The sequence below is a fragment of the Shewanella sp. 10B genome (assembly GCF_023475885.1).
Taxonomy (GTDB): Bacteria; Pseudomonadota; Gammaproteobacteria; order Enterobacterales; family Shewanellaceae; genus Shewanella; species Shewanella mangrovisoli.
Genome location: NZ_JAMDJO010000008.1, coordinates 1 through 57,671, shown reverse-complemented (window position 1 = coordinate 57,671; position 57,671 = coordinate 1). Strand labels below are relative to the sequence as shown.

Here is a 57,671-nt window from a genome sequence, read left to right as displayed (position 1 = left end):
ATTGTCACATGAAGGCGAAGTTAAGTTTTCATTTAGAGACAAAATGGCTGTTAAAGGTGTAAGAAAAAAGATTGGTAACTTAATTCGCGGCGCTTGGTTATACCATTCAATACCACAATTGATATCTCATAAAACATATTTTCTTTCTGAATTGTATGTTGGTAGTATTTTTACACGCAATGCTCTAAGTGTAAATTTTCTTGGTAGTAAATTAAATCATGCCTTTATTCGGCCTGGGTTTACTGACTATAATACGTTTGGTGAAGGTAGCTTTTCCGTAGTTTTTCCTCATGATATCAGTAGGCCAGACAAGGGGTTTGGTTTTTTTAAAAAAACTAGTATTAATGATAAAGTAAAAGTGTTTTACCCAGTTAACTGTAAGCATTCTGATATGATAAATTTATATGGATTATCTGATGTGGTTGTTATTCCTACAATATCTTATGAGACTTACTCTTTAGCTTTAGTTGAAGCGCTATCTTTGAATAAGATTATATTTGCATCTTCTCGTATGGGGCTTGCTAATACATTATATAATAAATACGGATACCATCGATTAAAGGATGACGGTATATTTATTTCTGATGTAGCTAATTTTGAAAATGTATTTTTAGAAATGTTAAATTTTATTGGGTCTGGTGGGGTTTCAAATTCTAAATATTATTATACCAAAGAGAAACTTGATCCTAAATCTGCAAGTAAAATGTTGTTTAATGATATTATGGGCTCGATATGAGTATTGAACGTACACCAATGTGTCGTGAAGTTATTTTACTTTTCACTATTTTTACATACGTCTTTATAGAGTTCTATTTATATTCTTCTAGTTGGTTTGTTGATGTTTATGGAGAGGGGAAGTCAATACCGACGCTTACAACCTTTCTTATTCCAGTGTTATTCTTATTTTTAGAAATTAAGCTTATACTTTATGCATTTCTGTGCATTCTTTTTTCGCTTTTTTTAGTGTATTTTGGCAATTTATACATTATAACCTTAATTAAGGTTGTATTTATTTCTTGTTTTGGTCTTTTCTTCAAAAAAGAGAAAGTTATCATTGCCTTGATGTTTTCGGTATTGTTTTCTCTAATGTTTGCCATGGTATGTGTTTCTTTCTTCGGTGACTTAAATCAAAAGGAGTATTATCCACATAAAGGTCTAGTTCCGACCTTTGGTTTCTTGAATCCCAATACGACTGCTTATATAATATTTTTTTTGTTTCAAGTTGCGGTCCTTTTTTTTTCAATTTATCTTTCTAGGGAGAAGTTATTTTTTTTAGTTGTTTTTTCATCTCCTTTATTTTTGTCTTTGTTGTTGTATGTAGAATCTAGAACTCAAATAATTAATTTTTTTCTTTTTATTTTCCTTCTTTTTTATTTTAGGTTCGTAGGCTTTAAAAATTATCGTGTTGCTACGTGTTTGCTTTTTTCTTTATGTGTTGCTCCATTTGTTTTGATTTATCTTTATGTCGTAGGTGACTCATTTGTGTATGATTTGAATCTTTTATTAGCCCAAAGGATACAACATTCTGCTAATATTTTTTTGCTTGAAGCTTTTCCGCCGCTTATAAGTGGCTTTGATGTGGCAGAATATTTGCCACTTGATATTTTTATTGTAAGATATTTATATCAAGGTGGGTTGGTGTTAATTCTTTCTTTGGTTTTTGTTTCGTTTAAGGTGTTGAGGAATGTCAATATTTATGGCTCTGATGTTGATTATTTTATTTACGCCTCTGTCATATCTACATGGGCAGTTGGATTAACGGAGAGTTATATATTCACAGTGCCATTTAATTTTGTTTTGTTTTTTTTCTTTTTAACTGAAAGGCAATCATCTTATGTTAAAACTTAATTCAGGAGATAATCTTGAAGATTTTTTTCTGATATATCTAGGAGGAAAGTTAAGGTTACATTCGTAAATCCCTTCTCCTACTTTACATACTTAGAGAATGGATATAAGTTTGATTATGTGTTCTCTGATGGTTTGCTGCTGACCTGGCTTAATAATCTTTTTGAAGATAAGAAAATAGTCCGCACTAGTTTTGATTATTCTTCTATTGCTTCTGATTTTTTTGATTTTTGTTCTTATAAAAAACTAAAAGTTGGACTGTTGGGAGGGGCTGAAGATGAGATTAGTGTTGCGTGTGAAAGAATTAAGGTGTTACATCCTAGTTTAATAGTTTCTTTGCATAGAAACGGATACTTTTCTTCTGATAATGAAAAAAATGATTTCATTAATTCTCTCATTGCGAATGATGTAGATGTGGTAATTGTTGGGTTGGGTAGTCCACTTCAAGAAGATTTTGCCATAATGCTTTATAATAAGATGCCTAATTTGAAATGTGTAATAACATGTGGTGGTTTTATTACACAAACTTCCATAAAGGCAGATTATTATCCTCGATTGATAAAAAAATTTGGCCTGCGTTGGTTGTATAGAGCTATTCTGCACAAGCATGTTAGAAAAAGACTATTTATAGATTATCCTAAATTTTTTATTAGTTATATTTTACTTGTGCTTCAGAGGAAATGATTATGAAAGTTGCTTTAATTACTGGTGTTACAGGCCAAGATGGTTCTTATTTGGCTGAACTGCTATTAGAAAAAGGATATGAAGTGCACGGTATTAAACGCCGTGCTTCATCATTTAATACAGAAAGAGTGGATCATATCTATCAAGATCGACATGATAATAATCCGCACTTTTTCCTGCACTATGGCGATTTAACCGATACCTCTAACTTGGTCCGGTTAGTCCAAGAGATTCAACCGGATGAAATTTATAATTTAGGTGCTCAGTCGCATGTGGCGGTTTCGTTTGAGTCACCAGAATACACTGCCGATGTAGATGCGATGGGCACTTTGCGTTTACTTGAGGCAATCCGTATCTGTGGTCTCGAAAAGAAAACCCGTTTTTACCAAGCATCAACCTCTGAGTTGTATGGCTTAGTGCAAGAGATCCCGCAGCGCGAGACTACGCCATTTTATCCGCGTTCCCCTTATGCGGTTGCCAAAATGTATGCTTACTGGATAGTGGTGAACTACCGTGAGTCTTACGGTATGTATGCTTGTAACGGTATTTTGTTTAACCATGAGTCACCTCGTCGTGGTGAAACCTTCGTAACTCGCAAGATCACTCGCGCAATTGCGAATATCTCACAGGGTTTAGAGAAGTGTTTGTATCTTGGTAATATGGATGCGCTACGTGACTGGGGCCATGCTAAAGATTACGTGCGTATGCAATGGATGATGCTGCAGCAAGATGTGGCCGAAGATTTTGTGATTGCCACTGGCAAGCAAATCTCTGTACGTGAATTTGTGCGTATGTCTGCCGCGGAATTGGGGATTACCCTCGAGTTTACTGGCGAAGGCGTAGATGAAATTGCCACTGTAGTTGCCATTGAGGGTAACAATGCTGCAGCCCTTAAGGTTGGAGATGTGATTGTTAAAGTTGATCCGCGCTACTTCCGCCCAGCGGAGGTTGAAACTTTGTTAGGCGACCCTGCAAAAGCTAAAGCAAAACTGGGTTGGGTGCCAGAAATCACGGTTGAGCAAATGTGTGCCGAGATGGTGCAAAACGATTTAGATAAAGCTAAGCAACATGCAATCCTTAAAAGCCATGGTTACGACATTAGCGTATCCGTTGAGTAACATCAGTTAGCATTGTTTTGCATCAGCTTTGTTTGCTTTACCAATTGCGACGAAGCAAGTGCATAAGCAACTGATAATGAAGTTCAACAGTAAGTGAGCATTAGCTGGGAGTTTGACTCTCAGCTTTTTTATTTAGGGTTTAATGGGTCTACACATGAAAAACATCTTTGTTGCTGGCCATCGTGGTATGGTGGGTTCTGCTATTGTTCGTCAACTGCTTAAGCTTAGTGATGTTAACGTCATTACTCGTGGGCGCGATGAGCTTGATCTACTTGACCAAGTGGCAGTACATGATTTTTTAGCCTCTGAAAAAATCGACCAAGTTTACCTTGCCGCAGCAAAAGTGGGTGGCATAGTTGCTAATAATACCTATCCAGCAGATTTCATCTACCAAAACCTGACTATTCAAAACAATATTATCCATGGTGCCCATTTAGCTGGGGTGCAGGATTTATTATTTTTAGGTTCTTCTTGTATTTACCCTAAACTTGCACCGCAACCGATGACCGAAAGCGCATTATTAACAGGCACCTTAGAGCCGACTAATGAGCCCTATGCGATTGCCAAAATTGCCGGTATTAAAATGTGCGAGTCTTACAATCGACAATATGGCCGTAATTATCGCTCAGTAATGCCGACCAATTTATATGGCGAGAACGATAATTTTCATCCTGAAAACTCCCATGTTATCCCTGCGTTGCTGCGCCGCTTTCATGAGGCAAAATTAAATGGCGATGCACAAGTTATTGCCTGGGGATCAGGTAAGCCAATGCGTGAGTTTTTGCATGTTGACGATATGGCAGCCGCTTCGATTTATGTGATGAATTTACAACAAGCCATTTATGATGCCAATACTGAGCCGATGTTAAGCCATATCAATGTGGGCACCGGGGTTGATTGCACGATTCGTGAATTGGTTGAGACGGTTGCCAAAGTGGTGGGGTTTGAGGGTGAAATTATATTCGATGCTACAAAACCCGATGGTGCTCCGCGTAAATTGATGGATGTATCGCGTTTACGTGCCCTAGGGTGGAGTGCCTCAATAGAGCTTACCCAAGGTTTGCAAGCTACATATCAGTGGTTTTTAGCAAACCAACAAAATTTTAGAAAGTAGGTTGTACATGTTTTTAGATCAAACCACCTTTGCGACCGTTATCCAAAGTACCCCGCTGGTGTCCATCGATTTAGTGGTGACAAATTCCAATGGCCAAGTGTTACTTGGCCAGCGTTTAAATCGCCCCGCGAAGAATTATTGGTTTGTACCCGGTGGCCGTATTTTAAAAGATGAGTCCTTAGCGGACGCTTTTAAACGGTTAACGCGCGATGAACTTGGGCAAACATTTACCATTGAACAAGCACAGTTACTTGGGCCATTCGACCATTTTTATACTGATAATGTTTTTAGTAATGTGGGATCAACCCATTATGTGGCGATAGTTTTTTGTTTACAGCTTGATAGTCAATTAACCAGTTTACCCCTTGCTGTGCAACATGCGGGCTATCAATGGTTTGATATTCCTAGCTTGTTGGCTGACGCCAGTGTCCATAAACACACCAAATGGTACTTTGATAAAACCTATACCGATTCAATTGAGGATTGATGATGATTTTACCTGTAATCATGGCTGGCGGCTCCGGCACTCGTTTATGGCCTCTATCTCGCGGCAATTTCCCTAAGCAGTTTTTAGCGCTTTCTGGTAAGGCGAGCATGTTGCAAAACACCATTAGCCGCTTGGCCGGTATCGACCATGCGCCGGTGATGTTGATTTGCAACGAAGAACACCGCTTTATTGCTGCTGAGCAGGTAAGGCAGTTAGGGGTTAAACACAACGGTATTTTTTTAGAGCCAGTTGGCCGTAATACTGCGCCAGCTATTGCATTAGCGGCTTTTAAAGCCATTGAGTCTGGCAGTGATCCTTTACTTTTGGTACTGGCTGCTGACCATGTCATCGATGATGTAGCTGCGTTTCAAAAGTCAGTCACACTCGCTGCGCAGTTAGCTGCTACTGGCAAACTCGTTACCTTTGGTATCGTCGGTAATAAGCCCGAAACCGGTTATGGTTATATTAAACGTGGCAGCGCTTATGAGCAGGGTTACCTTGTTGATGGCTTTGTTGAAAAGCCCAATTTGGCGACGGCAGAGGCGTATATTGCCAGCGGTGATTATTACTGGAATAGCGGTATGTTTTTATTTAAAGCCAGCCGTTATCTAGCTGAATTAAAAGCTTATCGCCCTGATATTTATTCTGCTTGCGAGCTTGCAATGCAAGCTCAAAATAACGATAGCGATTTTATTCGCATTGATAGAGCGGCATTTGAAGCCTGTCCAGATGATTCTATTGACTATGCGGTGATGGAACACACCAAAGATGCAGTAGTCGTGCCCATGGATGCCGGTTGGAGTGATGTTGGCGGTTTTGCAGCCTTATGGGAAGTCTCAGCCAAAGACGCCGATGGCAACGTGTTTAATGGCGATGTTAAAGCCGTTGATACTAAAAACACCTTAGTATTTGGTGGTAATAAGCTGGTTACCACAGTCGGTGTTGAGGACTTAGTGATTGTAAATACCAAGGATGCGGTGTTAGTTGCCCATAAAGATCAATCGCAACATGTGAAGGCGATAGTAGGTCAGCTTAAAACTGAACATCGCCCTGAAGTAACATTCCATCGTGAAGTTTACCGTCCTTGGGGTAAGTATGACTCTATCGATAATGGTGACCGTTTTCAGGTTAAGCGCATTACCGTAAAACCTGGCGCTAAGTTATCGGTACAAATGCACCATCATCGTGCAGAGCACTGGATTGTGGTTTCAGGCACTGCGAAGGTGACTAACGGTGATAAGGATATTCTGTTAACAGAAAATCAATCAACTTATATCCCTGTAGGTGTTATTCATGCGCTCGAGAACCCAGGCAAAGTTGATCTAGAGCTTATTGAAGTTCAATCCGGTTCTTACCTTGGTGAAGATGATATTGTTCGTTTTGAAGATAGATATGGACGAGTTGAAGGGAAGTAGTTTATGCCAAGTACTAGCTCAATTTTATCGCAAAGTGGTGTGGCCTTTGGGACCAGTGGTGCCAGAGGGTTAGTCACCCAGTTTACGCCACAGGTTTGCGTGGCTTTTACGCAAGCCTTTGTTGGGGTGATGCAGCAGCATAGTTCGTTTAACAGTGTTGCTATAGCGATAGATAACCGCCCTAGTAGCTATGAAATGGCACAGGCTTGTGCCAGCGCCTTGATAGCATTAGGCGTGCAGCCCATTTACTTTGGCGTTGTGCCAACGCCTGCATTAGCTTTTATGGCTCTGCAGCAAAACATTCCTGCCATTATGGTTACGGGGAGCCATATTCCATTTGATCGTAACGGCCTTAAGTTCTATCGACCCGATGGTGAAATCACAAAAGCTGATGAGTTAGCTATTCTAGCTGCGGACTCTGAGTTGGTTCAGGCTGAGGTTTGCGATTTACCCGCCGTTTCTGATGTTGCTGCAACGTCTTACATTAGTCGTTATCTTGATTTATTTAGTCCTACTTTATTAGCGGGTAAACGTATCGGTATTTATGAGCATTCCAGTGCAGGGCGCGACCTCTATCCTAAGTTATTTCAGAAGCTAGGTGCTGAGGTTGTTAGTCTTGGTCGTAGCGATCAATTTGTGCCGATAGATACTGAAGCTGTGAGTTCGCAAGATATTGAAATGGCACAGCGTTGGCAAAAAGAGTATCAATTAGATGCGGTTTTTTCCACAGATGGTGATGGTGACCGACCTTTGTTATCTGATGAAACAGGTACTTACCTTCGTGGCGACATTTTATGCATACTCGCAGCTCAGTTTTTAGAAATCGAGGCTCTTGCTATTCCTGTTAGTTGCAATTCTGCAGTTGAAGCTTGTAATTCTTTTAAGCAAGTTTTACGTACTAAAATTGGTTCTCCTTATGTGATAGAAGCATTTACTACATTGCAGACTCAGTATTCATGCATAGCGGGTTTTGAAGCCAACGGTGGATTTTTATTGGGCTCAGAGCTCGATGTTAATGGTGTAAAATTAAGTGCGTTACCTACGCGTGATGCTCTGCTTCCTGCTCTTGCTGTGTTAGCGATGGCTGCTAACGGCCCTATCTCTAAGTTAGTAGCACAGCTCCCTCCTATTTTTACGGCAAGTGATCGAATCCAGAATTTTTCAAGGGAGCGAAGTCTTGCGCTAATTGCACAGGGCATTGCATCGCCAAAAGACTTACTAACTAAGTTATCGCTCGGCCAATTTGAGGTGCTATCAGTTAATACAACTGATGGACTTCGAATCACACTGACAAATGGGGATGTTGTCCACTTACGGCCTTCGGGTAACGCTCCTGAGTTACGTTGTTATGTTGAGTCAAATTCTAGCGAAAAGGCTATTTCGCTTGTTAATTTGATTTTGGGGTGTGTAGTCGATATTTAAGTCGTCATCTTTTTTACGTATATGAGTTAAAAATGAAAATTGCTATTGCTGGTACAGGTTATGTAGGTTTATCTAATGCTGTGCTTTTGGCACAGCACCATCAAGTTACTGCGGTTGATGTTATCGCGGATAAAGTTGAGTTAATTAACGCTCGCAAATCACCGATTGTTGATGCTGAGATTGAAGACTTTTTAGCACATCGAGAGCTTAAGTTAACGGCAACACTGGATAAGAAACTTGCTTATCAAGATGCTGATTTTGTGATTATTGCCACGCCAACGGATTACGATCCAAAAACGAATTATTTTAACACTTCTACTGTCGAATCGGTCATTCAAGATGTTTTAGCCATTAACCCTAAAGCGGTGATGGTGATTAAAAGCACTGTACCGGTTGGTTTTACCGCCAAGGTTAAGCAAAAATTCCAGTGCGATAATATTTTTTTCTCGCCCGAGTTTTTGCGTGAGGGTAAAGCGCTTTACGATAACTTGTACCCATCACGGATTATTGTCGGTGAGCGCAGCGAGCGTGCAAAGGTATTTGCTGGTTTATTAGTGCAAGGTGCAGTGAAAAAAGATATTCAAGTGTTATTTACTGATTCTACTGAGGCTGAAGCGGTTAAATTGTTCTCTAATACTTATCTTGCGATGCGTGTTGCCTACTTTAATGAGCTAGATACTTATGCTGAGAGCCATGGTTTAGACTCGCGTCAAATTATTGAAGGTGTGTGTTTAGACCCGCGTATCGGGAATCACTACAATAATCCATCTTTTGGTTATGGTGGATACTGTTTACCTAAAGATACTAAGCAATTACGGGCTAATTATGCTGATGTGCCAAATAGTATTATTGGTGCGATCGTTGAATCAAACACGACCCGTAAAGACTTTATTGCTGAATCTATTTTAAGCCGCAACCCTAAGGTTGTGGGCATTTATCGCCTAATTATGAAATCTGGTTCGGATAATTTTCGCGCGTCCAGCATTCAAGGTATTATGAAACGCCTTAAAGCTAAAGGCATTGAGGTCATTGTGTATGAGCCAGTACTTAAAGAGAAAGAGTTTTTCCATTCTCGTGTTGTGACAGATTTGACCGCTTTCAAAGCAGTTGCCGATGTGATTGTGTCTAACCGTATGGCTAAAGAGTTAGCCGATGTGGCGGATAAGGTTTATACGCGCGATTTGTTTGGAAGTGATTGACGAAAGCCTGCAGCCAAAGCGCCCGCTTCGCGGGCTTCTAGAGCGCAGCGTAAACGCTGCTTCGAGGTTCTAGTTGCGAATTTACGAGCGGTCTGCTTTAGTCCCTTGCTCCAGGCTCCCGACTCCTTAGTTTCCGCTTTTTAGGCCCAGCTCACGACTTTTTAGTCCCTAGTCCCTGCTTTTCAGAGTTTTTTATGTCAACGAACATCGCTGTGTTATTTGTTTTTCTCGTTTCTTTTATCAGTTTGTTTGTATTTCGCAAGGTTGCACAACGAATTGGTTTGGTCGATAAACCGAATGAGCGTAAACATCATACTGGCCAAATTCCCTTGGTCGGTGGGGTGAGCGTATTTATGACCATGATGTTGGTGTTGTGGCTTATTCCTACGCTGTTAATTGAGCCTGTATTGTATGCGAGCTGCGCTTTTATTCTTGTGGTTATTGGTGCGATTGATGACCGCTTCGATATTAGCTTTAAACTTCGGCTAGTGGTGCAGGCAGTTATATCACTTTTAATGATAGTTATAGGGGAGCGAAGTTTGCATAATCTTGGCTATCTTATGGGGAGCGAGGCGATACATTTACCAGAGCCAGTTAGTATTTTACTGACTATCTTTGCGGTTATTGGCGCGATAAATGCCTTTAATATGGTCGATGGTATTGATGGTTTGCTGGGCGGTTTAGCGTCTGTCACCTTTGGTGGCCTAGGTATTTTATTTTACCTGCATGGTATGTATGGTTTTGCTATTTTTTGTGGTTTGCTGGTTACAGCTATGCTGCCTTATATCATGCTTAATTTAGGTTTTCCGTTCGGGCGACGTTTTAAGGTGTTCATGGGGGATGCGGGGAGCATTTTTATCGGCTTTACTGTCATTTGGTTGCTGATTGTGGCCAGTCAGGGTGAGCGAGCTACCGCCATTCGCCCGGTTACAGCATTGTGGCTAATTGCTTTACCGCTGATGGATATGGTGTGCATCATGATCCGCCGTATTCGTAAAGGCCAATCGCCATTTAAACCCGACCGAGAGCATTTACACCATATTTGTCAACGTCTTGGATTAACCTCCCATATATCACTTATGATGATTTGCATAGCTGCAGGGGCTATGGCAGCCATTGGTATTTGGTCTGAACTTGCTAAAATAGATGAAAATATTATGTTTTATGCATTTTTGGCTACTTTTGCTTGTTATTTTACGATAATGAATAACATTTGGCGTATTACTGCATTTTTGCGTAGAGACGTAAAGTTTTTTAAATCAATTTAATACGTTAGTGAAATTGTTAGATTTTTAGCTTTTAGGTGCTTATCCGGTGTCGATTCAACTGCTATAATCCAGTGTCATTTTTTTGAAATAAAATGTGATTAGTCTCATTTTGAACATGGTGTATTTGGCTTAAGGAAGAGAGTGATGGAATACCTCATACCGCTTTTAAGTGTTTTTTGTTTAACTTGTGTCGCTATCAAGATCTTAAATCCTATCGCACAGCGTGTTGGTTTAGTTGATTTGCCCAACGAGCGAAAGTTGCATGAAGGTGCAATCCCACTGATTGGTGGGGTTTCTATCTATTGTAGTGTCTTGCTAGTGTCGAGTGTTGTTTTGCCTGAAAGCCAAATCTTTAATTTATATCTCATTTCCGCAGCGTTAATCCTCTTTCTTGGTGTGCTTGATGATAAGTATGATTTATCTGTACGTGTGCGGATAGCAGCCCAAGTGATTACAGCCTCTATTTTGATTTTTGGGGCAGGGTTATACCTCACGACATTTGGCCATATTTTGTACTTTTTTGAGTTTAAACTCGGCTATGTTGGCATTTTTGTAACCACTGTTGCGGTGATAGGTGCTATTAACGCCTTTAATATGGTGGATGGTATTGATGGCTTAGCTGGGATGTTGAGTCTAGTTACCTTTTCGTCATTAGCTTTTTTGTTCTATTGGGCTGGTAATAGTTGGTTTGTACTTCCTTTACTATTCATTGGGGCAATAATAGGATACCTGCTGTTTAACTTGCGTTGGCCATTCGCATCTTTAGATAAGATTTTCATGGGTGATGCTGGCAGCATGTTGATTGGTTTAACGGTTGTTTGGTTATTGGTATTGGGCACGCAAGCTGATAGTAATCATATACAGCAAGGACAGGTTTTCTCTCCTGTGACGGCATTGTACCTCATCGCGATCCCGTTAATGGATATGGCTGCGATTATGTACAGAAGAGTTAAAAAGGGTATGTCGCCATTTAAACCCGACCGTGACCATTTGCATCATATTTTTGAGCGTGCGGGTTATAATCGAAAGCAAACTTTGATTAGGATATCGCTGGCTTCACTTCTACTTGCAGTGATTGGTGTTGGTGCGGATTTAGCTCAAGTTCCCGACTCAATTATGTTTGTTAGTTTTTTAGCTATTTTTGCTGCTTACAATTGGGCGCTTGCTAATGTGTGGCAACTTTTGACTTGGTTTAGAAAAGAATAATTGTAAGACTATTTTTGCAAAAGCCAGCTAACTTAAGCTGGCTTTTTTCTTTGGTATTTTAAGGATTTTGTATGTCTAGGAAGTATTTTGGTACCGATGGTGTGCGCGGCAAGGTAGGGACATTTCCTATTACTCCCGATTTTGCGATGAAGTTAGGTTGGGCGGCAGGGATGGTACTTGCATCTACTGGCACGAAAGAAGTTCTCATTGGCAAAGATACTCGCATTAGCGGTTATATGCTGGAATCTGCAATGGAAGCGGGTTTTTCTGCTGCAGGTGTAAATGTGGCTTTGATTGGCCCGATGCCAACGCCTGCTGTGGCGTATTTAGCTTCAACCTTTAGAGCTGACGCAGGCGTGGTGATCAGTGCTTCTCATAATCCTTTTTATGATAACGGTATCAAGTTTTTTTCAAACACAGGTACCAAGCTAAATGATGCACAAGAGCTTGAAATTGAAGCACTATTAGAACAAGCTCTGGAGCAGAATGCGTTTCAATGTGTTGCTTCTGAAAAGCTAGGCAAAGTGCGCCGTATTGATGATGCTGCGGGTCGTTATATTGAGTTTTGTAAAGGCACCTTCCCGAATCATTTAAGCTTGGCGGGACTAAAGATTGTCGTCGATAGCGCCCATGGTGCTGCCTACCATATTGCCCCGAATGTGTATCGCGAGTTAGGGGCTGAGGTGATTAGCATTAACGACAAACCCAACGGCGTGAACATTAACGATCATTGCGGTGCAACTCATTTAGACAGCTTGCAATCTGCGGTGATGATCCACGAAGCGGATTTAGGTATTGCGCTCGATGGTGATGCGGACAGGGTGATGTTTGTTGACCATAATGGTCATGTGGTTGATGGCGATGAGATTTTGTTTATTTTGGCGCAAACGGCTTATCAAAAAGGTGAGATGCAGGGCGGGGTAGTTGGCACGTTAATGTCAAACCTTGGTTTAGAACTTGCACTCAAAGGAATGGATATACCCTTTGTGCGAGCTAAAGTTGGTGACCGCTATGTTGTTGAACAACTCAAAGAAACTGGTTGGCAATTGGGCGGCGAAGGTTCTGGCCATATATTGAGTTTACAGCATACCTCTACAGGTGATGGTATTGTGGCTTCTTTGCAGGTACTTAAAGCCATTTTAGAGTCGGGTAAACGTTTAGCTGAACTAAAAGCTGGGATGACTAAATTGCCACAAGTGCTTATCAATGTGCGTTTAACCTCGGGTAGCGCAGATAGTATTTTAAGCAAAGACTGTGTTAAGCAGGCAGTGATTACCGCAGAGGAAGTATTAGGTAACCAAGGTCGAGTGTTGTTACGCAAATCAGGAACTGAGCCTTTAATCCGGGTGATGGTAGAGTCAACGGATATTAGCTTGACTCAACAACAAGCTGAATATATCGCTCAGGCTGTTAAAGCGGCATAGGGGAGGAGATAGAATCTAGGGCGTTGCTTGGCAACTGTTAGGACGCAGCTAAAAGGGCTGCAGCTAGGACGGCCTTTGGCCTCTAGGTGTTGCAAGAAGTGCTGTTCTAGGCTCTAGTAGCACCTAGCACCTAGCACCTAGCACCTAGCACCTAGCACCTAGCACCTAGCACCTAGCACCTAGCACCTAGCACCTAGCACCTAGCACCTAGCACCTAAAAGCAAAGCGCTCTAGCAGGGCGCTAGCCTGTTCTACTTTCTGATATACTCCATTTCTTGTAGTTTTCTAAGCAGTGTGGTCTGGAAGAAATAATGCGAATTCTGGTTACAGGTGGTTCTGGGTTTATCGGTTCGGCTTTGGTGCGTCTGCTTATTCAAGCGACAAACTGTCATGTGCTCAATATTGATAAATTAACCTATGCTAGCCACCCCGATGCCTTAATTGGTATTAGCAATCATCCACGCTACCAATTTGTGAAGGCTGATATCTGTGATGGCGCGAGACTAGATATTCTATTTGAGCAATTTAAGCCCAACATTGTGATGCATCTCGCCGCCGAAACCCATGTTGATCGTTCAATTGAAGGCCCTGCAGCATTTATCCAAAACAATATTTTGGGAACTTTCACTCTGTTAGAGGCGGCTCGTCGCTATTGGACACAACTGGATAGTTTGCAAAAACTACAGTTTCGCTTCCATCATGTTTCAACCGATGAGGTTTTTGGCTCGCTCGCAGATACTGGATTGTTTAGCGAAACTTCAGCTTATGATCCCAGCTCTCCTTATTCAGCGAGCAAAGCTTCGGCGGACCATTTAGTTCGAGCTTGGCATCGAACCTATGGTTTACCGATAGTGATCACTAACTGCTCGAATAACTATGGTCCGTTTCAATATCCTGAGAAGCTGATCCCGTTGATGGTCAATCATGCCTTACAAGGCAAATCGTTGCCCATTTATGGGAATGGCCAACAAGTGCGGGATTGGTTGTATGTGGATGACCATGTAAAAGCACTCTATTTAGTGGCTACACGAGGTCAGCTTGGACAAACCTACAATATTGGTGGTTGCTGTGAGCGAACTAATCTCGCTGTAGTTCAGCAAATTTGCTTATTACTTGAGGAGTTAGTACCTACTCATCCGCAATCACTTGCGATGAAAGGAGACGGTTTTGCAGCTTTGATTGAGCATGTTGTTGACCGCCCGGGACACGATATTCGCTATGCGATTGATGCTAGTAAAATTCGACATGAATTGGGCTGGCAACCACTAGAGTCGTTTGAATCAGGTCTTAGAAGGGCGGTAGAGTGGATGATTTCACAGCAAGCGCAATAGGTTTCAGCAATGGCAAATACTTGGAAAATCACTTGCTTTTGATTTCACTCTACAGCTATTGCTTAATCTCTAACATATTGAATCTACTGCTAATTAATTTCAGTGGGAGTGTCGTTGACGCTACTTTATCGATTCATGCTTCTGGCATTAGTTTTTATTTAGTTTCAGCTATCTATGGTTGATTTGCTTCAATACACACGCGTATCAGCTGCGTTGTTTGGCGGCTTATCAATGTTAAGCATTCCACAGTAGTATTTTTCTCTTCTGCTAATTGCAATAGATCGTAACTTTGCAGTGTTATCTTCTCTCCTTGATAAATACAGCTAATTGGCGCGAGCGGCAGCAAAAATTGGGTAGGCTGGGTATTTGTGGGTTGGTGAGCACTGTTCTCGTTGGCTTCAATCTGGATTGTGCCATTAAACTCTATGCGCTCAATTCTTGCGGTGTAGTTTCCGCGCCTCGTCATCACATTAAAGTCTAGGATCTGGTTATCTAATAGCTTGCTTTCGATTTGAGTTTCCCCGCTAAAGCAAAATGGAGGATCGTTCGGGCGCAGAACGATTTCTTTTGATTGTCCTAAATCATTCCCCTTGATGTGTAGTTTTACCCCTTCACCTTCCAATATACATAGCTGTCTATCGATGCCGTTGAAGAGTGAGAAGGGGCCATCGCTCGAAATGGTGGCGATGCTGATCCTAAAATCAAAGTTGCTGAGATCTGCCCCCTTTGGCCATATCAAAAGTTGTTTAGTGCTGCCACCACCGTTTTTCCATAAACTCGATTCGCATTCTTCATAACAGATGATCTGGATATTGGGATTCAATTTAAGCTTCTCTTTTGATTATGGATTGTTTCAGTAAAGAGGATACCTACTTCGGCTCATAATTCAGTGGCGCATCGCTGCATACTGCGTTCACAGCTAAATCTGTTTCTTCTTCAAAATGTAATGATCGGCTAGTTCGCCACTTACCCGATTACCTTCCATATCTAACATAAACAGTTGGTTTTCTCCTACCAAGTATTTAGTGCCATCGGATAAGGTGATTTTTGAGCCATTGCTATCCCAGTCAAATTTTCCTGCCACTTTAAAGATGGACTCATCTTTACCCAAGTAAATACTTTTCAATTCAAAGCTATTATCCGCTTGGAGCGTGAGTGTGGTTTGGATCCCTTCACAACTTGCACAGGGGATAACGCCTTCATATAATCCGGGCCAATCGAGCGCATTTTGGCTGGTATCGCCAAGTGGTAGGTTTGTTTGCGTATCTTGATGTGGCGCAGCGACAGGCTCATTAGCCACTGTCTTAGCTGGCTCACTGCATGCGGTAATCATTAAAGCGAGAAGGGCGAGTGATATCTGTGAAAGTTTCATATTGATCTTAACCGTTTGATTAATTGACTGTCGTGTGATGATAACCGCCATCATTACGGGTTCCAACCTTATTTATGTCTGGTGTTTCTTTGAGTGTCTTAATGTTAAAGACGGACTTTATGTGTTTGAACTTCATTACGAGTTCAGCAAAAAAAGTGCTAAGAGTTGGATGATTTTTATCGGCGTGTTTAGGTAAAACAGCACTAGGCATTGATCTGCAAAACCTATTGTAACTAGCGAGTGCATCTCAACTAGTGTGTTTGCAGATTGAATCTATACTAAAGAGAATCACTTAAGCTTGGGTCACCAAGTTCATTGCCTCATTTTTAAGTCAGGCGGTACCACGCGGGGTAAATCTGCATTATGACACGTATGTTAGACAGGATTTTATTCGATGTAAGTCGTTCATCCATCATTGATGGTGGCGATCTTATTGAGGCCTCACAACTTATCGTGTCATCTGTGTGCCAAGGGTTAAAAATCACCCGTGCTGGTATTTGGTTATGGAGTGAAGATCACCAAAGTATGCATTGCTTTTACCTGCTCGATAATATGCACAGGCAAGAGGCGTTGATATTAACCCGGCAGGATTATCCACATTATTTCAGTCTATTAGATAATGAGCGCGCTATTGTCGCGAATCATGCGCAAACCGATGGGGCGACCCATGAGTTTGTTAGTACCTACTTAGTCCCTAATCGTATTAGTTCTCTGTTAGATAGTCCCATACGTCATCGCGGAAAAATGGTCGGCATTATCTGCTCCGAGCATCAAGGTGTGGCTCGAGAATGGACGCGAGATGAAAGGGCCTTTGCTTCAGCGCTGGCCGATTTATTCGGCAGAGCCATGAGCGCAAAAGAGATTTTGGATTATCAGCATCAACTAAAAGCTATTAATGCAGATTTGGAAGTTCAGGTTGAACAGCGAACGCAAGAACTTGAAACCGCATTATCGGATTTGCGCTCAATACAACACCATCTAGTTGAAAACGAAAAAATGGCGGCCTTAGGGAGTTTGGTCGCAGGGGTTGCTCACGAGGTCAATACGCCTCTCGGGATTGCCGTGACATCCGTGACCCATTGTTTAGATGAAGTGGCATTATTGAAAACGGCTTTCGAGCAAAATGATCTCGATGAGGATAGATTTTTATCCTTTATCAATATCATGCAGGATGGTTTAGGGTTGATTGAGCGCAATCTTTCGCGAGCCGCGGAGTTAGTCCATAACTTTAAGCGCACCGCCGCAGACCAATCGGTGCTAGAATGTGAGCGGTTTAATTTAAAAACCTATATTTATCAAATTTTCAGCTCATTAAGGCCGTTAATGCGTAAGAAGAATATTGTCTTGAACGTGGAGCTTGACGACGACATCTTTATCGAATCTTACCCTGGTGCCATCGCACAGATTTTCACTAATTTAGTGGCTAACAGCTTTCGCCATGGATTTCCTGAGAGTTTTACGGGGGATAAAAGCATCACTATTCGAGTACAAAAACAAGATTCGAATATTTGCATGCAGTATCAAGATAATGGGGTAGGGATGAGCGATGAGGTTAAACTGAAAGCCTTCGAGCCTTTTTTCACTACCGCACGTAAAGACGGCGGCACAGGTCTTGGCATGTCGATTATTTATAATTTAGTGACGCAAAAACTTCATGGCACCATTATGCTGACCTCATCTCCATATCAAGGTGTGAAGGTTGAAATACAGATCCCTGAGAAATGACCTAAGCACATTGTTTAGGCAGCAATACGGCCTTGTTTGAGACCTCGCGCCATTCAGCTTTATCAGCATTTATATGCTACAATCATCCCTTCACTTTGACTCACTAATCCTTGATATATCAATGAGAAAAGGCATTTTATTGGCGGGCGGGACCGGTTCTCGCCTATATCCGATGACACAGGTTGTATGTAAGCAATTATTGCCTATTTACGATAAGCCAATGATTTATTATCCACTTGTTACCTTAATGCAGGCGGGCATAAAAGAGATTCTAATTATTTGCACTCGCGCTGATTTGCGTCTTTTTCAGGCATTGCTTGGTGATGGTCACCGTTGGGGCGTTCAGCTTGAATATGCGGTACAGCCTTCTCCAAAGGGATTAGCCGAAGCACTTATTATCGGAGAGGCTTTTTTGGCTGGAGAGGCCTGTGCGTTGATTCTGGGCGATAACTTATTTTACGGGCAACAACTGAGCACAAACTTGCATAGAGCTTCTCTACTCGAAGTGGGGGCGACCGTTTTTGGCTACCATGTGGCTAATCCGAATGCTTACGGCGTTGTCGAGTTTGATAAGAGCGGAAGGGCGATTTCAATCGAAGAGAAACCCCAAGTAGCGCGTTCTTCCTATGCTATTCCGGGATTGTATTTCTTTGATAACAGGGCTAGTGAATGGGCTAAAAAAGTGATGCCTTCGGCGCGGGGCGAGTTGGAGATCGTTGATCTAATCAATCAATATCTTTTGTTGGGGGAATTGCAGGTAGAAATAATGGGGCGGGGCACTGCTTGGCTCGATACGGGCACGCCGGATGCGATGGCTGAAGCAACACAATTTATTGCTGCTATAGAAAAACGCCAAGGGTTGAAAGTGAACTGCCCTGAAGAGGTTGCTTTTCATTCTGGTTGGATAGATTCTGCGCAACTTACTGCTTTAGCACAACCTTTGCTTAAGAGTGGTTATGGCGAGTATCTTTTAGGATTATTAAATAAGCAGGTGTTTAATGAAATGCATTGAAACCGAGCTTGCAGAAGTATTGGTGTTCGAACCTCAAGTATTTGGTGATGAACGCGGTTTTTTTATGGAAACATTTAGACAATCATTTTTTTCCGAGTGTTTGAAAAGTCGGGGGGTAAAGGCGCTGGAGTTAGTCCAAGATAACTTTAGCCGATCACAACAACACGTCTTACGTGGCTTGCATTACCAATGCAAGCATCCGCAGGGGAAATTAGTCCGGGTGTGTGCAGGCAGTATTTTTGATGTTGCAGTGGATATTAGACCGCAATCAGGAACCTATGGTAAATGGGTAGGGCGTGTACTTTCTGCTGATAACCATTTGCAAATGTGGATCCCGCCTGGCTTTGCCCATGGTTTTTATGTGCTGAGTGAATATGCCGATGTGATTTATCGCTGCACTGATTATTACGCGCCAGATGATGAATATGTGTTGGCTTGGAATAGTGCAGAGTTTGCCATTGACTGGCCCCTGCAAAGCGAAACTCCGATTCTGTCCACAAGGGATGCAAACGCCGCCGTTAGCGCCTAAACGCTAACGGCGTTTTTTGTTATTTTACAGACTGATTTTCAGTACTGGGGCGAGTGAACCAAGGCTCTCTAGCATCCATTACGTCATAAAGGCTGTACTTGCGACCTAATGTTTGGCCACCATCGCGAGTCAGCGGCATCCAACTGATTGTCGCACGGCTATGGGTTGATTTAATGGTCATCAAATCAAATGGGACAGATACGTAGAAACCTTTAGTAAAACTGCCCTCACCATATTCTTCCGCTGAGAGGTTAGTCTTAGTTGCAAAGGCTCCTACGATTACGCCGCTATCGAATTGTTTCGAGAAATCAACCGTTACCCCTTTATCCTCGGCCAAGTACTGGCCGGCACTGATCCTTAGTAAAGTATTGGGTAACCAGTCAGGTTGATAATAGACAGATGCATGACCTGTTATTGTACCGGTTTGCACTCGATAGGGGCGGTTAGTGAGTGAGTCAAATTGATGCTCATCATCAAAGAAGCCTAGCATGCTGTCAGGATCACGTTGTTTGACATAATTCATATCGACACCAAAAGCCCATTGGCTGTTAAGTGGTCGATAGAGAACCTCTGTGCCCACACCACCATACATCATTTCTAAATAGCCGCCGTAGGCTTGGAAAGAAATGTTGTCGGTTAAATTATCCATCCATGTCAGTTGCAGGTTATTTACCCGAATTGGATTATCATGAATATATTGACGAACTAGGGTGCGAACACGTTTTAAGTCAGTGCCATCGGGTGGAACTTCGTATAAAAACTTATCAAAGTTATCGTAGAGGTTAAGATACAGAGAGCTTGAAAACTCAAAGTTATCGGTAAAGCGGTAACTTGCACTACCTGTCATTCCAATACTAAACATATAAAACCCTTCGGAACCACCGAAGGATTGAGACATGGTGGGTGAAACATCAAAACTAAGCTTATCTAACCAATCTTTATCAGTATTATTGACTAGTTGTCCATGAGGTAAGCTTGGGATACTCACTAGAGTTGCATCGGTGACTTTGGCATTGAGGTAGCCATAACTTGCGACATGGGCAAACTTCTGGGCATCAATACGGGTTTCCGTTATAGGTTGACTATAACGAGTCTCAATTAGTCGATACTCTTTAATAAAGTTGGCATCAGTATTGTTGGCAAGAATGGTGGCAGCTCTTTTATGCGCTTCATTTCTATCGCGGAATTTTGTCTGTTCACCTACAACGGTAATGCTTTCATTATCAAGGTAAATTTTTGCGTTTGCGTAACCAGCAATAGTTTGTAAATCCTGAGCAACTTTATTCCAATCCACTTTAATATCAGGCATGGTTTGGTATGAGGCAGATAAGAGGTCGGAACCTTGCGCTTCGTCATCTTTTACTGATAAAGCTTTTATATTTTCAATATCTTGAGATGGTTTAGTCGTGTCTGCATGTCTAGATGTTTCTGTCGGACTATGCGTTAATGGCGCAGCAGGAAGCGGTTTATATTTTGCGGCTTCTGGATCACGTTTAATCTGCGACAAGGTATTAAAATTTGTTTGCAGACTAAAACCGAGCGTCCACGTATTACCGCGCTCATAACTTAAATGCAGATCTCCCCAGTCTCCAAAACGATAGAGCATTCCATAGTTAAATCTACTGTCTTGCGGCATGGCTATGCCACCGCGAACCACAGGGAAATCCGATTGATAGTCGTTGCCATCGTATTCGACTTTTAAGCGAAGTGGTTCCCAAGGAGTTTGGTATTCAACGCCACCAAAGAGTGCCGCGCAGCCTTTAAACCAACGCTGATAATCAACAGTGCCACCTTTACCCCCATAAGAAGTATCTCTATCACAGTTGTAATTTAGATCCTTTTTATCGGAAGTGAGATTACCGCTGTTACCGATATAGCCCCAACCTATACCTAGAGTAAAATCGAGTGGACCGACGCGCTTTGTCGCAGCAATAAATTCACCATCAAATAAACCTGTACCACCAAAGTCTCGCACGCCAATGGAGGCTTCAGGGAGCCAGTTACTTTCTTCGAGTAGACGAATCTTAAAATCGATCCCTTTATCCGTGTATTTAGTATTACCACTAAAGCTAGGATCGCTACTGTAAAGTAGGTCTTGTACTAAGGTGTAGCGAATAGTGGTTTCAAACCAAGGGAAGAGCTGCACTGAAGCGCTAAAATGTTGATAGTCATCGTTGTAAGTAGTGGCAAAGTTAAATTCACCTTCAGGTGCCATACGTCCTGTTGGCATCTGCATTAGCCCAACACCACCAAAATCTGACTGTGATGGTAACAATGTGGGATAGGAAAATTCATCGGCGTTAACATGTAATAAAGGTAGCAGTGCTAAGGACAGCGCTGATAAACGCCCGAACGCATGCAAAGTGGGAGTCGAGTTTTTCATTACAGAGCCCGATTTTTGAGTAATTCAATAATGTTGTTGTTTAATGTGCTGTAGCCGTCAAAGAGAGCTGAAAACTCAACAAAGAGTACTGCACCAGGAGCGATATCCTGAGCTTGATGATTCCAATAGGCGATAGGTTGGCGAATAGCGTTACCATCGGGTTGAATTATCCATACAAAGCTATTTTCTGCATTATCGAGTAAACCTGCTTGCTTCAAGTAATTTTTACTACTGGCTCGCGATTGCCACTCTTGTTCACCGGTTTGTGCCACGGCACCAACTACAGTGACTGTTGTTGGGGGGGGGGGCAACACTAATAAAAATTGACCGTCGATAATGGGGTTATAGGCATCGGTAATGCGAACTAAATCGAGATCTAACGGCTGATTAACTCTTTGTCCTAGTTTAATATTTCGGAGGAACTGTGCAAATTTGGAAAGCTTCGCAATATACTGACTATTGTCAGCTTGCTGTCCCATATTTGCCAATTGCTGCAATACATGCTGGCGAGTGGCTTCTAGTTTGGCTGTATTTTGTAGATCTAGCAAAGCTGCGCCTAACCAGTAAACCGATATAGCTTCGTCTCTTGTAGTTTGATTATAAAGTGGAAGCTGTGCTAATCCATCCTGTACAGCTTGCCCTACTCGAATCGCAGAGGGATAGGTAATTTGTAGCTGCGGCGAATTCGAGGCTGAGGTGCTTACAAACAGTTGAGTATTGGCTTTAGCGGTAGGTAAAAACACTGAGCTGATAAGCAGCGCCAACGGGGTGATATAGGATCTCATCATGGCTCCACTAAGTAGCAAAAGGCTTAAGTAAGGTGATATCAACAAATGGCTGATTAGGCGTAATCTTCTGACGACTCTTAAGGACGTTACCATTTTGTGGATCTAGCCAAAAATCATTTTGGTATTCGATATTGAGGGCTTCCACAGAGACATTTTCACTAAAATGTAGAGTTTGAGTGGACGAACCATTAATTAGAATATTTTCGTCGGCAATAAAATTAAATTCTGATTTTGCTTTGTAGCCGTAATGATAACCGGGTTGCCAATCTAGTGTGCGAGTCCAGGTTTTGGGTGTACTGCTTAAATGCAAACCTAGTAGTAAAGGGTCAGGCTCATCACTTTCGACTGCACTTAAATTACCTGTGAGTAGATTGTGGGTTTTGACTAAGCGGCCGTTAACTGTAACTAACATACCTTTATCTGCTGATAACCATTTTAGTTCTAGTGCTTCAGGTGCCTTTTTTACTGGCGATAGCCTGGTTTTAGGTTCCGCAAAAGCTAAAACCACAAATGCCTGAGGTGTATCTTCAATTTTTACATAGATACTGGCATAAGGATTGGCAGATACTTGCTCAGGGGAAAGCACCACATCTTCACTTCCTAAAAAGGCGAGTTTGGCGGTTTCGTTCAAGGCATTAATTCGTTGGCTGCAGCCCGAGAGCCCTGCAATTATTGCCGAAATGGCAAAAACGGGTAAGATTTTTTTATATACACGCATCCGAGTTGCTTATTCTCAATAATGGTAGATGAACAATGTAGATATATGTGGTTGTGATTTCAAGCTTTCACTTTTTTACTTAGAACATTTGAATGCTTTAAAAAAAACAACCGCCAAAAGGCGGTTATTAGCGATATGTACTAACTGATAATTAGTTAGATGACACTGATGTAGAGTTGCTGTTAGATGTAGTGATTGGGTTGCCTTCTGAACCATTTGCAGCAACTAAACCACCAGCTACTACGGCACCCGCTGCGATACTACCTGCAACGATAGTACCAGTAGCGCCACCAGTAGTTGTACCACCAGTAGTTGTACCACCAGTAGTTGGGTTAGCGTTAGCAGCAACTGAACCTAACATTGAAATAGCAGCAATAAGTGCTAATGAAGTTTTTTTCATCGTGATTCCCTTTTAGAAAAAATTAACCTAATTTTTAGCTAATCTAGTACAGCATGATAGGCGATTCAACTTAAATGATCAATGTTAAATCTGTTTCACTATTCAAACTTTAGACTGATTTGCTGCCGATTCGCCTTCAAATAATCCTTAATTTAGAATGGGTTTGCCACATTCACGGGGTAACTCTTAGGCGACTCCTATTTTATACCACGCCGAGGGTGGTGCTTCAAATCGATTTATTTGGCGATTTATAACAAGCGCTAAGCCATACCTCATGCCAAATTAAAAAACGCTTTTATCTCATCCATTTGAGCCATGCCATCTTTATAGCCCAATTCTATCAATGCACTGGTGTAGGATTTCTCAAACAAGAGGTAGGACACAATACTCGAGTCTGACTGCCTGTCGATACCGATAAACCCTAGTAAGGTTTTAATTGCCCAAGGCATATCATCATAGAAACGGGCGGCGATTTTACTTAGGTCTTCACTGGGTTTTATCACTAAGGTTTGTATGGGATGTAATGACAGTTGAGTACGACTCTCTTCGGGAATGAGCGACAGTGTATGGTTAATCCGCTCTAGGCGCTCAAGATCGCTATTTAAGGTATCGGAAAAGATAGTATCCAGCAGATGACCCGCAATGGTCGCTGTTTTCGGATGATATTCTAGTTCCATCGGAAAATGCTTATGGGGACTGTCTAGGTTGATCACCAAAAGCTTATTAGCCCCCAAATGAATGGGACTTGAAAGTGGCGCCAGCTGGTGGACTGAGCCGTCACCATAATAAGCTTGATTAAGTTTAATTGACGGAAACACCATGGGAATCGCCGAGCTTGCCAAAAGGTGTTCGGTATTTAACATCCGCCGCTCACCGCTGCGTCTGGCGCGAGTCCAGTTTTCAATATCCCGCGAAGCTTGAAAAAACGTCACCGAGCGCGAGTTGTTATAGCAAGAAGTATCGACACTGAGCGCCGTCAATGCGCCGTTGCGGATATTGCGATCGATTCTTTTAAAATCGATGAGTTCATTCAGTAAATGCCGTAAAGGCTCGTTATCGAGCAGGCTGCCAGCGTCGGTATTCACCTTATCATCCTGCAGGCCTTTGAGTGCCATCTTGGCTAAATGACTTAACACGCCGGGGATGGAGGCGCGATATACCTTTCTGGTTTCAAAATGGCGCCAAACCCATTCGAGTTTTTTGACGCCTAAGTGGAAGCAGGAGGCGTGGGTGGCAATGGAGGTGCCATTAATCGCGCCCGCAGAGGTGCCACAAATGATTTTAAATGGCACACCATGGTTGCGCGGATAAAGCTGGACCAGTGCTTTTAACACTCCCACTTGATAGGCGGCTCGAGCGCCACCGCCACCGAGAACTAATGCTGTTGATGTTGGCAATCTTATGACTCAACGACTTGTTATTATGATTTTATTAAAGCAATGCCTTATCTAAAAAAGCAAGTCTGAGCAGTTACCTCAATGACATTTCTTTAGTTTGTCTTGAGTGGACTCGTTGAAGGCAATCTGTTTTTGGGACGAGAATAAAAAACGCACTTGAGGGAGACTCAAGTGCGTTTGCATCTATATCGCGAGAATCTTATTTAAGCATCTGCTCAAACGGACCGTGTCGGCGCACTAAGTCCGGCGCAGTAAGCCTTGCTTAAGCTTGCAGATTCTTTAAGAAATCGACGATTTGGTCGAATGGCACATCTTGCTTTTCACCGGTGCGGCGGTTTTTGTATTCAAATACGCCAGCGTCGATATTGCGATCGCCAATCACCACAGTGTGTGGAATACCAATCAGTTCCATATCGGCGAACATGACGCCTGGGCGCTCTTTACGGTCATCCAGTAGCACATCGATACCCGCAGCACTTAAATCTTTGTATAACTGCTCGGCGATATCGGTGACGCGGTGTGACTTGTGCATATTCATTGGCAGAATGCCCACACTGAATGGGGCAATCGCTTCTGGCCATACAATGCCGCGATCATCGAAGTTTTGCTCAATGGCAGCTGCCACGATACGGCTCACGCCAACACCGTAACAACCCATCAGCAGCACTTGTGATTTACCGTTCTCATCGAGAACAGTCGCATTCATTGATTTAGAATAGTTAGTACCGAGTTGGAAGATATGACCCACTTCGATACCACGCGCCATAGCGTAAGTACCTAAACCATCTGGTGTTGGCTCGCCTTCAACCACGTTACGGATATCGGCTGCTTGTGCCAGTGGCAGATCGCGCTCCCAGTTGATGCCAAAGTAGTGTTTGTCATCTTGGTTAGCGCCAGCGGCGAAGTCGCTCATCACGCTAACACTGTGGTCGATGATGATAGGCATGTTCAGGCCGACAGGGCCTAATGAGCCAGGACCTGCGCCAATGGCATCACGGATCAGGGCTTCTGGGGCAAATTCTAATGGTGATGCAACTAAATCTAACTTGTCTGCCTTGATTTCGTTCAGCTCGTGGTCGCCGCGTACAATCAGCGCAACCAATGGGGCTTCTTCCGTCGCACCTTTCACAATCAAGGTTTTCACTGTCTTAGTGATATCTAAACCGAATTGCTCAACTAATTCAGCAATGGTTTTTGCATTTGGGGTATCGACTAAACGTAATTCTTCAGTCGCCGCGCCACGCGCTTCGGTTGGCATTGGTGATTCGGCTTTCTCGATGTTAGCGGCATAGTCGCTGCCAGTAGAGTAGGCGATTAAGTCTTCACCGCTTTGCGCCAATACGTGGAACTCGTGCGACATGCTGCCACCGATAGAACCTGTGTCCGCTAAAACTGGGCGGAAGGCCAAGCCCATGCGCGACAGAATGTTGCTATAGGCTTGATACATAGCCTCATAGGTTTCATTCATGGTATCCACGTCCAAATGGAAAGAATACGCATCTTTCATCAGGAACTCGCGCGAACGCATTACGCCAAAGCGTGGGCGCACTTCGTCGCGGAATTTGGTCTGGATTTGATAAAGATTCAGCGGTAATTGCTTGTAAGAGCTGACTTCTTTACGGATTAAGTCGGTGATTACTTCTTCGTGGGTTGGTCCCAGAACGAAGTCACGGTTATGGCGGTCTTTAAAACGCAGCAGCTCAGGACCAAATTTGTCCCAACGACCCGTTTCTACCCATAAATCAGCCGGTTGCACCATAGGCATTAGGATTTCAATCGCGCCCGCTTTGTTCATTTCTTCACGAACAATGGCTTCGACTTTACGCAATACACGCAGGCCCGTGGGCAGATAGCTGTATAGACCTGAAGCGTTACGGCGGATCATACCCGCACGTAGCATTAATTGATGGCTGATGACTTCTGCATTCGCAGGTGTTTCTTTTTGAGTAGAAAGTAGGTATTTGCTAACGCGCATTACCGATGTCCAAATTTGAGTTGAATGGGCGCCATTTTATCACCTGCTTCGATGATGTCACCTATGGATTGAGGTTAAATTCAATCAGCTGCAGACAAATGGCTGTTTTCGTTTTACAAAGTGTGCCGCGTCGCCACAGAGGGCGATGCATACAGATAAAGCTAAGTGAGTTATTTATTCCGCCTATCGCCAATCACCCGAGCGGGGTTGCCCGCGACGATGGCCCATGCGGGAACATCTTTAGTGACAATACAGCCCATGCCAATTACAGCATGGTCGCCAATGGTGACACCATCGACTATCCCTGCCTGTGCGCCAATCCACACATCTTTACCTATCACTATGCCTTTAGAGTTTGAGGCTTGTTGATAAATGGGCGTATCGGGCGCCATGCCATGATTAAACGCATAAATAGTGACGTGGTTAGCAATGCGGGTTTGGGAGCCAATCTGAATGCCCACTCGGCCGCCATCGAAGGAGCAGCCGTGATTGATGGCAACTTCATCACAGAGCGTGATAGGGCCGTGCAAAAAGCATTCAGCGGCAATCATACAGCGATTACCGATTATTATATCGCGATTTGGCTCGGCAAATAATTGTGCCTCGGGCGCAATAAAACAGTTTTCGCCAATGGTCACGGTTTCGAGGGCGCAAAGGTTGGCTTGCACTTCATCCTGCCAAGGTTTGGCCCAGACTAAGTGTTTTTCTTTGAGCGAAAAATACAGCCAGGGCATCCAAGATAGACGCTTTTTATGTTGGCTTTGATAATCAGGCAAGGCCGTTGTGATTGGCGTCTGCATTTAGCCACATTTCCCCGGTTTGAGTTCTAATACCTCAATGTATTCCCGTTCATCCTCATCGACCGCCATCCGCCAAAAGATATCTAAATCATACAAAGCCACTTGATATAACTTGGGGTCATCTTTGGCTTTTTTATAGGCGGGGCGAGGGTCTTGCCCCAGCACGCCGTGAATGAGTACGGCTAAATCGGTATAGGCGTCCTGTTTACTGTAGGCATCAATCTGGGTTGCGGCGAGCTCTGAAAACACCACGCTGATAAGTTTTGGCGCTTCTTGCGCGATACCGCCGACGGCACCTTCAATCGAATCCGAGAACGGAATATAGGGTTTGATATCGATAATGGGTGTGCCATCGACAAGATCCATGCCCGAAATCTCCAGGCACACTTTGCCTTTACGTTGCACTACCCCGTGGAGTTTGACCACGGATTGACCTATGCCATTCGGACGAAAGGTCGAGCGAGTCGCGAATACGCCGAGTTTTTCATTGCCGCCCAAACGGGGCGGGCGTACGGTCGTTTTCCACCCTTGGGCGAGATTTTCATGGAAACAAAACAATAACCAAAGGTGGGAATATTGCTCTATACCACGCACGGCATCGAGATGATTGACATGGGGCTCCAGCTCAACATAACCGCGCGCCTCCACCAAACCGGGTTGCCGTGGAATGCCAAATTTTTGTTTATAGGGAGTACGGCAAGTGGCGACAGCGGTAATCTGGTTGGTAAATGTCATGCAAAAAATACCTAAACGAAGGGCAACAACCCAAACTCAGGTGGTCTAGGTTGTTAAGTACATCAATATTGGCGTGCAGTATACACGCTTTGAACTAGTCGGCAGAGGCCATTTTTATGGCTTGGCCAACGCAGAGGGCACGGCTGACGCAGCCTTGGGCTGCTTCTTCCATCATCACACATTGTTTGATGATGATACCATTGGCGCCTTTATCGGCTGCCGCACGGCGGGCTTCGGTTCGGGCTTCACTTAAGGAAGCGGGCACTGCATTCACATCGGCTTGGCAAGATTCACCCTGTACCAAACCTTTTAATTCGTAATGGCCTTTAGGCAAACTATCGCCCTCAAACAACGTGACATCTCCCGCCTTGAAGTAGTCATTAATCGCCTCGCCGTCCAAATTGCTGTTAAAACTGTAATCGCTGGCACAGGCGCTAAGCAGTAGCACTAATGCACTTGAGAGGATGATTTTCATGGTTTGACCTGAGATTAAGGGTAAATAAGCGCAGTCCAACGGACTGCGCGGTATCGAGCGATTTATCTGAGCAAATTCTAGCGCTTAAGATACTTTTGATAAAGCTGCTGGTGGCGATTATTCAGATCTATTTGCCGTCCTTCAATCCAGATCGCATCAATTTTGTTGCTCATGGGGTCGAGGATATCTCCGTCACTCAGCACAACACTGCCCTGATAACCGACGGCGATGGCTCCTAAATCGGCGATCCCCAGCAGTTTTGCTGCATCTAAAGTCACCGATTTTAATGCTTGCTCGGGCGTGACGCCGTAAGCGGCACTGTAGCCCGCGGCATAGGGAAGGTTACGACTGTTCCAATCAGATGAAAATCCAAGGGCATAGGGAATGCCTGCACTTGCTAGCAACGAAGGGATTTTAAAGGGTAAATCCACGGGTTCATCTTTACGTTTGGGCAGACTCAGGGTGTGCGGATAAATCACACTGGCGTTCACTTCCCTTAAGCTTGAAGCGAGTCGCCATGCATCATAGCCACCGACAATCACCAATTTAAATTGATATTTTTTAGTCAGGGCAATGACTTGCTCAATTTGGCTGACGTTGTCCGCATGGGCAAATAGCGTGGCCTTACCTTGGTACAGGGGCAACATGGCCTGCCAACGTAAATTGGTTGTCTTGGCCGAATCCTTTGCCTTATGGCTTAAAAAGTAGCGATAGCCATCCTCAAAGGCTGTGGTCAGTTTATCTATGGCCTGCTGATTTTTTTCAATGGCCTTAGCTTTTTCCTTTTCATCCTCTGGCATACGCTTGATTTGCGGCCAGTAAACATGGAATTGGCCTTCGCTTGGTTGCAGGGCGTCCTCAATCGTCCAAGCATCGAGGTCGACGACTACAGATTGGCCCGCGAGTCCGTCGCCACTGGGGACGATTTGTGCGTGGGTGATGCCATTGTAGCGAATGGTTGGCAGCAGCTCTGAATCCGGGTTGTAAGCCGTTGCCGCGCTGATTTGCGGATTAAAATCTCCGACTTCAGCATTATCGACGGTTGGGCGCACCATCTCGATTTCGACTAAACCAAGACTGGTATCGAGCGCGATAAGGCCGGGGTATAAGTGTTTGCCCGTAGCATCAATGACCTGCGCTTGGCCATCAGCGCCGTTGACGCTTAGCTGTGGCCCGATGGCGCTGATTTTACCTTGCTCAATCAACACATCGGTATTGGTTAATGTCCCTTGGCTGACAGTATGCACTGTGGCGTTTTTAATCAACACGCTCTGGGTTTGCTTGACCGCAGGGACGAGATTATGTGCCTGGGCTGACAGCGTGATCGCCAGTGTCGACAGCAGCAAGCTAGTGGGTAAGTGCTTCATTATTTTACTCCCTGATGATGTTGGCCCCAAGCCTGATAATGGGTATCGCAGTGCCATTGAGGTTCCTTAAGCGGTGTAACTTTTTCACCCGCCTTGGCGTTATCATCACTACTGAGAATTTTTTGGATAAGGGCGGCGCGCTCTGCGACGACCTGCTGCTGGGCAAGCTGGTCTTGGTCGCGATCGAAGTAGCGTTTGCCTTCGACCCAGGCCTGGGTCACCTTGGCGTAAATCGACAGCGGCTCGGCGTTCCAAAGCACGATATCGGCCATTTTGCCTGGGGTGAGTGAGCCAACATACTCATCGACTCTGAGCTGTTTCGCCGGGTTGATGGTCACCATATTCCAGGCGTCTTCCTTAGACATATCGCAATACATCATTGACTTAGCCGCTTCTTGGTTAAGTCTGCGCTGCATTTCGTAGTCGTCAGAGTTGATGCTGGTAAGCACGCCCTGTTTTTGCATCAGGCAGGCGTTTTGTGGAATTGCATCATAGACTTCGAACTTATAGGCCCACCAATCGGCAAAGGTCGAGGCGCCTGCGCCATGGGCGGCTAGTTCACTGGCAACCTTGTAACCTTCGAGCACGTGGGTAAAGGTTTGCACCTTAAAGTGATAGGCTTCGGCTAATCGCAGGAACATTAATATTTCTGACTGCACATAGGAGTGGATATGCACATCGCGCTGCTGCTTTAACACTTCGGCGACCGCCTGTAGGCGATAGCTTGGGCGCGGCGCAATGGTTTTCTTCTTCTCACTGCTGCGTAAGTCATCGTAGTCCTTCAGCGCTTTCTCATAGGCGATTGCGGCATCGAAGGTTTCTTCAAATAAGGCTTTAACGCCCATGCGAGTCTGCGGGAAGCGCTGAACAAACTTCTCGCCCCAGTTACTCTGTTTGACGTTTTCGCCAAGGGCGAATTTGATACTGGCAGGGGCATTGGCAAATTTAAGCTGTTCAGCACTCTCACCCCATTTCATCTTGATTAACTGGGATTGGCCACCAATTGGGTTAGCGCTGCCATGGAGTAATTGTGCGCTGGTGACGCCGCCCGCGAGTGCGCGGTAGATGGAGATATCTTCGGGATTGATCACATCGCCAATACGCACCTCAGAGGTTACTGCATCTGTACCTTCATTAGTGCCACCATTGATAGCAATATGGGAATGCTCATCGACGATACCCGCAGTTAAGTGTTTACCCGTTGCATCGAGTACTTGATAACCCGAAGGCGTGCTGAGCTGCTGACCGATTTTTTCAATTCGGCCATTGGCCATTAACAGATCCGCATGTTCCAAAATGCCCTGTTTATCCGAGGTCCACAGGGTGGCATTTTTAATATGGAGTTTTTCGGCTTTTGGCGTCTCGCTCAAACCATAGGCAACATTAGGGTAGGTGAGTTGACTGACTAAGGTTGGTGCGGAATCGGTTTTAGGGGTGCCTTCTTGTTCCGTCTTTGGACTCGAAGCGATAGCAATACCCGCCACATTAATACTGCGACTTTGGGCGTCCACCATGCGGCCTTGAATACCATCTTTAGCGAGCCAGAGGGTAAAACGGCTGATGCCATGTATGCCCGCATCGCTTAAATCGGCGTTAAAGCTTACGCGGCCGTCGTCTTCAAGCTGAAGATTGGTGAGTGTAATGCTCTTCTCACCACTACTCAGTTGACCTTGGAAGGCGGTTTTGCCCGCTTTGCCCGTTTCTTCAAGGTTTAGATCTAAGGTGAGATTATTCAGCGTGAGCTGATAATCGCCCAAGAGTTTGGCCTGTGGGAGTGAGCGAATGGACTGCTCTTTGCCTTGCAGCCAGACACTGTAAATCTGGCCATCTTTAAAGATATTGCCCTTAGTAATCACAAAGTCGGCCATATAGCCGGGAGCAAGTTTACCGACGAACTCGGCCGTACCCGTCATCTCGGCGGCTTGAGTCGTCAGCGCGGCGAGGGCCTTGTCCTCACTCAGTCCCTGGGCGATGGCTTGACGTAGGCGAGGCCAAAATGCCTCGGTCTTAATGCCAAATTGGGTAAAGGCAAAAGGGATGCCTGCATTAGCCACTGCTGCTGGGTTTGTGGGGGCGCGCTCCCATTGTCTGAGTTCTGCAAGGGAGACTTCACGGTCGGCATCATCGGTACCCACATCCGGTGCCTGCGGATAGTTGAGCGGCAGGATCAGAGGATAATTCAGGGCCTTTAATTCATTGATGCGCGCATATTCTTGACCACTTGCGAGTAAGTTGGCGGGCTGTTGATGTTCTTTGAGCAGGTTCGCGGCGCGCAGCAAATCGTTGAGATTTTTTGTTTCAAAGACGATTTGTTTCTCGGCTAAGTTATCTAAGCGTTCGAAGGCAATATTAAATTCAATTTGAGGGTTTGCCGAACTATTAACCGATTTGTGCTTATTTTGGTTATACCAGTTAGCATCGGCAAAGGTTTGTCGGATAAGAGCAATACTGCCCATCAGAGAATTGGGATAGTCTTGTTCAGACGTGCCTTTATCGAAGGCCATAAAAGGTTGGCTGCGAGCACGATAAATCACCTCGTTGGCGGTTTTATCGGCTAATGAAAGGCTAACGCCTGTACCGCGGAAAATACCGTCGAGTTTACTGCTTTGCACGCTGGTAAAGCCGTTATTGATCCAATCACGTGCGCGTTCTTTATTTGGGTAAACGTAATTAAACCATTCTTTTTCAGCGTGAATTGCACCATTTTCGGCATTACCACCGATACGTTTAATATCATATACCGGACGAGTCAGCCCCAATTTGGGATATTCAAACTCGATACCATAATCGGTAAAGGGATCGATAAAACCGGGATAGATAGTATAGCCACTGAGATCAACCTTTAATGCCGCTTCTGGGATATCCCCTTTTTCAATAATGGCTTTGATCCGATTATTTTCTACTAATAAAGTGGCATTTGTGAGTCGCTTCCCTGGCGCCATGATTAATTCAGCATTAGTGAAGGCCGTTAACTTATTGACGGGGGAGATGGGGTTGGCCTCGGCAAAAATGTTGTGGGATACCAAACTACTTATAATGCCGCAGCTTATTATTATCTTATTGTTTATCTGCATTTTTTATTCACTTAGACGGAGGGTGAATAAAGAGTAACCCAAAGCAGATGTAAATACTAAAGCTGAATTGTAACGCAATTTAAGCATTTGCTTGAATGCAATGACGGGGATTCATTCAGGCATAAAAAAGCTCGCAGGGCGCGAGCTTTTTTATGTTACTCAGTGGTAATAGCAAACGGCTATTACAAACACTGTATTGGATTAGATTAAGAAATCATCCATAGAACGGCCTTTATTGACTTCGTTCTTAAATACCGTTGGCATACGACCTTGACCAGTCCACTGGATCACTTCGCCGTTAACTTCAATTTGGTATTTTGCTGGACGTGGAGCGCGTTTTTTACCTGCAGCTTTAACTGCTACGCCACCTAAGTCGTCGATTGATAAACCAACTGCTTCCATTTGTTGGCGGATTTCTTCGATTTTGGCATTACGCGCAGCAATAGCTTGCTGTTCTTCTGCCTCCATTGACTCACGCTCAACTAAAATTTTATCTAGCTTAGCCGCTAAATCACGCAGTTCTTCAACGCTGAGATCTTTTACCGCAGCTTTAAAACGACGACCGTGAGTTAATATCTCTAAAAATTCGCTCATATCTATTTTCGTCCCACTCTATTTTTATTACAGGATAATGGTGAACAACAGCTAAATGATAGAAAGTAATATAGCTCGAATCAAATAAAATTATGCAATAAACAGAAATTAAATATTATTTAATTTTTGAACTTTTTAAATATGGCAGATAAGTGTTCAAAAATGTGGCCAATACCACAGTCTTAAAAAATGCAAACAGGCGTTTGAGTTTAGTTGACGTTAACGTTAACAGGACGTAAAGTGGCTCTATCCTGCATTGGTGATGACCAATGTTTTGTCCATGTACATGAAAGTGTAGGAAGGAAACCCTATGAAAGTATTGGTGCCTGTTAAGCGCGTAGTTGATGCCAATGTGAAGGTCAGGGTAAAAGCTGACAACACCAGCGTTGATACCGCAAACCTCAAAATGGCGTTGAACCCTTTTTGTGAAATTGCAGTAGAAGAAGCGGTTCGTTTAAAAGAAGCGGGCAGTGCTACTGAAGTAGTGGTCGTCAGTATCGGCAATAAAGCCGTTCAAGAACAATTACGTACCGCGTTAGCATTAGGTGCTGACCGTGCGATTCACATTGATACTGAAGAAGAGTTAACCCCAGTATCGATTGCCAAATTACTCAAAGCCGTACAAGAAAAAGAACAAGCGCAATTAGTGCTGTTTGGTAAGCAATCTATCGATGGCGATAATAACCAAACTGGCCAAATGTTTGCGGCATTAACGGATATGCCACAAGCCACTTTTGCTTCTGAAATCAAAGTCGAAGGTCATTCAGTGCAAGTGGCTCGCGAGATAGATGGCGGGATGCAAACCTTAAGTCTGCCGCTGCCAGCTGTGGTCACTGCCGATTTACGTTTGAACGAACCTCGTTACGCCTCATTACCTAACATCATGAAAGCTAAACGTAAGCCATTAGATGTGCTCACTGTTGCGGATTTAGGGGTGACGCTAAAAGCCCATCAAACTGTGGTGAAGGTGACGCCACCTGCCGAACGTAAGGCGGGCATCATGGTTGCGTCGGTAGCTGAGCTGGTTGAAAAGTTAAAGAATGAAGCGAAGGTGATCTAAATGGCCATTTTAGTATTAGCAGAACACGATAATGCGGCACTGAAACTGGATACCGCAAAGGTTGTCACCGCCGCGCGTGCGATTGGTGATGATGTGCATGTATTGGTGGTTGGCCACCAATGTGGCGCCGTGGCGCAAGCTGCGCAAGCCCTACAAGGCGTCGCTCAAGTATTGGTCGCCGATAACAGTGCCTATGAGGCGCATTTAGCCGAAAACGTAGCTAAATTGCTGGTGGACTTAGCACTAAACTACAGCCATATCCTCGCTGCAGCATCGAGCGCTGGCAAAGATACGCTACCGCGTGTGGCCGCCTTGTTAGACGTTGCGCAAATTTCTGAAGTGATTGGCGTAGTGAGCAGCAACACCTTTGTTCGCCCGATTTACGCAGGTAACGCTTTAGCGACAGTACAGAGCCATGACGCGATTAAAGTGATGACAGTCCGTGCCAGTGCCTTCGATGCGGCGGCGCAGGGCAACAGTGCTACAGTTACCACCTTAGATAAAGTGTTTGAAGCCAAAACTCAGTTTGTATCTCAATCATTGACCGTTTCTGCGCGTCCAGAGTTAGGTAATGCGGGTATTATCGTTTCTGGTGGCCGTGGTATGGGCAGCGGTGAAAACTTTGGTATGTTAGAGCAATTGGCGGACAAACTCGGTGCCGCTGTTGGGGCATCTCGCGCCGCGGTTGACGCAGGCTTTGTGCCTAACGATCTGCAAGTGGGTCAAACCGGTAAGATTGTGGCACCAAATCTCTACATCGCAGTGGGGATTTCGGGTGCGATTCAGCATTTAGCTGGGATGAAAGACGCCAAGGTGATTGTGGCAATCAACAAAGATCCTGAAGCGCCAATCTTCCAAGTGGCCGATTATGGTCTCGAAGCCGACCTGTTCGACGCCGTTCCAGAGTTGATTTCAACTCTAGGTTGATTTTATCCGTGATCTAAGTCAAAGTAAGCGGCTTTGCGGTGGCAACTGCTTAGCCGCTTATGTTTTTATGTGCCTCACGCCCGTGCATGGGCGTTCTTAGAAGTAGAGGCGCGCCAAATATCAGTAGTGATCAGTAGGGTGATTCCGTTGATCGTTCACGAAAGGATTTGGTGCCGAAGTGGTTTGATTTATCACGATCAACTGCTGGGGTTGTGCCGAATAGGTACAACACTGCCATAGTATTTTCTGATACGGATATTAGGAATAGTTACTATGGAGCGCTACTGATAGGACAGGTGATCTTGGGTATCTATTGCCTTTTCCCACCAGTTCAGTCGCCCTCCATTCGTATTTTGACGAAGAAATAATCAATGACTGTAGTAAGTTACGCCGATTCGGCACTTTCTCTGCTGCCGCCTGTGGTCGCAATTGTGTTGGCGATTTTCACTCGCCGCGTTCTCCTTTCCCTCGGTTTAGGTATTGTGATTGGGGTGTTATTACTCAATCAATTTTCACCTGTTGCCAGCGGTGAGTTTTTATTTAACAGTGTAAAAGGACTTTTTTGGTCAGAAGATGGCGTAAATTCTTGGAATTTATACATTCTCGGCTTTTTAATTGTCTTAGGGATGATCACGGCATTAATTACCGTTAGTGGTAGTGCAAGGGCATTTGCCGATTGGGCGCGCCTGCATATTCGCAATAAACGAGATGCCAAATTACTGACCATGTTTTTAGGCTGTGTTGTCTTTATTGACGATTATTTCAATAGCTTAGTCGTTGGTTCTGTCGCAAGGCCTGTTACCGACCGTTATTATATTTCCCGCGCTAAGTTAGCCTATTTATTAGATTCAACGGCGGCGCCGGTTTGTGTTATTTCGCCGGTATCCAGTTGGGGCGCTTATATTATTGCGCTGATCGGCGGCATATTAACCGCCCACGGTTTTGCTGATTCTGGTCATTTGAGTGTGTTTATTCAAATGATCCCTATGAATTTCTACGCTATTTTCTCTTTATTACTATTACTTTGCGTTGCATTTATGGGCTTAGATATTGGCCCTATGCGTGAGCATGAATTAAATGCTCAGCGCGGTAATTTATATGATGAGAATAAAGGATTACCGCCCGGAGCGAATGCCGATTTACCCGAAGCCGAAACGGGTAAGATCCTTGGTTTATTCTTACCTATTACCGTGCTGGTATTTGCGACCCTGTATTTTATGATCGACAGCGGTGCCCAGGTATTAGCGAAAGAAGGTATTGAATTTAATATTATTTCAGCTTTTGAAAAAACCGATGTTAGCTCATCACTGTTCTTTGGTGCCCTGATTGGTTTAGCGGTTGCGCTGGTACTTAACCTAGTACAAGGCGTTGAAAAGTCGATGGTCGTCAAAGGCGTGGTGCAGGGCGCTCGCTCTATGCTGCCTGCGATTTACATCCTGTTATTTGCATGGACTATTGCCGGCGTGATTGGCCAGCTTGAAACCGGTAAGTTTATGGCAAGCCTCGCCACAGGCAACATTCCCTTTGCCTTCTTACCTGCGTTGATGTTTGTGTTAGCGGGTCTAACGGCGTTTTCTACCGGCACTAGTTGGGGCACGTTCGGCATTATGCTACCGATTGCCGCCGATATGGCGATGGGCAGCCATACAGCCATGATGTTACCTATGCTAGCTTCGGTTTTGGCGGGCGCGGTATTTGGTGATCACTGCTCACCGATTTCGGATACCACGATTTTGTCGTCAACAGGCGCGAGCTGTCACCATATCGACCATGTTGTGACTCAGTTGCCTTACGCTGTGATAGTGGCGCTGATCAGCATGGTAGGTTATGTGGTGCTTGGTTTTACAGAATCGGTGAATGCGGGACTGTTGACCTGTGGCGTGCTGTTTGTCTTAAGCATTGTGTGGTTACGACTCAAATCCCAAAGCAACGCGAAATAAGCCTGACTTCAGCAAAGCGGTTTATTCGCGAGTCTTCATTGTGAATTTACTTAACATTCAAAACAAATCAGCCAGCATTATGCTGGCTGATTTTTTATCTATCACACATCCCAAATTACAGGGCGGTGTTGAGTCCACGGCGGTTCAATAACCCTTCGGTGGTAGGCTCTTGACCACGGAAGTTTTTGTAAGCTTCCATTGGTGCAATGCTGTTGCCCACTTCGCGAATCGTCTTGCGGTATTTCATGCCGATTTCACGGTTTAAGCCACCTTGAGTTTGCACGTAAGCGTAGGCATCTGCCGCTAAAATCTCACTCCACATGTAAGCGTAGTAACTTGCTGAGTAACCACCCGGGAAGGCGTGGGCAAAGTAAGTTGACTTATAACGTGGTGGCACGGCGGTGATATTTAAGCCGTGTTTTTTCAGCGCATTGGCTTCAAATGTCGCTACATCTTGCAGTGGGGCATCTGGGCTTAATGAGTGCCATTCCATGTCGACGAGCGCCGCAGCCATATACTCTAAGGTATCGAAGCCTTGGTTAAAGCTGCCGGATTTGAGCAGTTTTTGCAGCAAATCATCTGGAATTGGCTTACCTGTTTCGTAGTGTTTGGCGTAGTTGGCTAACACTTTAGGATGGGCTGCCCAGTCTTCTTCGAATGTTGATGGGAATTCCACAAAGTCACGGGAGACAGAAGTACCCGCCAAGCTTGGGTAAGTCACCTTAGAGAACATACCGTGGGTACCATGGCCCATTTCGTGGAACATAGTGGTCACTTCGTTGTAGCTGACGAAGGTCGGTTGTCCCTCTGGCGCCTTCTTAATGTTCATCACGTTGACCACGACAGGCTTAGTGCCTTCGAGGAAGGATTGACCCACGAACGAGCTCATCCATGCGCCGCCGCGTTTGCCTTCACGGGCAAAGTAGTCGGCATAGAAAATCGCCATGCTTGAACCATCGGCATCAAACATTTCGTAGGCTTTCACATCCGGGTGGTACACGGGTAAATCTGGGCGCGGCTTTAAGGTGACACCATAGAGTTCTTTGAGGGTGTAGAACACGCCGTCTTCGAGTACGCGGTTAAATTCGAAATAAGGGCGAATGCTATTGGCATCGAGGGCGTATTTCTCTTGGCGAACCTTCTCTGCGTAGAATTCCCAATCCCATGGCGCGAGTTCAAACTTGCCGCCAGTCTTGTCGATCATCGCTTGGATATCGGCCGCTTCTTTTTCGGTATTGGCGACGACGGCTGGCACCATTGAACCAAACATGCTGTATACCGCTTCAGGCGTTTTTGCCATTTGTGGTGCGAGGCGGTAGCTGGCCCAGTTTTCATAACCTAAGAGGGCAGCGCGCTCGGCACGTAACTGCGCTAAGCGAGACACTAAAGATGCGGTTTCGTTTTCACCCGTTAAGCCACGGTTTGCCGAAGCTTCCCAAATGCGTTGGCGCAGTTCACGGTTCTCTAAAGAGGCGAGCACAGGCTGGCGAGTGGTGTTGGTGATGTTGATTAGGTACTTACCTTCGTGGCCTGCGGCCTTGGCATCGTTTGCTGCCGAGGTGATTTCGCTGTCAGTCAGGCCCGCCAGTTGCTCTTTGTTATCGACAACGATGGCGATTTCTTTGGTTAAGCGCAGTAAACGTTGTGAGAACTCGTTGGTCAGCGTCGATTGCTCTTCGTTCAGAGCGCGGATCTTCATTTTCTGCTCATCGGTCAGCTTAGCACCGGCCATGATAAAGCGTTGGTGATACACCTCAATCAAACGTACCGCTTCAGGCGTTAAGCCTAAGTTATTGCGGTCGTTATAAATGGTTTCAATACGGGCGAATAGCGCTGGATTGAGGTTGATGTTATCTGAGTGCGCTGCCATTTTCGGGGCCATCTCACCTTGGATTTTACGCAGGGCAGGATTGCTGTTTGACCCCGCGAGGTTGTAGAACACGCTCGATGCTCGGGTCAGCAGGGCACCGCTTTTTTCCATGGCGACAATCGTGTTGTCGAAGGTCGGAGCGGCAGGATTGTTGGCAATGGCCAAAATCTCTTGATAATGCTCTTTAATGCCTTGCTCTAATGCGGGCTGAAAATGCTCGTCTTTAATGACACTAAAATCAGGCGCTTGGTATTGCAGCGTGCTGGCTTGGAACAGAGGATTTTGGGTTTGAACTGCGGTCACATTCGTCGCTTTAGTCTCTTGAGTGCTGCAGCCTGCGAGTGCGCCTGTCATCAGTGTGGCGCCAATGGCGATGGCAATAAAACTTTTACGCATAGTTGAGTGATTTCCTTAGAATTGTAGTTTTTTGTGACTCTAACGTTACTAACTTAAATGGGACTGAAAACCTATGGGGTGAAGTTGTAAGAAAAAGTAAACAAAAAAGCGCCCTACAACCGTAGGGCGCTTGGACTATTTCCTTGCAGGGAAAATAGCGGGACGACTAACTACTTACGGGTAAAGTTGTGGTACTTGTCGATACCAGAGCTGCTACCTGTGTTGTGGCACACGGCACAAGATTCACCTGTTGGTTGTTTGAACCAGTCGCCAGTGGCTGGCACGCTAATCTCGCCACCATTGCTTACCATGTGGGCTTTAACTGCATCGCCAGTATGGCAGGCATAACAGTTTGCCGTGACAGGGCTGGTCATCTTGCTACCAGGCTCAAGGATGTATTGATTTGGCACTTTGTTTAAATCAATCGCGGTTTCGTGACAGGCAACACAGCTGGTGACTGGGTTGATGGCGCCTGCACCGTTCGCGGTCTTGGCTTGAGTGCCATCGGCCTTCATCTCACCAACATTCGCACCATTACCCCAGTGCCAGCTGTGGATCATAGGACCAAAGCCTGCACCCAGTGTGGCCGATGTCCGCGCCATGCCGTTATCGTGACAGGCAATACAACCGTTACCGCCTTGATCGAATGCACCGTTTTTGTGGAAGGCGGTAGCATCGTTATGGCAAGTCGTACAGCTGTTATCGCTGATCACAGTGCGACGCTCAAAAGCTGAGACTTTTGCAGTTGTGACTGGATTTACCACATCTGAGTAGGCGGTGAAGGAAACACCCATTGAACCGTCATAACCGTTGGCTCTAAGGTTGCCATTACTTTGATAGCGTTGGTTACCGTCGTATTCCATCCAGCCAGCAGTGCTGAAGGTGACCCGTGCAGAGTAGGCATAGTTAGCGTTTACTGCGCTGATATCTGTGAGCAAGTGACAGATATTCTTAGTGCCATCGGCATTGTAACCATAGTAATAGTTAGTACGGTTACCTGGACGACCTACTAAGGTGTTGTTGTCATAAGCATGTAGATAAGCCCCGGCGTAAACAATCGGCTTCTTGGCATCAAATACCAGAGGATCTGAGTAGTTGAAGTTATCTTTAATGCTAAAGATATTACCGTCAGTATCTTTCACTGTAAGTGTTGTACACCAGCCGGGTTCGGCTTTTGCAACGCTTGAGCCATCGGGCGCATAGTGATCCGTTAAGGTTGAAATATCATCCACTTTAACTGGTGTAGATAGGGCAACTTGGTACTTAGCACGGATAGCTTGACGCTCGGTAATACCTTCTTTGCCTTCATGCATTGGACGCACATCGGCACCGTTACTTGGCACGATCGCGCCTGGTACGCCGCCAGTGTTATGACAGTCGATACAACCTGGGCCTGAAACACTGATGTTGGTCGGTGCTTCAACGTGGCAAGAACTACAGTTCATCACACTGAAATCCTTAGTGAATTTCTGGTGATTAATGTGGCCAATCTTAGACAGGGTATTAGTAGCATAACCGCCGATTGAGAAACCTTCGGCATTTTTCGCGCCGCGGCTCACTGAGCCGTGACAGGCTAAACAGCCTTCAACGAAGGTGACTTCACTGTCCATGCCAGTTGCCACATAGCTGGCGTGGCGACGTGGGCTCGTGGAGTAATCCACGTGGCAGGCGTAGCAGCTATCAGTGGTGGTTGAATGCGTGCCTTCTGGCTTATTCACCACCATAGGGGCTGAGCGTGCAATGCCGCTTTCGCTGTTACCGCCGACTCTGAGCCATACAATGCCCTCAGTGCCTGCATTGACGCCTTTCATCGGTGCTTTAAAGCTGTAGTGACCATCGCCTAACGAGTTGATCTCTGCGCCTTCAGTGGCTTGAGTCGCTGCGCCACCAATGTGCACATTGTCGGCGACATTGTTGATATCGGCTTCATCGCGGTTATTGATAAAGCCTTTGTCTGTTAATGCTGCAACTTTGGCTTCAGCATTTAACAGTCCATTGACTAAATTGCCATTTTCGTCGGTGACTTCAAATTCATAGGTGATACTGCCTTCGGCAAAGCTGTAGCCCAGAACTTTAACATTAGTCACCGTTGAACTTGTGACTGGTGGTGGAGTCCATGGGTCTCCTGGTTTACCGGGTTGACCAGGATCGCCTGGTTGGCCTGGGGCGCCGTCTTTACCGTCACTGCCACAACCTACGAGTGCGCCCGTTAGGGCTAATGCGACTAGGTATGCCAGTTTCTTTGATGTGAATATTCTCATCATAATCTCCATTTAATCCAATACGCATTTAAAGGCACGGATTGCAGCACTAAAGTTTGCAGGGGAGATTAGTGCTTTGAGCCGCTGATTTAATTTGCAAGCGTTCGAATAACTTTTTTTGTTTTTGTGAGTACATTTGTCTCGAGCGAAATATTACTGTTATCGATATGTTTGTTTTTTGAGCCAAACCGCATTTAGTCCTATTACTTTGGAGGTAGATCTCATTTTTAAACTTTTGTTAATGTGTTTTTTCTTATATAAAACAATATTTAAGGTTAAATTAAGCTTATTGTAACAATTGCCATTTTGCTCAGGTGTCTCCAGTTGTCTTTTACGGTTTGGACGGAAATACGAACAATGAATCGAAGCGTCGAAGGGGGAGGAATAGTGGTTAAAATGCGCATTCGTGAAATCGAGTGTGGATTTCAGTAGAAAAGCTGAGACAGGCCTAGTGTGTTAGGGGGCGACGCAATGGTAAACTAGGCGCCATAAGCTCTGGCAACAGAGAAACAATAAATTTAAGTTAAAAAAGGGATTCGTTTTGGCTCAATTGTATTTTTACTATTCAGCAATGAATGCGGGTAAATCCACCTCTCTATTACAATCTTCCTATAACTACCGCGAGCGCGGCATGAATACCCTAGTGATGACGGCCTCTATCGATGACAGATACGGTAAAGGTAAGGTGGCATCGCGTATTGGTATTGAAACCGATGCCCAGGTCTTTAGCAGCCACGACAATCTGATAGAGATGATCACCACTGCCCATCAACAGAACCACTTAAGTTGTGTGTTGGTGGATGAATGCCAATTCTTAAGCAAAGAGCAAGTTAAACAACTTACTTATGTTGTTGATAAAATTGATATCCCCGTTTTGTGCTATGGTTTACGTACCGACTTCCAAGGCGAACTCTTTAGCGGCAGTCATTATTTATTGGCTTGGGCCGATAAATTAGTTGAACTGAAAACCATTTGTCACTGTGGCCGTAAAGCCAATATGGTGGTGCGCCTCGATGGTGAAGGCAAAGTGATGCGTGAAGGTGAGCAGGTGGCAATTGGCGGTAATGAAAGTTACGAATCGGTTTGCCGTAAGCATTTTCGTGAGTTTATTTGGGATTGATTGAAGCTTTAAGTGTGGTTAGCAGCTCGTAAAAAACAGCTAAGTATTTTTACGCTAACCACTTTGAGGCATGCTGCCAACTCATTAAAATACGGTGAGATCTAACGAGAGACGCAATGATCCTGTGTTGTTAGATCTTGCTCAATGAAGGCAAAGGAATGTATTTGCAGACTCATGCACAGTGGACGAACTTAAGTGTGAGTTTTGCCCTGATACTGGATGTGTTGAGCATAGGTTGGGAACTTTCCCACGTAGAAAGGATTTGTTAAGTGATTTTTGGGAGCCGTTTTGCCTAATTCTACGCAAGAAATGCAATTCGAAAATTATCGTCCTCGTCCGCCACAACCCGAACCTAAGGCTAAGCGTCAGCGCAAGCCGAGATCTAAGGGGCGTGTCTGGTTCTTATTTTTTATTCTGATTATCTGTGTGGCGATTTTAATTGGGCAGGAAGTTAAAACCTCTTATTTCCAGTCTAAGTATGTTCATCAATATGCGAAGACCTTGACCTATGAGCTGAAAAATCAGCCCACTCAGTCAATTATCTATCCAAGTTACGGTCCCTTCGATGAACGTCACGGCTACAGTAAGTTGCCCCAGTACATCGATAGATTGCTTCAGCGTAATTTCCAAGTGACGCAGCAAGTGGAGTTTTCCCCTGCGCTACAGGAATACGCCCAGATGGGCTTTTTCCCGCCTTACCATGAGAAGGCGCAATCGGGGTTAACGCTGCTGGATTGCCGCAATACCGATCTGTACGAGTTTACTTATCCTAAACGTGTGTACCAGGATGACGATAAAATCCCCAATGAAATCGTCAATACCTTGTTATTTATTGAAAACCGCGAGCTGTGGACGACTGAGCCTAAGCTTAACCCGGTGATCGACTGGCCACGCTTTATTGTGGCGGGGATGAGCCAAATCGCTGAAATGGTGGGGATGAATGTCTCTACCGCAGGTGGCAGTACGCTGGCGACACAAATTGAGAAGTTCCGCCATTCCTCCCAAGGGTTAACCCTAAGCATCAAGGATAAGTTGCTGCAAATTGGCTCGGCCACAGTGCGAGTTTATCAGCAGGGTGAAATAACTGAGCCTGCCCGTAAGCGGATTATTCAAGACTATTTAAACACTGTGCCTTTATCCTCCGCGCCTAACCATGGTGAAGTACACGGTATTGGTGATGGCCTATGGGCCTGGTTTGGTACGGATTTCGACACGGCGAACCAACTGTTAGCTTCGCCGCAAATCAAAGCCAATGCCGCTAAGCGTGGCCAAGTGTTCCGCCAAGTGGTGGCCTTGATGATTGCCCAGCGTCGTCCTTCCTATTATCTATTGCAGGGGCACGAGGACTTAGAGGATCTGGTCGACAGCCATATCCGTTTGCTCGGTCAATATTACTTGATTGACCGACCGCTGAGGGATGCCGCACTTGCTCAAAAGTTGCAGTTTAAAGTCGCCAAGCCTCAACGTAATACGCAGTCGGGGTCCGATAAGGGCGTTAACAGCATCCGTATTCGCACCGCGGGCATGTTAAATGTCGGTCTGTATGATTTAGACCGTCTCGATTTAACCGTGAATAGCAGTTTGCACAGCGACCTGCAGCAGCAAGTGAGTCAATACTTACGCAGCCTTGGGCAAGCCGCTACGGCTGAGAAAGTCGGTCTCTTAGGTGAGCGCTTACTCGAGCCAAGCCAGCTGCAAAATGTGCTTTATAGCTTCACTCTCTATGAAAAAACCGCAACGGCGAACCGCGTGCGGGTGCAAACCGACAGCACCGACCAACCGTTCGATATTAACGAGGGCAGTAAGTTAGAGCTGGGCTCGACGGCCAAACTCAGGGTATTGGCGACGTACCTTGAGATCATTGCCGAGATCCACGACAAATACTCGAAGAAGCATGGTATTGAGTTGGAGTCGATTGAGATTGAACCCCGCGATCACCTCACTCGCTGGGCGATTGACTACTTGATTGTGAACCCAGATAGACGTCTCGACCGTATGTTGAATGCGGCGCTGCAACGGGAATACTCAGCCTCACCGAACGAGCAATTCTTTACCGGTGGTGGTTTGCATGTGTTTAACAACTTTAAAAAGACAGAAGATTTTAAAGTGCCGACCATGTACGAGGCGTTGCAAAACTCCATCAACTTACCCTTCGTACGTTTGATGCGAGACATAGTCAACTACAGCAGCAGTATGCAAAACGAAGGCAATATGGCGCGCCTGCTGCGTAATGATAAAGATCCACGCCGCGAGGAATATCTGCGGGTGTTTGCCGATCGCGAAGGCAATACCTTCGTAAATAAGTTCTACCGTAAATATAAGAAAGTGGCGCCCAATGAGCGTTTAGCGCTGTTTTTTGATGGTCAAACCCAAGCGGAGCAGCAACTGACCGCGGCTTACCGTTACTTGCAACCCTATGAGTCCATTGCTTCGTTTAAGGCCTTTTTACAGCAGCGTTTGCCGCAAAACAATTACACGGATAAGCGGATCAAAGAGCTGTATAACAAGTACGGCCCTGAAAAATATAATCTGCCCGATCAAGGTTATATCGCACGGGTGCACCCACTCGAACTCTGGGTACTCGATTACTTGAATCAACATCCCGAGGCTAACCTCAACGATGTGAAAGAGGCGAGTAAGGATGAGCGTCAGGAAGTGTATCGCTGGCTGTTCAGAACGCGCCATAAAAACGCACGTGATGTTCGGGTACAAGTAATGCTTGAAGTGGAGGCTTTCCTCGATATTCATCAGCGTTGGGCGCGTTTAGGTTATCCCTTTGAATCTATGGTGCCTTCTTTAGGTTCGGCGCTGGGCAGTTCGGGAGACAGACCCGCGGCGCTGGCGGAATTGATGGGGATTATCCAAAACGATGGTTACCGATTACCGACGGTGCGGATCAATCAGTTGCACTTCGCCGAAGATACGCCCTATGAAGTGCGGCTCGATAACCAAAATAGCCAAGGTGAGCGAGTGATGCGCCACGAAGTCGCTCAGGCCCTAAAGGCTGCACTGGCTAACGTGGTTGAAAACGGTACCGCAAGACGTCTTAAAGGCATCTTTACCGACGATAATGGCGCTATGTTGGCTATCGGCGGTAAAACCGGTACGGGTGACAACCGTATCGTGACCCAGATGCAGCAGGGCCGCAAAGTGGCTACCACGGCGATGAACCGTACCGCGACGTTTGTGTTCTATTTAGGGGATAACTACTTCGGCACTTTAACCGCCTTTGTGCCGGGCAGTAAGTCGGACGATTTTAGTTTTACTTCGGCGCTGCCATTACAAGTGATGAAGGGCATGATGCCAATCCTTGCGCCCTATGTGAAATCCTCAAAAGGCATGTGCGTGAGGGATGAGTAATGACTCACTTATTTTGCGATATGGTTTTTGATACATAAGCATTGTAATGCTAGCTTGAAGTTCCTTAGATAAAGAAAACCCCGCAGCCGTGAATCGGTTTGTGGGGTTTTTATTGGCACCGACTTATACCAATCGTATTAAATATCTGTTCATTCAGCGGGAGTTAAACGGGCTTTAGACAAGGCGAAGGCTTGAAGGCATAGTGGTGCTCTGTCGAAAGCCTTAAACGCAGTATAAAGCCCGTTCAACCCCGCCTTTCGGGAGCCTCACAGGCATCTCACTCCCGTGTTACATTGACTTAAAAGGGAATAACCATTTCTTCGTCAATGCGCCTTGGATTGAGATGCCTGTGAGGCTCTGAACTGATTAGATATTTAATGTGATTGGTATTACTCGTCGGCGTTGATATACTGCTTGCGGTCTAAATCGTATTTACGCATCTTGTCGTACAAGGTTTTGCGGGGCAGTTCGAGTTGCTCCATGGTCTGCTTAATGCTGCCCTTGTTATGGCTTAAGGCTTCTTCAATCAATACCCGTTCAAAAAACTCGACCCGTTGCAGCAGTGACATACTGGTATGCAGACTGGGCGCGTTGCCTAAGGTGCCGGCGAAGGCGGCTTCGCCACCGAGTAATACATAACGTTCGGCCAGATTTCGCAGCTCACGCACATTACCCGGCCAGTCGTGGGAGGTGAGGATAGCATTCTGCTCGGCATTGAGGGCAATTAAGGCCTTGTGATAGCGCGCCGAGGCCATACGGGCAAAATGTAAGAATAATAAGGGAATATCTTCGCGGCGATCCCTGAGTGGTGGAATCGGCACTGTCACCAGATTCAAGCGATAGAGCAAGTCTTGGCGAAACTCTCCGGTGTCGCATAGGGACTTTAAATCCACCTTAGTGGCGGCAATTACCCGAATATCCAAATGAATGCTTTTATTGGAGCCTAGGCGTTCGACCTTGCGATCTTCGAGCACCCGCAGCAGTTTGACCTGTAACGACAGCGGCGTGCTTTCGATTTCATCTAAAAAGAGTGTGCCACCATTGGCGTATTCAAACTTGCCGACACGCAGTTTATCGACACCGGTAAAGGCGCCAGCTTCGGCGCCAAATAGCTCGCTTTCAATCAAGTTTTCGGGAATCGCGCCGCAGTTAATTGCCACGAAGTTGGCTTGATTGCGACTGCTGTGGTCGTGCAGATAACGGGCGACCAATTCCTTGCCAGTACCGGTTTCACCTTCGATAAGCACATCGGCGGGGGTGTCGATCACTTGGTCTATGATGTGACGCATACGCAAAATGCCGACACTGTGACCTAATATTCTTGGGCCCGGCACGTTATGGCTTTCTAGCTCTTTCTTTAATTTACGGTTCTCTAAGGTGAGGCTGCGTTTATCTAAGGCGCGTTTCACCACGTCTAGCATGTGTTCGTTGTTAAAGGGCTTTTCGAGAAAATCGTAGGCCCCTTGTTTTAACGCATTGACCGCCATGGCGATATCGCCAAAGCCGGTGAGCAGCACCACGGGTAAATCGGGATCCTGTTGACGAATTTGCTGCATCAAACTGATGCCGTCGAGCTGCGGCATATTCACATCGGAAATCACCACGCCCGCCCAGTCCCTGTCGAGTAATTTGGCTATTCCTTTAGGATCGGTAGTGGCGAAGGCTTTAATGCCTTCCAGCTCAAAAAGCTGCACGAGCACTGTGCCTATATGGGGCTCATCGTCGATGATCAGTACGCTATAGTCTTGAATTGAATTGGGCAGACTCATGATGACTGACGTTCCTCGGCTAAATAAATCGGTAAAATAATTTGGAAAATGGCGCCGCCGTCCTCGGCATTGGCAACATTAATTTGCCCCTGCATGGACTCGATAATGCGCTGGGAAATGGATAACCCGAGTCCAAGCCCTGTACGTTCGCTGGTGGTGAAATAGGGCTCAAAAATCTTCTCCATTTGGCTCTCGCGCACCCCAGGGCCCGAGTCCTGAATACTGATACAGAACTTGTCTTGACAGTTTACCCTAATACTCAGTGTTCGTTTTGAGGATTGCTGCATGGCAACAATCGCATTGCTCATAATATTCACAAACACTTGTTGTAACCTCACCTTATCCCCCCAGACCTGATATTGGCCTTCGGGGAGCAGCACATCGAGTTCAACCCCTTGTTTGTCGATTTCGGGCTGGACTATGGTCAGGGCTTGCTTGATACAGCCTTTGAGGTCGGTGGCACTGTCATTGCCTTGGCTCTTGCGGGTAAAACTCTTAAATTGGCCGACAATATCGGCTAATCGGTCGGTCAGCTCGATAATAATTTTAAGATTATCAGAGGCTTTATCCGGCATATTGCGGGCGAGGAAGGTTTGGGTATTTTGTGCGTAGCTGCGAAGGGCGGCTAAGGGTTGATTCAGCTCATGGTTGATACTGGCGGATAGGCTACCTATCACGGTCAACTTAGCCGCTTGAATGAGTTCATCCTGAGTGTCTTTGAGACGATTATTGGCCTGCTGCAGATCTTGGGTGCGCTCTTCCACCCTTTGTTCTAATAAACTCTGGGCAAGTTGCATTCGCTGTAGGTTGCGACGCCGCTCGCTACTAAAGAGTAAGCCTAAGGCGAGCAGTAAATAGATGGATGCCGATAACAGCATAAGCGCGGGCATAGACTCGAGCAAAGGTTTCATCGGCGCCAGAATGTGCACTCGCCAGCCTGCTTTGGTCATTAAGTGATGGGTATCCATGTATTGCGCTTGGCTGTTGCCGGAGCGAATTTGATAGATATGGCCATTACTCAGGCTGTCTTCTTGGTATTGGGGTTTAATCAGTAATTCACCAATCGGCCGCTCGGCGTAACGTTTCGAGGCGTTTAAGGCATATTGTTTCGCCTGAGTCAGCGGCGTAAGCGAGGCTAAGCGCCATTCATCGACACTGGAGATAAACACGATATCGTCGGGATCGCTGATGAGGAACTGATACTGGCCCGCTATCGCAATACTGGTACTTTGCTGCTCGATATCGGCGATATCCACTTTCACAATAATGGCACCCAGAATACCCTTCGCGCCTTGTTGATAAATGGGGTAAGAAAAGTAAAAGCCGCGTTTATCCGAACTGGTGCCTACCGCATAGTAGCGGCCCAAATTGCCTGAAATCGCGTCGGTATAATAGGGTCTGAAGGAATAGTCTTTGCCGATAAACGAAAAACTTTGTTGCCAGTTGCTGGCGGCAATGGCAATACCGAGGGCGTCGATAAGATAAATATCGGATGCTTCAGTCACATGCTGAATTTCTTCCAAGTACAGGTTAAGTTCTTGTACTTTTTTGGGGCTTTGTTGATCGTTAAGCACATTGGCGAGCATGGGGTTGGTCGACAAAACATGGGGGATGCTCTCGTAACGCGAGAGGGCACCATCGAGGAAGCTGACCAGCTCTTTGAGTTGTTTTTCTGATTGCTGTTGGATTTCAATTTTGCCCTGATAAAAGTGCACCCAGTAGGTTAATTTTAAGATGGCAAATAAGCCCGCAAGTAACACTATGGTCATTAAAAGACGTTGTTTGGCCTTGGGCGTCATGGGCAACATAGCAGGCGATCCTGATCCACACTGAATAAAACAAAGCGAGCCTGAGTAGGCTCGCTTAAAAACTATCTAGAATCAAGGAATAATCCTTATTCCTTGAGATTAATATCCGTTGAGCTTATCCAGAAATTCCGGCAAGAACAGGGAGATTTGTGGCACATAGGTGATAAGTGCCAAGAAGGCCAACATCAGTGCTAACCACGGCAGTACAGATTGGATCACCCAGCCGATACTGCGGCCTGTGATCCCCGCCGTCACGAAGAGGTTAAGCCCCACCGGCGGCGTCAGCATACCAATCTCCATGTTTACCACCATGATGATACCTAAGTGAATAGGGTCGATACCTAAGTGAGTGGCAATCGGGAACAAAATCGGCGCCATAATCAACACGATGGCCGATGGCTCCATAAAGTTACCCGCCGCTAACAGCAGTAAGTTGACAATGATTAAGAAGCCCCAAGCGGGTAAGCCCATACCAACAATGTGTTCGGCAATGATATGCGGAATACGCTCAGTGGTCAGTACGTGGGCGAATAGCATGGCGTTGGCAATGATAAACAGCAGCATGATGCTGACTTTTGCCCCGTCGCGCACCACATGGCGAATTTCTTTGTCGATTGGGGTTTTAATCAGCCCGAGCACCATATGGCCTAAGTTACGGGCAATCGCGTTGGGGATGGGCTCATTAGGATTACGCCAAGCCACATTTTTCAATGGGCCGATATCGCGATAACCAAATACCGCAATGAAATAGGCATACATACAGGCTACGGCAGAGGCTTCGGTTGGACTGGCCACACCGCCGTAGATTGAACCTAACACGATAAGAATAAGTGCCAGACCACCTAAGGCTTTGGCACTGGAAATACCCAGTTGCTTAAAGCCGGGGAAGGGGCGTGATGGCAGATTTTTAAAACGGGCGACGATATAAATCACTATCATCAGTAGGAAGCCCATCATCAAACCTGGGATTAAGCCCGCCATAAACATTCTGGCTGCCGACACTTCCGTCGCTGCCGCATACACTAGCATCACGATTGAAGGTGGGATCAAAATCCCTAAGGTACCAGAGGTGGTAATGACGCCAGCGGCAAATTTTTCGGGATAACCCGCTTTTACCATGCCGACGATCACAATCGAGCCAATGGCGGCCACGGTCGCAGGCGATGAGCCAGACACAGCAGCAAACAACATACAGGCCATCACTGAGGCCATGGCTAAACCACCACGGATATGACCGATACTGTCCATCGCAAAGTCGATGATCCGTCGTGCCACCCCACCGGTTGACAGGAAGGCTGAGGACAGAATAAAGAAAGGGATCGCCAGCAGGGTATAGTGCTCTGACGATGACTCATAAAGTTTTAACGCCACAGAGGCGAGGGAATCGTTGGAGAAGAATAAAATCGTCAGCATGCTCGAGAAACCTAACGCAATCGCGATAGGCATACCTAAAAACATACAGACGAGAAGGGCAGTAAAGAGGGTCGCAATGGCCATTACTTCGCTTCCTTATTGTCTGTTTCTTGTTGTGCGTGCTGAGCACCTTCGTCAATTAAATGCATGCTTTCTTTCGCTTCGTCGGCAAATTGGAATCCAGAGACTTGGTTGCGCAGGATGGCGATAAACAGTTCTAAGAAACGCCAAGTCAACATGCTAAAACCAATTAGTAGAATGCTTTGGGATAACCAAATGGGCACAGCGCCGTCTTCGACATCAATCTTTAAGGTGTTCCAAGCAAAGTCGGGATCTAAGCTGTTTAACAGGAACTTAGGAAAGTGAATATCTTCCATCGGTACGCCGATTTGGTACATCTGTGACAGATATTCCCAGCTACCTTTTAAAAACAGTCCGCAATAAGCTAAGCAAATCAATGCCGTCACTAGGGAAGTGATCTTTTTAGCCTTAGGGGGCAGATTTTTAACAAACGCATCAACACCGATGTGAGCACCGACTTTCACCCCATAGGACATACCAAAGAGCACAAACCAACCACAGAGGGTTAAGGTCAGTTCTTGGATCCATAAAAAACCGGTATTGAAGAAAAACCGCGCCACGACCTCAGTGAACACTAAGAGTGTCATCAAGGTGATCAAGAGGTTGAGCACCCCTTCTTCAAAGTAACCAAAAATTCGCGATATCACAGCTGTACTCCCCTCGCTCCAATACCGCTTAACCCCAAATAGAGGTTAAGCGGTTTATTTCATTATTGTTTATTTGCAGCAACAGCGGCTTCAATCACATCTTTACCTACTTGGTCTTCAAATTTCGCCCAAACAGGTTTCATTACATCAATCCATTTTTGACGTTCTTCTGGTGTTAAGGTCACCAGTTGAGAACGTTTAGAATCAAGGATTAATTGCTTGTCTTCGTTATCTTTTTCAGCAGCGATCTTGTTACCTAAGGCGATAGACTCATCTAACGCTTCTTTGATCACTTTACGTTTATCCGCTGGTAAGCCTTTCCAGAAGGCGTCAGAGGTCACGACCATGTAGTCCAGAACGCCGTGGTTACTTTCAGTAATATGGCTTTGAACTTCATAGAATTTTTGTGAGTAGGTGTTTGACCAAGTATTTTCTTGACCGTCGATCGCACGGGTTTGCAGCAGAGTGAACACTTCAGAGAAAGGTTTCTTCACTGGGATGGCGCCAACGGCATCAAACTGGGCAGCCAATACGTCAGATGCCATCACGCGGAATTTTAAGCCTTTAGCATCAGAAGGTTGTTTGAGTGGAGTGTTAGCAGAAAACTGCTTCATACCATTGTGCAGATAACCTAAACCGACAATCCCTTTACGGCTCATGGAGTTCAGCAGGGCCTGGCCGGCTTCGCCTTGTTGGAAACGGTTTACTGCATCCATGTCATTGAACAGGAATGGCAGGTCGAAAACCTGTAGGCGCTTAGTGTAACGTTCAAATTTAGAGAGAGAAGGCGCTACAAATTGCACGTCGTTTAACAGAAGTGCCGCTAACTCGTTGTTATCCCCAAATAACTGTGAGTTAGGGAATACACTGACCGTATATTCACCAGGTAAACGTTGTTCAACTAATTCTTTAAATTTCAACGCCATTTGACCCTTTGGCGTGTTTTCAGCAACCACGTGGGAGAACTTGATTTCAACGGGCGCCGCAAACACGTTAAAGCTGGTCGCAAACACTGAGGCCAGTGCCAGCATTTTTGCGACGGTTTTTAATGGACGTGTAATACCCATCTGTTGATTCAATGTCATTTTTGAGTTCCTTTTTCTGTTGTTAGGATTTGTCCTCAGCCTTGGTTAGTTTGTTACCAAGTGTGAGTAGGAATACAGCCTTGATTTCCCTGAGGTCTGTCTTAATAAAGGCAAATACCACGCCAACTTACGATGCACTCTGTAAGTGTTTGGTTAATAAAGTGTAGTTCATTTGACGTTTGTCACACTTTTAGTTTTGTGGGTGAGATCTCGCTCACGTTGATTTTCGCTATGGGTGGAAATCCACCCAAACTGCATTTTGTGGGGTATGAGCAGAGGTTTTTAGCTTGATGATTAACTGAGCAAAATAAGTTGCTTTTAGATCAAAAGCTGTTTGAAAAATGACTGTGAAGCAGGGGAGCGCTGAGATGACGAAGAGTAAGCAATGCGGGAGTCAGCCATGATCTTCGCCAATTCGTTTGAGGATTTCATCGCTTGGGAGCAGCTCTAAATGTCCACGTTCATCGAAGTACCAGCCAGTAATAAAGCCTTTTTGGCGCATACTGACCAGATTTTGCATGACTTCACGGGCTTCCCTTAGCGCGGTTTGTTCATCGCAGGCATGGGTATGTTTTAAATACGCTGCAATATTGGTGAGGGATGCAGATTGACTGACGCTGGCCATAGTGCTGATCTCCAAGTATGCCTAAGGCAACAATCAGCAGCGTTTAAATGGGATGGAATACTGGGTTACAGACTCAGTTAAGCAGATGCTGATTAAGATCAAGCATAGTTGAGTTGTGCTAGGGGTAAAGTTTTTGGGGGAATATGGTGGTCGCTACTGGGATCGAACCAGTGACCCCCTCCTTGTAAGGGAGGTGCTCTCCCGGCTGAGCTAAGCGACCCGGGGTAAATCAATACTGCAGAATATGGTGGTCGCTACTGGGATCGAACCAGTGACCCCCTCCTTGTAAGGGAGGTGCTCTCCCGGCTGAGCTAAGCGACCCGGGGTAAATCAGTACTGAAGAATATGGTGGTCGCTACTGGGATCGAACCAGTGACCCCCTCCTTGTAAGGGAGGTGCTCTCCCGGCTGAGCTAAGCGACCGGAATTCTTTCAATACAAATTTTAATGTCATTCTAAAAATATGGTGGTCGCTACTGGGATCGAACCAGTGACCCCCTCCTTGTAAGGGAGGTGCTCTCCCGGCTGAGCTAAGCGACCGGAGAATGACTACACAGTGAGTGAGGAGTATATGGTGGTCGCTACTGGGATCGAACCAGTGACCCCCTCCTTGTAAGGGAGGTGCTCTCCCGGCTGAGCTAAGCGACCCGGGCATATAACAACTTGTATACCATGATTAAATTTGCATTTAACACATGGTGGTCGCTACTGGGATCGAACCAGTGACCCCCTCCTTGTAAGGGAGGTGCTCTCCCAGCTGAGCTAAGCGACCTCTGCTGTGTGGAGCCGTATTATAGGGAGGTTCGATCGAGTGTCAACGCTTTTTAATGAAAAAAGCATTGGTCGCGCTATTTTTGCTCTGATTGCCGTAATGTTAATCACGTCATCATTCAAAGTGTTACTTTATTGGACAATTTAGCAGGTATTTTCATTTCGGGCTTTAGCGCTCATCTTTAAAATAAGTCAGCCAATTGCATCGTTAAGTGTTCTCTTTTGAGGGTTTACGGCTTTTTTAGGCTGAAAAGGGTTCTCTTATACGGCTTAAATGATAAAGGAGTAGGGCGCAGCACCATTCTCTTCATCTATTTTGCTCAATTTCGATGGCATGTTTCTAAATAGAGGTGCGTAACTTTGATCTAGTTTCGAATATATCGCTTTGGTTTTCGAGCGTTTGTTTTCGGATATGGGGCGCTGGATTCTCATCTTTATCAGAGCAATCTAAAGCGCTAGTCTTTGGGCAGATACTTTGAGGGGATCTGCAATACCTGCACTAAGTGCCATTTGCAGCGCAGACTTAGGCTGCTAGAATAAGCCCACTTTTTACCGTGATTGTCTTTATCTAGACGACTTTATATAGGTTAGTGTCCCATTATGACAACTAAGACGCGTTTTGCCCCAAGCCCAACAGGCTTTTTGCACGTGGGCGGTGCCCGTACAGCTCTTTATTCTTGGTTACAAGCCCGTGCCAATAATGGTGAGTTTGTTTTACGTATCGAAGATACGGATATTGAACGTTCTACTCAGGCTGCCTGTGATGCCATTTTAGAAGGTATGAACTGGTTAGGTCTGACGTGGGATGAGGGCCCGTACTATCAAACTAAGCGTTTTGATCGTTATAACGAAATCATCGCGCAGATGTTAGAGCAGGGCACAGCTTATAAATGTTATTGCTCGCGTGAACGTATCGATGCTTTAAGAGAAGCACAAGCGGCAAATGGCGAAGCCCAAAAATACGATGGTTGCTGCCGTGACTTGCCGGCGCGTGACACAGACGAGCCTTTTGTTGTGCGTTTTAAAAACCCCATCGGCGGTTCAGTGGTATTTGATGACCACGTTCGTGGCCGTATCGAGTTTTCAAACGATGCATTAGATGATCTGATCATTGCCCGTACCGATGGCGTACCGACTTATAACTTCTGTGTGGTTGTTGACGATTGGGATATGGGTATTACTTGTGTGGTTCGTGGTGAAGACCATATCAACAACACGCCACGTCAAATCAACATCCTTAAAGCATTAGGCGCGCCTATTCCTGAATATGCTCACGTGTCGATGATTTTAGGGGATGACGGTGCCAAGTTATCTAAGCGCCATGGTGCGGTAAGCGTAATGCAATACCGTGATGATGGTTATCTGCCTGAAGCACTGCTTAACTACTTAGTTCGCTTAGGTTGGTCACATGGCGATCAAGAAGTGTTCTCTTTAGAAGAAATGAAGCAGCTCTTTAAGTTAGACGACATCAACAAAGCGCCTTCTGCCTTTAATACCGAAAAACTGGTTTGGTTAAACCAACACTATATTAAGACACTCGATCCTGAATATGTGGCGTCGCACTTACAATGGCATATGGACGATCAAAAGATCGATACCTCAAATGGCCCTGCGTTATCTGCGGTAGTGACAGCATTGGCTGAACGCGCTAAGACCTTAAAAGAGTTAGCCGCTTCTAGCCGCTACTTCTATGAAGACTTCGCAGAGTTCGATGCCGAGCAAGCGAAAAAGCACTTACGTGGTGTCGCGCTTGAGCCATTGCAATTAGTGCAACAAAAACTGGCTGCATTAACTGAGTGGACTGTTGAAGCTATCCACCAAGCGATTGAAGCCACCGCGACTGAATTAGAAGTCGGTATGGGTAAAGTGGGTATGCCTTTACGTGTCGCTGTGACAGGTGCAGGACAGTCTCCTGGCTTAGATATCACCTTATTCTTAATAGGAAAGGCGCGTTCTGAGCAAAGAATATCCAAAGCGATTGAATTTGTAGCAGATAGAATAAATTCCTAAAAAACGAGTTGACACATTTAGGTGCGCTGCATAGAATGCGCCCCGTAGTTGAGACACAGACGAGCGAATGCTTGTAGTGCACTTAAATACAGCTTGATAAGTTTGGGGCTATAGCTCAGCTGGGAGAGCGCTTGCATGGCATGCAAGAGGTCGACGGTTCGATCCCGTCTAGCTCCACCAAACTTACCGCCGATATTAAGCGAGATGAGCGTTAGTAATAATGCGAGTCAAATTAATATGTCCTTGTGTCCCCTTCGTCTAGAGGCCTAGGACACCGCCCTTTCACGGCGGTAACAGGGGTTCGAATCCCCTAGGGGATACCACTATGTTTATCACATAGGGTTCCTAGCAAATGACTAACGAGTCGTTTGGTAAGAACAAATCCAGTTTCTGCGATATATACTGAATATCAGTATGTCGAAAGAATTTGGGGCTATAGCTCAGCTGGGAGAGCGCTTGCATGGCATGCAAGAGGTCGACGGTTCGATCCCGTCTAGCTCCACCAAATTCGCCGTATTAAGCGAGAGCACTGTTAGTCATTAATAGTTTTCAAATTAATATGTCCTTGTGTCCCCTTCGTCTAGAGGCCTAGGACACCGCCCTTTCACGGCGGTAACAGGGGTTCGAATCCCCTAGGGGATACCACTCTATCCCTTAAAGATAGGGTGCTAT

The 57,671-nt window shown here is 45.4% G+C and carries 44 protein-coding genes, 10 tRNA genes and 1 riboswitch (1 of these 55 running past the window's edge); of the genes, 26 read left to right on the top strand and 28 right to left on the bottom strand.

The window, feature by feature from the left end:
• From M0415_RS18745 to rfbB, 13 genes are all read left to right on the top strand, one after another.
• Positions 1-736 carry the 3' portion of a glycosyltransferase gene (locus tag M0415_RS18745; protein WP_249554548.1) on the top strand. Its footprint begins 272 nt before the window's first position, so 736 of the gene's 1,008 nt are visible here — the last part of the coding sequence; its start codon lies off the left edge, out of view; the stop codon is at positions 734-736.
• Positions 733-1,848 carry a hypothetical protein gene (locus tag M0415_RS18740; protein WP_249554550.1) on the top strand — a complete coding sequence of 372 codons (1,116 nt, stop codon included), beginning with the start codon at positions 733-735 and terminating at the stop codon, positions 1,846-1,848. Before M0415_RS18745 ends, M0415_RS18740 begins: the two co-directional genes overlap by 4 nt.
• Positions 1,849-1,965: 117 nt before the next feature.
• A complete protein-coding gene (locus M0415_RS18735) occupies positions 1,966-2,529 on the top strand; it encodes a WecB/TagA/CpsF family glycosyltransferase (RefSeq protein ID WP_249554552.1) in 564 nt (187 codons plus the stop codon).
• A complete protein-coding gene (gmd, locus tag M0415_RS18730; RefSeq protein WP_249554554.1) occupies positions 2,526-3,647 on the top strand; it encodes a GDP-mannose 4,6-dehydratase in 1,122 nt (373 codons plus the stop codon). Before M0415_RS18735 ends, gmd begins: the two co-directional genes overlap by 4 nt.
• Before the next feature lie 154 nt (positions 3,648-3,801).
• Positions 3,802-4,761 carry a GDP-L-fucose synthase gene (fcl, locus tag M0415_RS18725; RefSeq protein ID WP_283771406.1) on the top strand — a complete coding sequence of 320 codons (960 nt, stop codon included), beginning with the start codon at positions 3,802-3,804 and terminating at the stop codon, positions 4,759-4,761.
• A gap of 7 nt (positions 4,762-4,768) precedes the next feature.
• Positions 4,769-5,248 (top strand): GDP-mannose mannosyl hydrolase, encoded by a 480-nt coding sequence (locus M0415_RS18720; protein WP_249554564.1) that lies wholly within the window; start codon positions 4,769-4,771, stop codon positions 5,246-5,248.
• 2 nt (positions 5,249-5,250) lie between these two features.
• Positions 5,251-6,663: a mannose-1-phosphate guanylyltransferase/mannose-6-phosphate isomerase gene (locus M0415_RS18715; RefSeq protein WP_283771407.1), complete on the top strand. Its 1,413-nt coding sequence runs from the start codon at positions 5,251-5,253 to the stop codon at positions 6,661-6,663.
• Positions 6,664-6,666: 3 nt separating this feature from the next.
• Positions 6,667-8,085 carry a phosphomannomutase gene (locus tag M0415_RS18710; protein ID WP_249554568.1) on the top strand — a complete coding sequence of 473 codons (1,419 nt, stop codon included), beginning with the start codon at positions 6,667-6,669 and terminating at the stop codon, positions 8,083-8,085.
• A gap of 32 nt (positions 8,086-8,117) precedes the next feature.
• Complete coding sequence (locus tag M0415_RS18705) at positions 8,118-9,284, top strand: nucleotide sugar dehydrogenase (protein ID WP_249554576.1); 1,167 nt, start codon at positions 8,118-8,120, stop codon at positions 9,282-9,284.
• Positions 9,285-9,478: 194 nt separating this feature from the next.
• A complete protein-coding gene (gene wecA, locus M0415_RS18700; RefSeq protein WP_249554578.1) occupies positions 9,479-10,552 on the top strand; it encodes a UDP-N-acetylglucosamine--undecaprenyl-phosphate N-acetylglucosaminephosphotransferase in 1,074 nt (357 codons plus the stop codon).
• 144 nt (positions 10,553-10,696) lie between these two features.
• On the top strand, positions 10,697-11,758 hold the full coding sequence (gene wecA / locus M0415_RS18695; protein ID WP_249554580.1) for a UDP-N-acetylglucosamine--undecaprenyl-phosphate N-acetylglucosaminephosphotransferase: 1,062 nt from the start codon (positions 10,697-10,699) through the stop codon (positions 11,756-11,758).
• A 71-nt stretch (positions 11,759-11,829) separates the two neighbouring features.
• A complete protein-coding gene (gene glmM / locus M0415_RS18690; protein ID WP_249554582.1) occupies positions 11,830-13,182 on the top strand; it encodes a phosphoglucosamine mutase in 1,353 nt (450 codons plus the stop codon).
• A gap of 311 nt (positions 13,183-13,493) precedes the next feature.
• Positions 13,494-14,513 carry a dTDP-glucose 4,6-dehydratase gene (gene rfbB / locus M0415_RS18685; protein ID WP_249554584.1) on the top strand — a complete coding sequence of 340 codons (1,020 nt, stop codon included), beginning with the start codon at positions 13,494-13,496 and terminating at the stop codon, positions 14,511-14,513.
• Positions 14,514-14,685: 172 nt separating this feature from the next.
• Here rfbB and M0415_RS18680 read toward each other — a convergent pair whose 3' ends face one another.
• Both M0415_RS18680 and M0415_RS18675 read right to left on the bottom strand, forming a co-directional pair.
• A complete protein-coding gene (locus tag M0415_RS18680; protein ID WP_249554587.1) occupies positions 14,686-15,336 on the bottom strand; it encodes a HutD/Ves family protein in 651 nt (216 codons plus the stop codon).
• A 96-nt stretch (positions 15,337-15,432) separates the two neighbouring features.
• Complete coding sequence (locus M0415_RS18675) at positions 15,433-15,885, bottom strand: copper resistance protein NlpE (protein WP_249554588.1); 453 nt, start codon at positions 15,883-15,885, stop codon at positions 15,433-15,435.
• Positions 15,886-16,248: 363 nt separating this feature from the next.
• On the opposite strand from M0415_RS18675, the gene M0415_RS18670 reads away from it, so the two are divergent.
• The 3 genes from M0415_RS18670 to rfbC all read left to right on the top strand — a co-directional run bounded on the left by M0415_RS18670 (position 16,249) and on the right by rfbC (position 19,151).
• Complete coding sequence (locus M0415_RS18670) at positions 16,249-17,610, top strand: sensor histidine kinase (protein WP_249554590.1); 1,362 nt, start codon at positions 16,249-16,251, stop codon at positions 17,608-17,610.
• Positions 17,611-17,731: 121 nt separating this feature from the next.
• Complete coding sequence (rfbA, locus tag M0415_RS18665) at positions 17,732-18,622, top strand: glucose-1-phosphate thymidylyltransferase RfbA (protein ID WP_249554592.1); 891 nt, start codon at positions 17,732-17,734, stop codon at positions 18,620-18,622.
• Positions 18,609-19,151, top strand: a complete 543-nt coding sequence (gene rfbC, locus M0415_RS18660; RefSeq protein WP_249554594.1) for a dTDP-4-dehydrorhamnose 3,5-epimerase — start codon at positions 18,609-18,611, stop codon at positions 19,149-19,151. Before rfbA ends, rfbC begins: the two co-directional genes overlap by 14 nt.
• Positions 19,152-19,170: 19 nt before the next feature.
• Here the strand turns inward: rfbC and M0415_RS18655 are convergent, their stop codons facing one another.
• The 12 genes from M0415_RS18655 to M0415_RS18600 all read right to left on the bottom strand — a co-directional run bounded on the left by M0415_RS18655 (position 19,171) and on the right by M0415_RS18600 (position 33,857).
• Complete coding sequence (locus M0415_RS18655; protein ID WP_249554596.1) at positions 19,171-21,534, bottom strand: YjbH domain-containing protein; 2,364 nt, start codon at positions 21,532-21,534, stop codon at positions 19,171-19,173.
• A complete protein-coding gene (locus M0415_RS18650) occupies positions 21,534-22,319 on the bottom strand; it encodes a capsule biosynthesis GfcC family protein (protein ID WP_249554598.1) in 786 nt (261 codons plus the stop codon). Before M0415_RS18650 ends, M0415_RS18655 begins: the two co-directional genes overlap by 1 nt.
• A gap of 10 nt (positions 22,320-22,329) precedes the next feature.
• Positions 22,330-23,040 carry a YjbF family lipoprotein gene (locus M0415_RS18645; RefSeq protein WP_249554600.1) on the bottom strand — a complete coding sequence of 237 codons (711 nt, stop codon included), beginning with the start codon at positions 23,038-23,040 and terminating at the stop codon, positions 22,330-22,332.
• A 151-nt stretch (positions 23,041-23,191) separates the two neighbouring features.
• Positions 23,192-23,440 (bottom strand): hypothetical protein, encoded by a 249-nt coding sequence (locus tag M0415_RS18640; protein ID WP_249554602.1) that lies wholly within the window; start codon positions 23,438-23,440, stop codon positions 23,192-23,194.
• Between the two features lie 272 nt (positions 23,441-23,712).
• Positions 23,713-24,837, bottom strand: coding sequence for a patatin-like phospholipase family protein (locus tag M0415_RS18635; RefSeq protein WP_011622128.1), 1,125 nt, complete (start codon positions 24,835-24,837; stop codon positions 23,713-23,715).
• A 262-nt stretch (positions 24,838-25,099) separates the two neighbouring features.
• Entirely contained in the window at positions 25,100-26,812 is a 1,713-nt protein-coding gene (locus M0415_RS18630; protein WP_011622129.1) for a proline--tRNA ligase, read from the bottom strand.
• Positions 26,813-26,982: 170 nt separating this feature from the next.
• Positions 26,983-27,612 (bottom strand): acyltransferase, encoded by a 630-nt coding sequence (locus M0415_RS18625; protein WP_249554604.1) that lies wholly within the window; start codon positions 27,610-27,612, stop codon positions 26,983-26,985.
• On the bottom strand, positions 27,613-28,347 hold the full coding sequence (gene tsaA, locus M0415_RS18620) for a tRNA (N6-threonylcarbamoyladenosine(37)-N6)-methyltransferase TrmO (protein WP_249554606.1): 735 nt from the start codon (positions 28,345-28,347) through the stop codon (positions 27,613-27,615). It abuts the gene before it with no gap.
• 94 nt (positions 28,348-28,441) lie between these two features.
• Complete coding sequence (gene rcsF / locus M0415_RS18615) at positions 28,442-28,822, bottom strand: Rcs stress response system protein RcsF (protein WP_011622132.1); 381 nt, start codon at positions 28,820-28,822, stop codon at positions 28,442-28,444.
• A 77-nt stretch (positions 28,823-28,899) separates the two neighbouring features.
• Positions 28,900-30,189, bottom strand: a complete 1,290-nt coding sequence (locus tag M0415_RS18610) for an amidohydrolase (RefSeq protein ID WP_249554608.1) — start codon at positions 30,187-30,189, stop codon at positions 28,900-28,902.
• Entirely contained in the window at positions 30,189-33,263 is a 3,075-nt protein-coding gene (locus tag M0415_RS18605; RefSeq protein WP_249554610.1) for an amidohydrolase family protein, read from the bottom strand. The genes M0415_RS18610 and M0415_RS18605 overlap by 1 nt, the downstream gene beginning before the upstream one ends.
• A 201-nt stretch (positions 33,264-33,464) precedes the next feature.
• Complete coding sequence (locus M0415_RS18600) at positions 33,465-33,857, bottom strand: H-NS histone family protein (protein WP_011622135.1); 393 nt, start codon at positions 33,855-33,857, stop codon at positions 33,465-33,467.
• 310 nt (positions 33,858-34,167) lie between these two features.
• Here M0415_RS18600 and M0415_RS18595 point away from each other — a divergent pair, with 310 nt between their 5' ends.
• The 3 genes from M0415_RS18595 to M0415_RS18585 all read left to right on the top strand — a co-directional run bounded on the left by M0415_RS18595 (position 34,168) and on the right by M0415_RS18585 (position 37,784).
• Entirely contained in the window at positions 34,168-34,917 is a 750-nt protein-coding gene (locus M0415_RS18595) for an electron transfer flavoprotein subunit beta/FixA family protein (RefSeq protein WP_011716473.1), read from the top strand.
• Positions 34,918-35,844: an electron transfer flavoprotein subunit alpha/FixB family protein gene (locus tag M0415_RS18590; protein ID WP_249554612.1), complete on the top strand. Its 927-nt coding sequence runs from the start codon at positions 34,918-34,920 to the stop codon at positions 35,842-35,844.
• Between the two features lie 95 nt (positions 35,845-35,939).
• A riboswitch (Lysine riboswitch) is annotated at positions 35,940-36,136 on the top strand.
• 79 nt (positions 36,137-36,215) lie between these two features.
• The gene (locus M0415_RS18585; RefSeq protein ID WP_248967228.1) at positions 36,216-37,784 is read left to right on the top strand and encodes a Na+/H+ antiporter NhaC family protein; all 1,569 of its coding nucleotides are present in this window, start codon (positions 36,216-36,218) and stop codon (positions 37,782-37,784) included.
• Positions 37,785-37,899: 115 nt separating this feature from the next.
• Here M0415_RS18585 and M0415_RS18580 read toward each other — a convergent pair whose 3' ends face one another.
• Both M0415_RS18580 and M0415_RS18575 read right to left on the bottom strand, forming a co-directional pair.
• A complete protein-coding gene (locus M0415_RS18580; RefSeq protein ID WP_249554614.1) occupies positions 37,900-40,050 on the bottom strand; it encodes a M3 family metallopeptidase in 2,151 nt (716 codons plus the stop codon).
• 170 nt (positions 40,051-40,220) lie between these two features.
• Positions 40,221-42,311 (bottom strand): multiheme c-type cytochrome, encoded by a 2,091-nt coding sequence (locus tag M0415_RS18575; RefSeq protein WP_249554616.1) that lies wholly within the window; start codon positions 42,309-42,311, stop codon positions 40,221-40,223.
• Between the two features lie 541 nt (positions 42,312-42,852).
• Between M0415_RS18575 and M0415_RS18570 the strand changes: the two genes are divergently transcribed.
• Together M0415_RS18570 and M0415_RS18565 are read left to right on the top strand one after the other, a co-directional pair.
• Complete coding sequence (locus M0415_RS18570; protein WP_249554618.1) at positions 42,853-43,431, top strand: thymidine kinase; 579 nt, start codon at positions 42,853-42,855, stop codon at positions 43,429-43,431.
• 288 nt (positions 43,432-43,719) lie between these two features.
• Positions 43,720-46,791, top strand: coding sequence for a transglycosylase domain-containing protein (locus tag M0415_RS18565; protein WP_249554620.1), 3,072 nt, complete (start codon positions 43,720-43,722; stop codon positions 46,789-46,791).
• A gap of 389 nt (positions 46,792-47,180) precedes the next feature.
• Here M0415_RS18565 and M0415_RS18560 read toward each other — a convergent pair whose 3' ends face one another.
• The 12 genes from M0415_RS18560 to M0415_RS18505 form a co-directional block, all read right to left on the bottom strand.
• Positions 47,181-48,560 (bottom strand): sigma-54-dependent transcriptional regulator, encoded by a 1,380-nt coding sequence (locus M0415_RS18560; protein WP_109286434.1) that lies wholly within the window; start codon positions 48,558-48,560, stop codon positions 47,181-47,183.
• Positions 48,557-50,368: a sensor histidine kinase gene (locus M0415_RS18555; protein ID WP_249554622.1), complete on the bottom strand. Its 1,812-nt coding sequence runs from the start codon at positions 50,366-50,368 to the stop codon at positions 48,557-48,559. Before M0415_RS18555 ends, M0415_RS18560 begins: the two co-directional genes overlap by 4 nt.
• 99 nt (positions 50,369-50,467) lie before the next feature.
• Entirely contained in the window at positions 50,468-51,865 is a 1,398-nt protein-coding gene (locus M0415_RS18550; RefSeq protein WP_248967223.1) for a TRAP transporter large permease, read from the bottom strand.
• On the bottom strand, positions 51,865-52,509 hold the full coding sequence (locus M0415_RS18545) for a TRAP transporter small permease (RefSeq protein WP_086904586.1): 645 nt from the start codon (positions 52,507-52,509) through the stop codon (positions 51,865-51,867). The genes M0415_RS18550 and M0415_RS18545 overlap by 1 nt, the downstream gene beginning before the upstream one ends.
• A 62-nt stretch (positions 52,510-52,571) precedes the next feature.
• Positions 52,572-53,594, bottom strand: a complete 1,023-nt coding sequence (locus M0415_RS18540) for a TRAP transporter substrate-binding protein (protein ID WP_109286437.1) — start codon at positions 53,592-53,594, stop codon at positions 52,572-52,574.
• 394 nt (positions 53,595-53,988) lie between these two features.
• The gene (locus M0415_RS18535) at positions 53,989-54,219 is read right to left on the bottom strand and encodes a hypothetical protein (protein WP_011073026.1); all 231 of its coding nucleotides are present in this window, start codon (positions 54,217-54,219) and stop codon (positions 53,989-53,991) included.
• 144 nt (positions 54,220-54,363) lie between these two features.
• Positions 54,364-54,439: transfer RNA gene (locus M0415_RS18530), tRNA-Val, on the bottom strand.
• A gap of 25 nt (positions 54,440-54,464) precedes the next feature.
• Positions 54,465-54,540 (bottom strand) — tRNA-Val (locus M0415_RS18525).
• Between the two features lie 25 nt (positions 54,541-54,565).
• A tRNA-Val gene (locus tag M0415_RS18520) sits at positions 54,566-54,641 on the bottom strand.
• 41 nt (positions 54,642-54,682) lie between these two features.
• Positions 54,683-54,758: transfer RNA gene (locus M0415_RS18515), tRNA-Val, on the bottom strand.
• 32 nt (positions 54,759-54,790) lie between these two features.
• Positions 54,791-54,866 (bottom strand) — tRNA-Val (locus M0415_RS18510).
• Positions 54,867-54,914: 48 nt separating this feature from the next.
• A tRNA-Val gene (locus M0415_RS18505) sits at positions 54,915-54,990 on the bottom strand.
• A 599-nt stretch (positions 54,991-55,589) separates the two neighbouring features.
• Between M0415_RS18505 and gltX the strand changes: the two genes are divergently transcribed.
• The 5 genes from gltX to M0415_RS18480 all read left to right on the top strand — a co-directional run bounded on the left by gltX (position 55,590) and on the right by M0415_RS18480 (position 57,644).
• A complete protein-coding gene (gene gltX, locus M0415_RS18500) occupies positions 55,590-56,999 on the top strand; it encodes a glutamate--tRNA ligase (RefSeq protein WP_011625747.1) in 1,410 nt (469 codons plus the stop codon).
• A gap of 104 nt (positions 57,000-57,103) precedes the next feature.
• Positions 57,104-57,179 (top strand) — tRNA-Ala (locus tag M0415_RS18495).
• Between the two features lie 67 nt (positions 57,180-57,246).
• Positions 57,247-57,322: transfer RNA gene (locus M0415_RS18490), tRNA-Glu, on the top strand.
• A 106-nt stretch (positions 57,323-57,428) separates the two neighbouring features.
• A tRNA-Ala gene (locus M0415_RS18485) sits at positions 57,429-57,504 on the top strand.
• Positions 57,505-57,568: 64 nt separating this feature from the next.
• A tRNA-Glu gene (locus tag M0415_RS18480) sits at positions 57,569-57,644 on the top strand.
• Positions 57,645-57,671: the final 27 nt, after the last annotated feature.

Coding starts and splice junctions, on each gene's coding strand:
- M0415_RS18630 (WP_011622129.1), bottom strand. CDS start 26,812: ATGCGCGTTAGCAAATACCTACTTTCTACTCAAAAAGAAACACCTGCG.
- rfbA (WP_249554592.1), top strand. CDS start 17,732: ATGAGAAAAGGCATTTTATTGGCGGGCGGGACCGGTTCTCGCCTATAT.
- wecA (WP_249554578.1), top strand. CDS start 9,479: ATGTCAACGAACATCGCTGTGTTATTTGTTTTTCTCGTTTCTTTTATC.
- M0415_RS18705 (WP_249554576.1), top strand. CDS start 8,118: ATGAAAATTGCTATTGCTGGTACAGGTTATGTAGGTTTATCTAATGCT.
- rfbB (WP_249554584.1), top strand. CDS start 13,494: ATGCGAATTCTGGTTACAGGTGGTTCTGGGTTTATCGGTTCGGCTTTG.
- M0415_RS18715 (WP_283771407.1), top strand. CDS start 5,251: ATGATTTTACCTGTAATCATGGCTGGCGGCTCCGGCACTCGTTTATGG.
- M0415_RS18555 (WP_249554622.1), bottom strand. CDS start 50,368: ATGTTGCCCATGACGCCCAAGGCCAAACAACGTCTTTTAATGACCATA.
- rfbC (WP_249554594.1), top strand. CDS start 18,609: ATGAAATGCATTGAAACCGAGCTTGCAGAAGTATTGGTGTTCGAACCT.
- M0415_RS18580 (WP_249554614.1), bottom strand. CDS start 40,050: ATGCGTAAAAGTTTTATTGCCATCGCCATTGGCGCCACACTGATGACA.
- gltX (WP_011625747.1), top strand. CDS start 55,590: ATGACAACTAAGACGCGTTTTGCCCCAAGCCCAACAGGCTTTTTGCAC.
- M0415_RS18600 (WP_011622135.1), bottom strand. CDS start 33,857: ATGAGCGAATTTTTAGAGATATTAACTCACGGTCGTCGTTTTAAAGCT.
- M0415_RS18575 (WP_249554616.1), bottom strand. CDS start 42,311: ATGAGAATATTCACATCAAAGAAACTGGCATACCTAGTCGCATTAGCC.
- M0415_RS18655 (WP_249554596.1), bottom strand. CDS start 21,534: ATGAAAAACTCGACTCCCACTTTGCATGCGTTCGGGCGTTTATCAGCG.
- M0415_RS18540 (WP_109286437.1), bottom strand. CDS start 53,594: ATGACATTGAATCAACAGATGGGTATTACACGTCCATTAAAAACCGTC.
- M0415_RS18710 (WP_249554568.1), top strand. CDS start 6,667: ATGCCAAGTACTAGCTCAATTTTATCGCAAAGTGGTGTGGCCTTTGGG.
- M0415_RS18650 (WP_249554598.1), bottom strand. CDS start 22,319: ATGAGATCCTATATCACCCCGTTGGCGCTGCTTATCAGCTCAGTGTTT.
- M0415_RS18670 (WP_249554590.1), top strand. CDS start 16,249: ATGACACGTATGTTAGACAGGATTTTATTCGATGTAAGTCGTTCATCC.
- fcl (WP_283771406.1), top strand. CDS start 3,802: ATGAAAAACATCTTTGTTGCTGGCCATCGTGGTATGGTGGGTTCTGCT.
- M0415_RS18645 (WP_249554600.1), bottom strand. CDS start 23,040: ATGCGTGTATATAAAAAAATCTTACCCGTTTTTGCCATTTCGGCAATA.
- M0415_RS18640 (WP_249554602.1), bottom strand. CDS start 23,440: ATGAAAAAAACTTCATTAGCACTTATTGCTGCTATTTCAATGTTAGGT.
- M0415_RS18560 (WP_109286434.1), bottom strand. CDS start 48,560: ATGAGTCTGCCCAATTCAATTCAAGACTATAGCGTACTGATCATCGAC.
- M0415_RS18595 (WP_011716473.1), top strand. CDS start 34,168: ATGAAAGTATTGGTGCCTGTTAAGCGCGTAGTTGATGCCAATGTGAAG.
- gmd (WP_249554554.1), top strand. CDS start 2,526: ATGATTATGAAAGTTGCTTTAATTACTGGTGTTACAGGCCAAGATGGT.
- M0415_RS18625 (WP_249554604.1), bottom strand. CDS start 27,612: ATGCAGACGCCAATCACAACGGCCTTGCCTGATTATCAAAGCCAACAT.
- M0415_RS18605 (WP_249554610.1), bottom strand. CDS start 33,263: ATGCAGATAAACAATAAGATAATAATAAGCTGCGGCATTATAAGTAGT.
- M0415_RS18675 (WP_249554588.1), bottom strand. CDS start 15,885: ATGAAACTTTCACAGATATCACTCGCCCTTCTCGCTTTAATGATTACC.
- M0415_RS18585 (WP_248967228.1), top strand. CDS start 36,216: ATGACTGTAGTAAGTTACGCCGATTCGGCACTTTCTCTGCTGCCGCCT.
- wecA (WP_249554580.1), top strand. CDS start 10,697: ATGGAATACCTCATACCGCTTTTAAGTGTTTTTTGTTTAACTTGTGTC.
- M0415_RS18590 (WP_249554612.1), top strand. CDS start 34,918: ATGGCCATTTTAGTATTAGCAGAACACGATAATGCGGCACTGAAACTG.
- tsaA (WP_249554606.1), bottom strand. CDS start 28,347: ATGACATTTACCAACCAGATTACCGCTGTCGCCACTTGCCGTACTCCC.
- rcsF (WP_011622132.1), bottom strand. CDS start 28,822: ATGAAAATCATCCTCTCAAGTGCATTAGTGCTACTGCTTAGCGCCTGT.
- M0415_RS18720 (WP_249554564.1), top strand. CDS start 4,769: ATGTTTTTAGATCAAACCACCTTTGCGACCGTTATCCAAAGTACCCCG.
- glmM (WP_249554582.1), top strand. CDS start 11,830: ATGTCTAGGAAGTATTTTGGTACCGATGGTGTGCGCGGCAAGGTAGGG.
- M0415_RS18550 (WP_248967223.1), bottom strand. CDS start 51,865: ATGGCCATTGCGACCCTCTTTACTGCCCTTCTCGTCTGTATGTTTTTA.
- M0415_RS18535 (WP_011073026.1), bottom strand. CDS start 54,219: ATGGCCAGCGTCAGTCAATCTGCATCCCTCACCAATATTGCAGCGTAT.
- M0415_RS18740 (WP_249554550.1), top strand. CDS start 733: ATGAGTATTGAACGTACACCAATGTGTCGTGAAGTTATTTTACTTTTC.
- M0415_RS18610 (WP_249554608.1), bottom strand. CDS start 30,189: ATGAAGCACTTACCCACTAGCTTGCTGCTGTCGACACTGGCGATCACG.